Here is a 57,671-nt window from a genome sequence, read left to right as displayed (position 1 = left end):
GTTTTTAGCATGGCATACAAGGATGGTGTGACTCCTTCGGCGGCTTCTTTGTTAGGGATATGCATTGTGAATTTATACAGAGAGCCTTCAACTTCCTTTACTATGATGTTTTTTGTGAAATCACTTTGACTTGAATGAAGGAAGAATACGGATTCGCGGAAGTATTCATCCCAGATTTCTTGCCCTTTCATTTCGACCACTTGTCCCATGTGTTGAAGCTCTTCCTCAGCATTTTTGCGAACAAAATCTAAATCGGCATCGTTCCCGATCGCTTCAATTCGTACAAAAAACTCAGGGTCATGTGTGAAGAAAAGAACATCTCGATTTGGTTCCTCAGCTTCTAATTGAAAATCAGGTAAGGTATATAAATAGTAGCCCATGCTGCCAAAGGCTAAGGTTCCTGTACGAGTTTCTTCCATTCCTTCCACCATCAAATTGATTTCTATTGTTTGTGGAAGATCTGCCCCGATTTGCTCATCTGGAGCTTCCTGCTCACCTTCCTCCTGTTCAGTTCCTGGATCAGGAGTTTGGTCCTCAGTCGGATTTTCTTCTGGGGTTGGTTCAGCAGGGGTACAGGCGATCATACTCAAAACTAGCAGGATCATGAATAGTAATGTGGTTAATTTTTTGTGTAAGCTCAATTGTTCCACCTCCATAGTGATTAGACGGTGTCAATGTGGAAGATGTTGCAGGGTGCTTCATTTAACTCATTTTTTCTGCCATCTTCTTAAAGCGAATCTCATCTTCAATTAACCCACAGTTGGCACATTGAACCTTGGTTTTGGGACCGTTATAGGGAAGATGATAAGGTTCGAGACGCTCTAAGACATTCATTTGTCCCGTCTGATTATCTATTTTTACTGGGGTTGCAATTTGCTCAATAAGGTTAAATCTACTTCTTGCTTCACATGAAGGACAACAATACGTTAGAATCATGGTAAGGACCTCCTTATTTTTATCAATCTATGATAACCATTATTCCATGTATGATGGTTAAATATACCAAGTGGATGCCAAGTAAATGCGAAGCAAGTACCAAACAAAGAAAAGGAGTAGAGCATGATTTATATAGGACTTACTGGTTGGGGAGATCATGATGACCTCTATCAGTTTGGTGTCAGTTCAAGAGATAAGCTGAGTGTCTACAGCAGTCATTTTCCTATAGTAGAGGTAGACTCCTCTTTTTATGCTATTCAACCAGCGACTAATTATAGGAAATGGGTTTTTGAAACACCTGATTCGTTCTTTTTTATCGTGAAAGCTTATCAAGGGATGACAGGGCATACTCGAGGAGAGAGTCCCTTTTCAAGCGCAAAAGAAATGTTTGAGCAATTTATAGTTTCTGTTCAACCGTTGGTGGAGAGCGGAAAGCTTAAGATGATTCTCTTTCAGTATCCTCCGTGGTTTGATTGTACGAAGAAAAATGTAGACGTACTAAGGTATACAAAAGAAAAAATGGGCGCTCTACCATGTGCCTTAGAATTCCGACACCAGAGTTGGTTTACGCCCCAGATGAGAGATAAAACGATTCAATTTATGGAGAGTGAAGGATGGATTCATTCCATTTGTGATGAACCACAAGCGGGAGAAGGATCGATTCCTACCGTTTTACAGGTGACAGATCAACACTCCACATTAGTAAGATTTCATGGACGAAATATTCATGGATGGCGTAACCAAGGTCAATCAAACTGGAGAGAGGTACGCTATCTCTACCGGTATAATGAACAAGAGCTATTGGAATGGAGAGAACAGTTGCTTATGCTAGAGAAGCAATGTGAGAATATTTTTGTTCTGTTCAATAATAACTCAGGTGGTGACGCCGCCATGAATGCCAAGCAAATGATGAAGCTGTTGGAGCTTGAATATGTCGGGCTACATCCTAGACAATTGGGGTTCTTTGACTGATTGATTTACCTTTATTATCCTGTAAACTTATCTGCAACAGAGCTTGCTCCAAAGGAATAAGGCTTTATTTTTGCCGTGTAACCAATGGCAGTGACCCATCCCACAACTTCCTGAATAAGCTGCCTCGTTTCTCCTTGTTTCCCAATATCGAGATGGATTTCTAAGGGCCATTCGAGAAGGAGGTGAGAGATACCCGCTTCTTTTAAGGTGTCGACGAGTTCAAGACTTAATTGAGTTTCATTATAAATTCGATGCCGCAAATTGAAGAGGGGTTTTTCTTTCTTTTTGCGGTAAAAAAAGCACGAGCCTTTTCCAATTCTCTGAACAATGAGAGCTGTTACATACATCGTAGATTGTTGTGTTGTCTGTGAATCAGAGCCAATAATAATTTTATATTGAGCATTTGGCTCTTCTGCAATAAAAAACCCTATCTGTTTCATCATTTGACCAAGAGACATATTTCCCCAAGACGGGCTTGTAAAGTACAAGTGAATATCTCCTTTCTATAATAAAATATAGGTTTTCTTATATTTTATTATATCTAGTAACGAATGGTTCAATCTAGGCATAGAATGTTAATTTTATGTTTAGTTGTGTGTATCTAACCTAAATGAGCTTCCTCCTTCTTGGTCTGTGTAACATGAACAAAGGACATATTCTCCCATACTTTGGATCGCCAACGCCAGAGCATGAACAATCCTCTAAACCATTCATCCGCAATAAAGGCGATCCATATTCCTACGAGCCCCAGACCAAAATAGATTCCTAGTACGTAGCTTAAAGTGACACTGATTCCCCACATGGAGAGAATTCCCATATAAACTGGAAAACGCACATCTCCAGCGGCTCGTAATGAACTGATGAGCACCATATTTAAGCATCGCCCAGGCTCAAGAATAATATTTAAGAGGAGTAGGGTAGTTCCGACAGCAATAATCGTGGCATTCTCAGTAAAAATCCCTAAAAGCTGTTCAGCGAAAATATAGACGATGACCGCAGATGTAATGGATAAATAGATGGATAAGCGTAAGCTTTTAAACCCCATCCTGTAGGCTTCTTCCGTTTCCTTAGCTCCAATTCTCTGCCCGATAAGGATTTGTGTACCTTGCGCGATGGACATGCCAAATAAGATAATGAGCATCGTCACATTTTGAGCATAAATTCGCGTCGTGATATCTTCTGTTCCCATCATGGTGATAAAAAACAAAATACACATTTGGGAGGTATTGTAGGAGAGATGCTCTCCTGCTGAAGGAATTCCTATTTTGAAAATATTAACAATATGTTGTTTTTTTAGTTTTACATAGTGAACGAAAGGAATTTTGAAGTCTAATCTGTAGACCAGAATAATCACAATGGCAATTAACCCAATTAATCTACTTCCGGATGTTGACAAAGCGACACCTTGAACGCCAAGAACAGGAATGCCAAATGGCCCAAAAATAAATAAATAGTTCCCAATTATATTAATGGCATTCATGCCAATTGTGACGTACATGGCATCCTTTGTATAACCGTAACTGCGTAGGATCGCTGAAATGGTCATAATAATGGCTTGAACAAAGGCAATACCACCGACAATTTTGATATACTGAGAAGCTTCATCCAACAATTCAGCTGGAATATTTAATAGGGTTAAGAGCGAAGAACCAAATAAGAGCATAATACCACTGAGGACGATACCAAAAAGTAAATTGATGGTAATGGAAGTAATCGCTACTTCTCTTGCCTCAATTTCTTGTTTAGCTCCAATATGCTGAGCCACTAAAACACTTGTACCAATGGCTACAAAACCCAGCATGACAATTATAATGAATAATATTTGATTCGAAACACCGACGGCAGCAACTGAATGATCCGAGTACTGGCTGAGCATCAGTGTATCGGCATTTCCCATCAGCATATGCAAAAGCATTTCAATAAAAATGGGCCAGGTGACGGAGAATAAAGTTAATTTTTTCAATGTGTTTGTCGTATTCTTTGTCGTATCCATAGATGACCTCACCTCTGTAGAATTAGAGAAAATAATCACTAGTGTACTTCTATTTTGGTAAAATAGAAATAGTCAATTTCGATGAGGTTTGGAGAATCTCGACTTTTTGATTTGGAGGTGATCAGATTGGATTTGTTACGATTTAACACGCCACCCTTTCCGGTATATATCAAGGGTGACGAATGCTGTATGGTCGCAGGGAACAAGCATTTTAAACGCGTTTTTTCCGTTTTTGATATGATTTATGTACGTCAAGGTGAGTTCTATATTACTGAAAATAAGCTCCGATATGCGCTGAAAGAAGGAGAATATATCATTCTTGCACCTGGACTCGAACATTATGGGCATCAGGAGTCTATGGAAAATACCGATTTTACTTGGATTCACTTCGATATCGAAGAAGGAGGCTATGATCTGGTTAAGGATGAGTCGGTTCGCTGGGCTAAGATCTTTTTGCAGGACAGTACATTTACAGAGCCAGCAAGATATCAGTTCCATCTCCCGCGTTATGGCAGAATTCAGCACAAGGAAGTATTTGAAGGGCATTTACAAAAATTAATGCAAATGAACCAAGGACAGGCTCCTGAACAAAAAATGAAGCAGCAAATTGAGTTTCTTGAATTAATTTTGGTGTTGCAGAAGGAAGCGATTATGATTCCTTCATCCGCTGAACAGGTAACAGAGCTTATTCTGGCATACACCCATCAACATTATGCTGAACCGATTAAGATGTCTGATTTAGCACATGCCACGTTGTTTCACCCAGATTATCTAACGAGATGTATGCAGCAGGTGATCGGCATGTCTCCCACTCAATATATTAGCCAATATCGCTTAGCTATGGGGAAGCATTTGCTGACTACTACAAATGAAACGATTCGATCTATAGCTGAGAATGTTGGATTTATAGACTACACTTATTTTTCTAAGCTGTTCAAGAAGACAGAAGGGATGAGCCCTCTAGAATACCGAAGAATTGCCATGAGAAGATAGATGCTTTTTTGTTTTCATCAAATTGAAATCATGCTACACTAATAGAAATTCGGAAAGCGAAAGATCTGCAAACATCACAAAGTAGAATAAAAATAGAGAGATCTAGTTACAGAACTAAGGTAACTTAGTGGGATATGGAGAATTTAGTTGAGAGAAGGAGAAACCTATGCAAGCTCAAGCTACTATTTCAAGCACGCCTGCGGTGCAGCAACAAACCATGTATCGTATTCTTTTTGCCATTAGCTTCGTTCATTTATTGAATGACTCTGTTCAAGCTGTGATTCCAGCGATTTTTCCTATTTTGCAGCAGACAATGAACTTAACCTATTTACAGCTAGGCTTTATTGGCTTTGCACTGAATATGACGGCTTCTGTGATGCAGCCAGTCATTGGAGCCTATACGGATCGTAAGCCTTCGCCGTACCTTTTGCCAATGGGGATGGTGTTTACTTTTTTTGGTATGTTAGGTTTGGCACTGGCGAATCAATTTTACCTTGTTTTTCTTTCTGTATGTTTAGTAGGTCTAGGCTCTGCGGTCTTTCATCCTGAGGGAGCACGTGTGGCTTATATGGCGGCTGGTACTCGAAGAGGGCTGGCTCAATCTATTTTCCAAGTAGGCGGAAATGCGGGTCAATCGCTTGCTCCTATTATGATGATATTAATCTTTGTACCATTAGGGCAGCTAGGAGCCATTTGGTTTACCATCCTAGCTGCTGTTGCTTTTCTTGTTTTACTCTACATCGCTTCTTGGTATACTGCTAAATTGCGTGTGGATCAGCCGAAGAAAAAGCTTCAAAGTGTTAGAGCGATGAGTCCCGCTCGGAAAAAACAGGTTCAAATGGGTATCCTCTTATTGATTTTTCTTGTTTTTGCGAGATCATGGTATCATGCGGGTATTACGAATTTCTATCCCTTTTATCTCATCAATGATTATGGAATTACTATTAATCAGGCTCAGATTTTTATTTTCTTATTCCTTGGGGCTGGGGCAGTAGGGACGTTTTGGGCGGTCCATTAGCCGACCGGTTTGGAAAGCGTAATGTGATTATGTTTTCGATGCTAGGGTCTGCTCCTCTTGCCTTGATCATGCCTCATGTTGATTTGTTTTGGGCGTACCCCATCTTTTTATTAAATGGATTTATTATCTTGTCTAGCTTTTCCGTTACAGTTGTTTATGCACAAGAATTAGTGCCAGGGAAAATCGGAACTGTTTCGGGATTGATTATTGGGTTAGCCTTTGGCTTAGGAGCCATAGGAGCCGTTGTCTTGGGAGGTTGATCGATTGGTTAGGTGTCAAGAATGTCATGATCATGACCGCTTTTCTTCCTGTCTTGGGGATCATTACGGTGTTCATGCCTTCAGATCAGAAGCTTAGGGAGTGGGCAGAGGAATAAGCTCTCTTAGTTCAAAAATTGATAAACCTTTACAATAAGCCATAGGATGAATAGACTCCAAATCAGTATGATCAGTGAGCCAACAATCCAATTCTTTGGCTTATCTTTTTTTAGCAGCTCTTCTACTTTCAATGTACAATCAGAAAGTACATTCTTAGGTATCATCTTCAAGGCAAACATTATTCCAAGCGGTACAATTATTACATCATCCACGTAACCAAGAATCGGTATAAAATCAGGTATTAAGTCAATTGGGCTGAACGCATAGGCTACAATACAAGTTGTAAATAATTTAGCATACCAAGCTACTCTTTCGTCTTTATAGGCAAAGTAAAGAATGAATATTTGCCGTTTTAAATTTTCCGCCCAAACTTTTATTTTCTCCATTTTTTTTCTCCTTGTCATCCGCAAAGATTTTATTTCTATTATAGCAAATTTGTAAAACAATTCAGCTCGACAGCAGAACAAGCAAAGCGATGCTCCGATAACTCAAGCATCGCACTCCTTTGTTGAAGAACAAGTACTAAAAAGCAAATTCATAGCCTATATAGTTAAATACATTTTTCAATCCTATATTTTCTGCAACTGCTATGGACGGCTTGTTCGATTCCATACAATCCCAATAAGGAACAAGATTTTTCTCCAAACAATTCCTTACAAAAGTTTGAGCTATTTTTTGAGCTAATTTTTTTCCTTGATGCCCTTTTAATGTTTCAATATCTATACAGTGTACATTTCCAACGACAAACGCTGAAAAACATATACTTACTATTTCGTCTCTGAAAAGAATACAATAACCAATACCAGCATCAAAGAACCTCTCAGGTGAAGACCAAACCTTTAAAATTTTTGAGTGTAGAAATTCAATGTTTTCAATTGAGTTATCTCTGTTTTCAAAGAGTGTTTCATTAATTTTTACAACCTTATATCCTTCTTCAATAGGAGGTTCATAGTTTCCTCTATCAGCATCTTTTTGTATAGTATAGACCCTCTGGTTCCAACTCCCTAATGTACGGTGTTCAAACACTTTTTTGATAGTTGCATCCCATCTGCTGTGATTACCAATCCCTTCAAACCAAGTTAATCCAACTTTCTTTGCTTCTGGTTGGATTACTTTATCAATAAAATTGTTTAATTCGTGATTGAACCCTTCATTTTTTTCATCTCCAATAAAGAAAAAACCATCATTATTCCCTAACCAAATAAGCCAGTAGTAGGGGAACAAATATCATCTACAAATACACGACCAGGATTTATCCCTTCTATGACTGCTTTTACTTCTACTTGACCTTTTTCATTTAGTAAATCTTTACCCTTATAGAATTCCGAATTCTTCAACTCTGAAATCATACGTACCCTCCTCCTTTACCTTGATTTTACTATATTTATACAATTTTTTAAGCAAACAAGCTCGTTTGTTTAGTAACTTCAACAAAAAGGGATTAGCTATATTTTTGGAGCAGATTTTTAATCACTTGATACGTCAGATTAGGAACCATCTCAAATGAGTATTTGATTTCAGCTCGTTCATACTTTTTATGAGCGTCATGTCCATACGGTCCAATGTTAATCACTGGAACATTTAGCTCTCGTACATCCTGATACTCTACGTAATGCTTTGTCCCCCAGCCAGGGTTGTTCGCTATTACAGCATGAATTCCTTCTTCATCGTCACTGAGAGACACAAAGCTCATGTCAGAAATATAAGGAAAGTAGTTTCGGATAACGATAGGATGTGGATACTCTGGCTGAAGAGCGGCTACCGCTTCATCAAGGGAATCAATCAGCTTTTGCTCCTGTTCCGTTTGACCTACAACTTCGATGCGTGGGGAATAGAGGGAGGAGTAGAAAAGGATCATGGTTGGACGCTTATCTGGCATCCACTGAAAAGCCTCTTCAACTACCCTCGCAGCAAACATTCTAGTATCTAAGCTGGTATCGTTTAGCAGTTCGTTCTTAAAGTGGGTCATATGAACAAGATATTTTTCTCCGTGCTCAGCGATTAGTGATCGTTCCATTTCTTCATAGGTCATCACATTAGGTTTCCAAGGGATCTCCCGATAGGTTTCTCCACTAAGCTGACAGTAGGATTGATATCTGCTCTTATAGGCTTCTAACGCATGGGAAAAAGCAAGCTCTGCTTGATGACTAAGCTTTTCCAATACGTCTTTCGGAGACCATGAATGGATAAAAAAATTATAATAAACATAAGCAGCTAATGCGGTCTGCACCGTATAGGTTGGTTTGAGATCGGTTTGTTTTAGAGCCACAGGGGGAACCGTCGTTTCACCATACGCTTCGTTACATAACTCAGGATTATAGCTAATTTGCTTTGTTAGCTCTGCTGCAAGAAAGTTAGGATCAATCCCTTCAAAGCAGGAACCAACATGGGTTTCAGCACCAGTAATATAGAAGGAAGGTAGAAGCTTGCCTACAGTTCCCTTATAAATATATCGTTTTGGATCGTTCTCTGAGCGAGGGGAAACAAAGTCGGCATTAATGGCTGCAACATAGTCTAGGTGATGTTCTTTTTTCCACTGACGCAAGCCTTTTAATGCCGTTAGGATACCGTGTGAACCATCTTCTTCATCACATTCGGCGATCAGGACGAGATTCCCCTCCAGTTCTTCAGGATGCTCTGAAAAATACTGAATGAGGTACAGGTGACTGGCAAGACCAGCTTTCATATCCAGTACGCCTCGACCAAATAACCAAGCATCGGAGTTCAGGTGCTCTTGGATCAAGGGTGGGGAGGCTTCTTTTTTTAATTCCGTCATTAAAGAATCAGGATGACAGGCAAGTTCCCTTAAGTGGTGAAAATCATCAATTCCTACTGTATCTAGATGACCTAACAAAATCACGGTTTTCTTCGATTGTTTTTTTCTTCCCTTCACTAGGGCTAGGACATTATATCTTTCCTGTTCATCTGCTTCTGTGCGTTGAAGAACTAAATGAGAGGGGTTTTCTTGAAAATAAGACAGGCGAGCTAAAAGCTCTTTTATTTGAAGTGCTATTTTCTTTTCACCTGTGGTATTGACCACACTTAGCGTCTGCACTAATTGTTTGGTTAATTTCATGACTTCTTGATGACAGGTAAGCATAGAAGGAAACCTCCTTGTTTTCAGAAGTATATATCTTTCGTAAACTATTTCGGGATCGAAAATAATTCTGTTTCCATCATAATCCATGCCAGAGGAAAAGAAAAGACAGGAGCACCTGACGACTTTGAAACCTTCCCTTCCTTTTTCCGTAATAAAGGGAGTGAGGTGGACGACATGATGAATGAATTAACAGAACGGTTGAATCAGATCAAGGATAAACAAAGAAAGAAGGAGAAGTGGGAATCCTTGCTTCAGAAGAATCTGTCTTATCTTCATGAGGAAAAGGCTAAAGCGGAGCAATTATTCACCATTTTGAAAAAGGAAGAAAGAGATGTTCAGAAGCTGGAGAACTTCTCATTGACTCATATTTTTTACAGCATTATTGGACGAAAGCAAGAACGTTTAGACGAAGAACAGCAGGAATTGTTGACAGCGAGATTAAAATATGAAGAAGCTTTAGAAACGATTAGGGATATTGAACAGGAACTAAAAGAATACCAAGGTAAACTGCAAGAGCTTGAAAGTATCGATCAAGAATACGCTCAATTTCTAGTGGATAAGGAAAGGCTGATTCATGATCGAAAGTCCCTTTGGAGTAATGAGTTGTATCAATTAGCAGATCAAGAAGTGAACCTTCATGCGGACCTCATTGAGTATAGAGAGGCGATTGAAGCAGGGTGTGAGGCTTTGGATAGCTTGAAAATGGCGATTCAATCCTTAGAAAAAGCTAAGGGCTGGGCGACCTGGGATATGATTGGTGGAGGAGCGATCTCTACCGCCATTAAGCATAGTCATTTGAACGATGCCAAAAAGGAAATACACATAGCGCAAAAGGAATTACGTCATTTTCAGCATGAATTGATGGATATCAAGAAGCACTTTAAGGTGGAGATTGAAATAGGAAATTTTCTAACCTTTGCCGATTTCTTTTTTGATGGCCTCATTGTCGATTGGATGGTGCATGGCAAAATTTCTGATTCTTTGGTTCAAGCCGAGAATACTAGAAAACAAGTAAAAAGCATTGTAACGAAGCTAAAAAGGGCTGAAAAGAAGATGAGAGAACAGCTTGCACAGAATAGTAACCAGAGAATTTTTATTCTAGAAAATAAAGCATAGTCATTTGGAAAAGAAAAGAAGAGGATAAAGGAAGATATCAATTGAGAAGTTATTTTCTTCTCTGCTATAATAGATCAATGGAGGGTTGAACAAATGAAACCATTACCGATTTCAGCTGAAACAGCCAAAATATTATCTGAAAAGCTACAAGTTCCCATTGAACAAATTATGCATATGCCTCAACATATTTTAATGCAGAAAATGATGGAATTATCAAAAGAAGATTCGAAGAAAAATGAGGACTAAGTAAGATTTGAAACTGAAGAAAGACAAAGCGAAGAAGAATAAAACAGCGAAAAACAAAACCTGTCGTTAGCTTCTGCTATGGGCAGGTTTTGTATTGCCGATACATGGAGGAATGAAGTTCAAATGAGTTTACTAACCGTTGAAGATTTAAGTCATAGTTATGGAGATCGAGTCTTATTTAAGAATGTGTCGTTTCGATTATTAGCAGGGGAACACGTTGGATTAGTAGGTGCCAATGGAGTTGGTAAATCTACTCTAATGAATATCCTAACAGGTCAATTATTACGTGAGTCAGGGAAGTTGGAATGGACTCCAAGAGTTCATTATGGTTATCTCGATCAGCATACGAAGCTAACCCCCGGAAAGACGATCAGAGATATTTTAAAAGATGCTTTTCTACCTTTATATGAAGAAGAAAAGAAGATGATGGAAATCACAGAAAAAATGGCAGATGCTTCGCCTGAAGAGCTAGAGGTTTTACTAGAGCAAATGGGGGAAATCCAAGATCGTTTAGATGCAAGTGGATTTTATCTTCTTGAAATTAAAGTAGAGGAAATGGCACGGGGGCTTGGTTTAGATGCGATTGGTTTGGATCGTGACGTAGCGGCGTTAAGCGGAGGGCAAAGAACCAAGGTTTTGTTAGCCAAGCTATTACTGGAGAAACCTACCGTATTACTGCTTGATGAGCCGACCAACTATCTAGATGTAGAGCATATCAGGTGGTTAACAGAATATCTTAAGGAATATCCCTATGCTTTTATCTTGATCTCTCATGACACAGAGTTTATGAATGAAGTGATCAATGTTGTCTACCATCTGGAGTTTAATAAGATGAACCGCTATACGGCTAACTATGAAAGATTTCTGGATATGGCTGAATTAAACAAGCGTCAGCACGTGGATGCCTACGAAAAACAAAAGGAATATATCAAGAAAACAGAGGATTTCATCCAACGTAACAAGGCAAGATATTCCACAACAGGAAGAGCGAAGAGTCGTCAGAAGCAATTGGATCGCTTAGAACGCATCGATCGTCCCGAAACAGCTGTGAAGCCCACCTTTGAATTTAAAGAAGCGAGGGCGAGTGGTAAGTTAGTATTTGAAGGAAAGGATGTTGAGATTGGCTACGATTACGCTCTTTTGCCAAAAATGTCGATGACTATTGAGCGTGGAGAAAAAATAGCCATTGTCGGTTGTAATGGAGTGGGGAAATCGACCCTTCTTAAAACTATTCTAGGAAAAATACCTCCGATTAGTGGAACAGTCTATTTAGGCGATTTTCTCTACCCTGCGTATTTTGAACAAGAGGTTAAGGCTGGCAGCACAACGCCAATTGATGAAATCTGGAATGCGTTTCCTCATTTAAACCAACATGAAGTAAGAGCCGCTCTTGCTAGATGTGGGTTGAAAAATGAACATATTACACGTCCTCTTCACGCCTTGAGCGGAGGTGAACAGGCAAAGGTTCGCTTATGTAAGCTTCTGATGAATGAAAGTAACTGGTTGTTATTTGACGAGCCGACCAACCATTTAGATGTAGCAGCGAAGGATGAATTGAAGAAAGCTCTGAAACAATACAAAGGAACGATCTTACTTGTTTCGCATGAACCGGATTTCTACGAGGATTGGGTAACTAAGGTGTGGAATGTGGAGGAGTGGTCAGAGCAGAAGTAAGAAGGAATAGGAAGTAGTAGGAAGTAATAAGAGATGAGGCAGAAAAAATGAAATGGAATGCTCAACGTTTTTTTACTAGCCCAATAGGGATTATCTTAGCTGCTTCTGGAGCTACCTTTTTATGGGGTAGCTCATTTCCATTTATCAAGCTAAGCTACGAGTCTCTACATATTGCACCAGAAGACATATATCAACAATTTTTATTTGCTGGCTACCGTTTTTTTCTAGCCTCGCTTCTCATCGGTTGTGTGATTCTGCTCTTTAAAAGAACGCAAAGAATGACAAGGTCTGGTTGGAAAACCTTAGGTATGATTGCCTTATTTCAAACCATTTTACAGTATATTTTCTTCTATGTTGGACTTAGTTATAGTACGGGAGTTCAAGGCTCCATTATTGCGGGAACCACTTCTTTTTTTCAGATCCTTCTGGCTCACTTTATGTACAAAAATGATGCGTTATCATTACGCAAAGGGCTGGGGCTGTTGCTTGGTTTTGCCGGCGTCATTCTAGTCACCTCAACAAAGGGCAGTATCGAAATGAATATAGGCATTGGAGAAATTTTGCTTCTGCTAGCCATGTTTGCCGGAGCGCTTGGTAATATATTGGCGAAGAATGGCAGTGCTAAGCTAGATATTCTTTTTCTAACATCCATACAAATGATGATTGGCTCCATCGTCCTTATTCTGATAGGGGCTTCACAGGAAGGGTTATTTCCCCTTGATTTTGACCTGATGTCCTTGCTTATGCTACTCTATCTTGCTTTTGTTTCAGCAATGGGCTTTGTGCTCTGGAATACCGTGATGAAATATAATAAAGTAGGCAGCATCTCCACCTATCTGTTTCTCATTCCGGTATTTGGAGTATTCCTATCTAGTCTTATGCTAAAAGAGGAGCTGCATGGATTGATTCTCCTTTCCCTTGCCTTGGTTGTAAGTGGGATCATTATTGTGAATCGGGAGAAAAAGAAACGTGAAGATCATCATATTCAAAAGGGAATAGTAAAATGAAAGAATGGAATCTTATCGATGTAGTTGAAATAGCCGAATTTCATATGAATGCCAGGTTATTTCTCGTCACCTATCTTTCGGCTGGTCTGAAGGTAAAGGGCTATCTGGCAGTTCCTAAGGGAACAGGTCCGTTTCCTGCCCTAGTCTATTGTCGTGGTGGGATTAGGAACGTAGGGATGACGAGACTCGCTTGGGTTTCGCGTTTTGTGGAGCAGGGATATGTTGTCTTTGCTCCTTTTTATCGTGGGAATCGGGGAGGAGAGGGAAGAGAGGATTTTTGTGGGGAGGATCGCCACGATGTGACCCATGCCATAGATTGGCTTAAACTACATCCGCAAGTAGACCCTAAGCGTCTTCATCTCTTCGGTTTTTCTCGTGGAGCTGTAATGGCCCTTTTTGCTGCTATGGAGTGCAAAGAGGTCGCCTCTGTTGTTGTTTGGGGAGGGGTGTCAGAGATGAGTGTTACCTATGAAGAGAGAATCGATCTGCGCCGTATGTTGAAGCGAATCATTGGTGGAACTCCTGCCAAGTTTCCTGAACGGTATCAATTGAGATCTCCAATCTATTTTCTACATGAGCTAGAATGTCCCGTTCTTATTGTTCACGGTACTTTAGATCAACAGGTTGGATTCATTCATGCTCGTCTGCTAGAAGAAGCCCTGCATGCCCAGAACAAACGCTATACCACTTTCTTTTATGAGGGAGAAGGTCATTTTTTTCATGCTCCTCTATTTAATCAGGCGATAGAGCGTATGTTTCAGTGGCTGAACACATCTATTCAATAGGCAGCTGGCTGGTTACAAAGTTTTGCCTGCCCAATTTCCTATATTTTGTGTCTTTACCTATAGAGCCTACATACTATATGGTGATCATTGCCTAAAGGAGGTTCTAGCGTGTATACCTATCGTAAATCATATGTTCCTTATGTCAGTCCGTTTGATCCATGTCCTCCTATTCGTGTGAAAACGTACGAAACCCCTGTTCAGCTCTATCTAGGATTCCAACCACCCAACCTACCACAATTTTCACCAAAAGAAGCATTGTACAAAGGCACATTATGGCCTGCCTTGTTTGTTCCTTATGAAGGAAAAGATAGGGGAGGGGAGTCAGAAGAATGAAAATGGATCAGGTCCCAGAACATTATTATCAGTGGTTAGAAGAAATCCAAGCCTTCGATTTTGTATTGACCGAATTAAATCTATACTTAGATACGCATCCCACAGATAAGCAAGCACTTGAACAATACAATGTCATTGCCGTGCATCGAAAACAATTGGTTGATCGGTTCGAGAAGGAATTTGGACCGATGAAAAATTTTGGTCAAAGCTGCTCGCGTTTTCCGTTTGAATGGGTAAAAACACCGTGGCCTTGGCAAGTGTAAAAGAGAGATAGAAGGGATTAGAGGAGGTAATCGACTACATGTGGGTGTACGAAAAAAAACTCATGTACCCAGTTAGAGTAAGCAAGTGTGATCCGCAAATGGCAAAATATCTAATGGAGCAATATGGAGGAGCAGATGGTGAGTTAGCTGCTGCGTTGCGTTATTTAAACCAACGGTATACGATCCCGGATAAAGTGGTGGGATTATTAACAGATATAGGGACAGAAGAATTTGCTCATCTAGAAATGATTGCCACAATGGTATACAAACTTACTAAAGACGCCACTCCAGAACAGTTAAAAGCCGCAGGTCTTGGTGATCATTATGTTGAGCATGACCGAGCGCTTATGTATTCCAACGCATCAGGTGTCCCGTGGACAGCAGCTTATATTCAAGCAAAAGGAGATCCAATTGCTGATCTCTATGAAGATATTGCCGCAGAGGAAAAGGCGAGAGCAACGTATCAATGGCTGATTGATATGACGGATGATGTGGATTTAATTGATGGCTTAACCTTTTTACGGGAAAGAGAAGTTGTTCATTCCCAGCGCTTCCGTGAGGCGGTGGAGCTGATTAAAGAAGATCGTGACACGAAGAAAATATTTTAAAAAACAAAAGGCATATACCTCCATGCAGATTACTACATCTGAAAGAGGATATGCCTTTAATACTGAATAAGAACGTATCAATTTTTTGCTCTTTAATACAAGGGTAATACATAGAAAAGAACGGTAATAAAATGTGCCGCACTTCCTGCCAAGACAAAGATATGCCAAATCGCATGATGATACGGGATCTTTTTCCATAAGAAAAAGATCGTTCCGAAGGTGTACAGAAGCCCTCCAATAACTAACCACATCATACCTGCAAAAGCAAGGGATTCATATAAGGGTTTAATAGCAAAGACAATAATCCAACCCATAATAATATAACAAATCGTGGAGAGAACGATAAATCGTTTCACGAAAAAGAATTTGAGAATAATCCCAATTAACGCAAATCCCCAGACAATACCAAAAATTGTCCAACCTAAAGTTCCTCTTAAAGTAACAAGCAGAAAAGGGGTATAGGTTCCTGCAATCAAGAGATAGATAGCTGCGTGATCCATTACCTCAAATGCATTTTTGATTTTAATATTCTGAATCGCATGCATCAAGGTTGAAGAGAAGTAGAGAATGACGAGTGAAGCACCATATATACTAAAGCTGACAATATGCCAGGCATCTCCGTATTTTGCGGCAAATACAATTAGCACCACCAATGCTGCAATACTAAGAAGTGCTCCAATCCCATGAGTGATTGCATTTGCAATTTCTTCGCGTAATGAATATTCCATTAGTTTCCTCCTGCCATTCATAAATTTTTTCATGTTTTTATCTTCTATTATACATGAATTAGTATTAATATATTGTGCTTATTTTAAACAATTGGTGTCAATGTTTCAACTTTTTACAAAAAAATGATTGTTCATTTAGAAAATATTGGTTATACTTAACTCGCGGATGAGATTCGTTAGTCACAGTTAAATGAAGAGAAAATGTCCATTCGTGGGGAGGAAGAGGCATGTTGTTTACTCTTTTAGCAGGTTGTGTTCTCTTATCTGCTGTAGGTTATTTGTCTGTCATCTGGAAAAAACACCGCGGACTAAAGTACCTTTTGAAGCCTCTTACGATGGTTTTTATTATTTTGATCGCCCTTTTTCATGCACAGGATGCCTTTGGCTTATGGATACTGATCGGTCTGCTTTTCTCAGTACTGGGAGATATTTTCTTAATGCTCCCCAAGGATCGATTTATCCAAGGATTGATTTCCTTTTTCTTCGCCCATGTTAGCTATATTCTTGCTTTTCTCACGATGGGAGCCCATCAGGAGCTTTCTCTTCCTAGCACGATTCTCTTGATCGCTCTAGCTATCGGCTTCTTTCTATTGATTGCCTCGGGAGTAAGGAGATCAAGCGGAAGGGTGATGTTAGTCGCTGTCTTCTTCTATATCACTGTGATCACAACCATGACCCTTCTCGGTCTGGCTACCGGAAGCCCTGTACTGATGGCGGCTGTTCTCTTCTTCTATATCTCTGACGCTATTCTGGCATTGAATCGCTTCTTATATAGCTTTGCCTCAAGCGATTATCTTATTATGATAACCTATTATTCCGCTCAATTTTTATTTGCTTATAGCTTGGTTTAGAAACAATAAAGTAGACTTCTATCAGTGAGAGTTTTTACTCCACCTGATGGTAAAAAAGAGAAAAATGAAAAGGAGCTTTTAAAAATGCGTATAACCCTACGAAAATATGTAATGCTGGTACTGTCCATTTTTTGTCTAACGCTACTAACTACCGCGTGTTCCGAAGCCATTGATCCTGTTTTGTTGAAGCAAGAAGTATTTGAAAACATAAATCAACATCCCTTGGAGAGTAAGGATCTAGAGCTTACGCAAGAAACAGTGGATACGTTACTCTTAAAAAATCAGGTTGGAGATATCCAGATTAAGTCGAGCCCCATTGAACAAATCACAGTTCATACAACGATTACCCAACTAGGAAGAGATAATCAAAGGATCGTGGAAGAAATCATTCAGCAAGCAGAAACGTCTATTATCATAAATAAGAATGAGGCTGAGATCGTCACTCATCCTGCTCAACATGAAAATATGGATATATGGAAGTGGGCAAAGCGTGAATATGGAGATGCTAAATTTTCTATTCATTATGAGATTGAGATTCCTCATAGTGTGAAAGGAATAGATATTTCTACTCATGTGGGTGAAATTGAACTAAGCGACTTCAAAGGAGTGTATAACGTCCAGAATAACGTGGGAGCTATTATAGTTGATGGAGCGCATATCATGGGGAAATCAGTTATTCACTCTGATGTAGGGAGTCTTCATCTTAAAATCAATCAAATGGATGAACAAAGCACCCTATCCGCCAAAACAGATGTAGGTGAGATTCAAGCAAACTTTAATGAATCCCTACCGTTAACACTAAACGTTAAAACGGATCTGGGGATCATTAACGGCGCATCGAAGGGGAAGAATGAAATCAATGGAGGGGGACCTGCTGTTACTTTGTCTACCTCAGTTGGTGCTATTACGGTTGAGAAAAGTAAGTGATGGCCTGATAGGCATTATGAATACAGTAAAACGTTATGCAATTCTGTTTACCATCTTCATTATTCTTTATGTTATAGGCTCTAAGTGTTTAGAAATTCTAGAAAGTGTTAAAATTGTTCCATTTGAAGATATTAAAGTAGATTTTAAAGAAAATATTGTTCAGGCAATATTTTCTTTTTTACTCACTTTTTTACCACTGTCAGTTTTATTTGATTTCTTGCCTAGCCAGCGATTGTTTATTATCTTAAAAGTAATTTCATTAAGCTGCTTAGGTCTGTTTATTGGGAGTTATATTTATTTTATCACGTATCCAGAATGGGTTGAAATTAGTGGGGCTGATGTTAGAAAAGAAACTGCCATGATTATATTCGGAATAGTAGGACTTATATATTCCCTTGTTTCTTCTTTCATAATAAAAAAATAAATTCACTTTCCTAAGAGAATGTCTATTAGAAATTTTGAATTGGAGGAAAGAAGGATGGATTGTTATGTTAAGAAATGTTGGCTATACTAGATAGGAAAGCAGATCTGGGCAAATTTGATAGGTAGATAAGGCAGAAAGCAAGAGGATTTTGAAACTGAACTAAGATTGATTTGATACAAAAGCCTATTCTTAATAAGGAATGATCCCATGAATTTTTCAACTATTAATCAATTAAAACAAAAGTTAGATTCAAAGCGTCCTTTGCCCAAAGCAGCCATCAAGAACTTGAGAGAAGTGTTTAATGTGGAATGGACGTATCATAGTAATGCAATTGAAGGAAACACCTTAACCCTCCTCGAAACCAAGGTAGTGCTTGAAGAGGGGTTAACAATAGGTGGAAAAAAACTTCGAGAACATTTTGAAGTCATTAATCACGGTCACGCCATTTCACTTATTGAAGATTTAGTAACAAAAGAAATAGAACTCTCTGAAAAAGTATTGAAGGATGCTCACTATCTTATTTTAAAGAATATTGATGATGAAAATGCTGGTAGATTTCGATCAATTAACGTCGCTATATCGGGTAGTGAACATAAACCACCGCATTTCCTAAAAGTTCAGGAGGAGATTGAACAACTCATTTCATGGTACAAGCAAAGTAAAGAAACCCTGCATCCAGTCGAATTAGCAGCGCTCTTTCATTTTCGCTTCGTCTATATTCATCCATTTACTGATGGAAACGGTAGGACAGCAAGACTTTTAATGAATTTTTTATTAATGAAGGAAGGCTATCCACCAGCTATTTTGAAAGCTCAAGCTGAAAAGAGACTTGCCTATTATCAGGCTTTAGAAAAGGCGAGTGTGGGTGGGAGCACGGATGAATTTATCACTCTTGTTGCGGAAAACGTGGAAGAAAGCTTGAACAGATACCTACAAGCTATCGAATAGAAAGGAGGAACACGAGTGTCCTCCTCCTTACAAAAAGGTTCTATTTATACTCAATCCTTGCTTGAACTTCCTCCCAAGACTTTCCTCCATCCTTAGTATACAATAAACGAGATTTTATATTGTTACCTATAACCAGCCAACCTTCGTTTTCTTTCAGAAAATCTACTTTTTTTATCCAGTAATCCTGAGGGAGTTTTTCACTAATAGAGGATTCTTCTTTCCACTGTGCGTTTTGGTAGGAAAATAATCTATTTTTTAATCCGAACCATACGTGCTGGGCATCTAGTACACTAATGCTTATACCATTCGGTCCAATATCAGTACTTTCAAAATCGATTTTTGGGGAAATACCCCAATTATTATTGCTATTTGTTGTACTATAAATAGCAATAGTTACTTTATCGGCTGATGAAAAGCCCACAATAAAAACCTTATTGTTTTTTTCTAAAAATATGAGAGGACCAACAGAAATTAGATTCTCTCCTTGAATTTCTGGATGGGATGGTAGGTAATATCTCTCCCATGTCGTTCCTCCATTTGTAGAGGCAAATAACCAAGGCTGCACCTCAATTGTTGATACAGGAATCCAGCCTTGTTGAGGGTCTGAGAATATAACGGTTCCTTTTAAACCTTCGTATGGGATGATGTGATTCGAGGACTCTTCAGAAATCAAAGACCAATTCTTTCCCCCATCAATGGTTTTGGCTAACTCGATATGATTCCCTCCCATTCCAATACCACTTACAAAATTTGTGATCCAACCTATATTTTCATCTGTGAAAGTAAGTCCCATCATTTCGCCCTCTTCAGAAACAAATGGATTGGACTCTATCCAGTTTTCTCCACCGTCTTGTGTATATATCAATTGGATTTCACCAAATTTTTTCATTGTTAACCAAGCATGTGTTTCATTTAAGAAAAAATATGGCTGAGTTATTTCTTTTCCGAGAGGAATATTTGGTGTGACTTCTTTCCACGTGAATCCTTGATCTGAAGTTACGAGGATTCCAATTTTATCTTCATCTTTAATCACGGTCATCCAGCCATGCTCATGATCAATCATTTTAAAATCTATGATATGGGGAAGGGGAATATATTCTTCAGTTTTTACAGATAAACCATTTGTTTCATCTTCATCTAATTCATTAGTAGGTATATTTTTTTGAAAATGATGCGCACATCCTATTAGAAACCCCAAAAAGAAAATAAGGATTGCTATAAATAGGAAATTTTTTGCTTTCATATTTTTCTCCTCCCACCTGACCATCTGTGAAAGTCTTCTCTAAAGAAGGACTGAAGACATGGTCATCTTCGAAATGACATCAGTAGATGTTTTTTTAAAACAGTGGTCGATGTATAATAATGTAAACTAACGAAAATGATTATATCAGAAGCTGATAGATTCTATATATAGGGAGTTAGGATGATTTTTACGTAAGTATTTATAGAATGTAATAAGTAAGGAGCGACTTGCCATGATAAAAAAAGGCGTCAAAGAAGTAGGAAGCTTTTTCGGAACCGTGCTATTTATTGTTCTATTCTTGTTTCTATTATTAGGTAGTATTGGGCTAGGTGAAAATAATGCAATCCCTCTATCCTTATTTGAAATCCTCTTTTCTATCATCACGATAGGTATCATATGTACGCTTCATACGATCTATTTTCATCTGTTAGAACAATTAAAAAAATCTTTTTACATCATATTTTGGATAGCCATGAATATACTGTTGATAGGAGCCATTTTATTTGTTCTAATTAGTGGTTTTACGGGTTTCGATTCCATTCTTTTCATTCGACTTTTTGGAATAGGAGCTATCGTTCTTACAACTTTCCAGTGTGTAAGAAGCTTGAGAAAAAACAAATACATTAAAGGAAATGCTTAGTTTTATCCCGTCCTAACCATCAGGTGGAGTAAAAGCTCCATCTGATGAAGATCTACTTTATTGGTGGCTTTTACGAGAAGCACGCTAGAGGTTTGTTTCCATAAAGAATTCATAAATTTTCTAAAAATTTTATTGCAAAGAAGACACGGGTCATAGTATTGTAGAATCATAGCTTGTGATGAAAGCGGTTGCGCTCGAAAAAGAGTGTACGTCTTACTATAAAGGTTCCCTTCCTAGTCATTTTTTAAGATAAAATGCAACCGTTTGCACTTTGTAGGAAGGGGAGATAGCTATATTGTTTGATTCTATCAAAATTGAAAGGGGAAAAGTGTATGCTGAGTAAGAGAAAAAGAAAGGCTGTTTCGTTATGGCTGGTATTCGCCATGTTTTTTTCCATCCTTACTGGATATATACCTGTCATCAATGCGGAAGAAATTGTAAGCGTTAACAATGTCGGTGATGGAAGTGATGAGGGAGAATCGCGTGAACGTTATATTCACTTTGTCTACGATAGACCTGATCAAGCATATGATGGCTGGAACCTATGGGTATGGGGGACAGGTGTACAAGATGATCAAATCGATTTTTTAACGATTGAAGAAGGGCAAGCCATTGCCAAGATTAAAGTAAGTTCACAGGCAGATCGAGTGGGCTTTATTATTCGTCGAGGAAATTGGGAAGAGAAGGATACCGATGCGGATCGCTACATTACCTTGAGTCAATCGGACCTTGTGACGAAGGTAGTTGTAAGAAGTGGTGTTACAGACCTATACACTGTGCCTGATGTGAAAGGTCCAGTTATAGAGGGTGGGAATGCTCATGTTTATTTTCGGGATAAAGATTTATTTTATAGCAATGAAATGGAACGTTTGGAAAAAGTAGAGCTTGGTATCTTGAACGAACGTTTTGAGATGGTTTATGACGAAACAACTGAGCGCTTTGTGTATACGCTTGAAAGCATTCCTCAAGGAAAGCATCCGTATACGTTTTTTGTTACCGTGGACGGGACAGAACAAGAAGTTACTGATCCGTACAATACAGTCAATGGAGAATCGGTTCTTTCGTATATTGTAACCGATATCGAAGTGCGAGGAAGTGTCTATCCAGAAGCAGTAGATTACAACGAAAACGCTGTAGTAAGAATAGAGCTTGAAGCTGCGGAGGATGTAGGGGTTCGTGAACTATTTATTGACTTAACAGCGGTTGGAGGGAAAGATAGAGTTCGAATTGACCCAGAACTGAATGAATTGACGATTGCTATCGATTCTAAAACAACGGCAGGAGAGAAAGTGTTGCCGATTGTTGCCATTGATGAATATGGCATTCACCATGAAGGTGAGGTAACGCTCACGGTCAAAGCAAGAACGTTTACAGGTGAGCCGGCTGATTTTGATTGGAATGAAGCTCTTATTTATTTCTTATTAACAGATCGTTTCTTTGACGGTGATGATTCTAATAATGACCCTTATGAAATTAACTATGATACAACAAAGCCGAATACATATCAGGGTGGGGACTTTAAAGGGATCACGGAAAAACTAGATTATCTAGCTGATCTAGGGATTAATACGATTTGGATAAATCCAATTGTTGAAAATATTAAGTATGATGTGAGATACCAGCATCCAGGAACCCCTTATTATGGCTACCATGGCTACTGGGCTAGTAATTTTGGTGAGCTGAATCCACATTTTGGCACGATGGAGGATTTCCATGAACTGATTGATGAAGCCCATGCACGTGGGATCAAAATCATGGTTGATGTTGTGTTAAACCACACAGGATATGGCTTAAAGGAAGCAGATGCTCCCCTTTACGGACAAATTCCTCATTACCCATCTGACGATGATCGAGCTCGCTTTGCTGGGATGCTTCGCAGTGGTGGGACTGATACGGTTCGTGGTGAATTAGCAGGTTTGCCTGATTTAATTACAGAAGACCCAGCAGTACGGGCACAAATTATCCAATGGCAGGTAGACTGGATTGAGAAATCTCGTACTCAAAATGGAAATACCATTGATTATTTCCGTGTGGATACAGTAAAGCATGTCGAAGATACGACATGGATGGCATTTAAGAATGAACTGACGAAAGTGATGCCTCAATTCAAGATGATTGGTGAATCATGGGGAGCAGGTCCTAATGATGATCATGGATATTTAAATACGGGTATGATGGATTCATTATTAGATTTCGATTTTAAAAACCTGGCTCGAGATTTTGTCAATGGTCAGGTATCACGCGTCCAAAACCAATTAGAAAATCGAAACAAGAAGCTTTCAAATGGCGCTACTTTAGGACAATTTTTAGGAAGTCATGACGAAGATCGCTTCTATCATTTAGTAGATGGTGATCTCGGCAAGCTAAAAGTGGCAGCCGCTCTACAGATCACGGCAAAAGGGCAGCCTGTGATTTACTATGGAGAAGAACTAGGGATACCAGGAAGAGCAGATTACCCTTACTATACGAATCGTCCCAATATGCCGTGGAATCTGCTTGAAGGCAATGAGATGCTCGCTCATTATCAGAAGCTGTTAGCCTTTAGAGCGGAAAACTCTCATATTTTTGCAAGTGGAGAGCGCAAAAAAGTGGCTGGATCAGATCAAGATCAATATCTCGTCTTTTCTAGAAGCGTTGAACATGAATCTGTTTTAGTAGGTTTAAATGTTTCGAGCATGGAAAAAGAAGTGACTCTAGTCTTTACTTCTGCCGATACCGTTGTCACAGATCATTACAGCAATAAAACGTACACCGCGTCAAGTGATGGAAAGGTAACCTTTAAGATACCAGCGATGGAAGATGGAGGAACGGTGTTACTTACAGTAGTAGGTGGAACGTTGCCTGATGTAGGGGAGATTAGGGAAAATACCTTGAGAATTCATTACCAGAGAACAGACCACAGCTATGAACATTTAGGACTATGGCTGTGGGGGGATATCGCTACCCCATCAGAGAATTGGCCATCTGGGGGTACAGCTTTTCAAGCGAGTCAAGTGACAAGCTATGGTGCCTATCTTGATATTGAGTTAAAGCCCAATGCCAAAAACATCGGTTTTCTTGTGTTGAATACAACAACTGGAGATAAGGATGGAGGCGATAAAGCCTAGAGCTTTTTGCTCCAGATATGAAAGAGATTTGGCTAAAACAAGGCTCTGACCACATATTTTTGTATGAGCCTATCGACTTGCCAGAACGAACTGTTCGTATTCATTATGAACGCGCAGATCAACAGTATGAAGGCTGGTCGGCATGGGTCTGGGGAGATGTAGCCAAAGAATCTCAGGAGGTTGGAAGTTGGCCTGATGGAGCTACAGATGCAACAGATATAGGTCGCTATGGTGCCTATTATGATATTGAATTGAAAGAAGGCGCTGAAAGTTTTGGTTTCTTGTTCGTCAACAAGCAAGGGGAGGGGCAAACATCCGATTATACCTTTGATAAAATAAATCAGTTTAATCATCTATTTATTAAGCATGGAGATCCTACGATCTACCCCCATCCTTTTGGCTCAATGCCGCTTTCTTTACATTCAGGGGAATTGCTTTCGGATAAGAAGCTGAGGCTGGTTTTTCAAAAACGGAGGGACTAGACCCTATGGAATTGTTAAATGAACTCACGATTAAAGATAAAGAAGGTAGGGAAATCACTTTAACGAAGAGTACGATTGTGAATGCACAACGAGTCGAGGTTGAGGGTGAATTTAATTTAGAGCACGCTCCGTTTGTGGTAACCTATCAGGATCAGACCATAACGGTAAAAGAAGGCTGGAGATTAATCGATGAAATGTTTGGTTATGATGGGCAGCTTGGAGCAACGTTACACCCTAATGGATCGGCAACCCTAAAAGTATGGTCACCAAAAGCGGATCAAGTTTCGGTCGTCCTCTATGACAAAGCAGATCAGAATGAAAAGGTAGTAGAAATCCCTATGACTCTAGGAGAACGAGGTGTATGGTCCATCACGCTAACAGAGCAAAATACTGGGCTAGAGAATGTCAGAGGGTATTACTATCACTATCGCATTACTCATGGGGATGAATCCAAGCTTGCTTTAGATCCCTATGCCAAATCAATGGCGGCATGGAGCCACACTGCGAATGATCCAGTAGGAAAAGCAGCCTTGGTCGATCCTTCACTGATTGGACCGGAATTAGATTACGCCAAGATCCCAGGATTTAAAAAACGGGAGGATGCCATTATTTACGAGGTTCATGTACGAGATTTCACTTCAGATCCTACTATTGCAAATGAACTGAAGGCACAATTTGGTACGTTCGCCGCCTTTGTCGAGAAGCTTGATTATATTGAAGCGTTAGGTGTAACCCATATTCAGCTCCTACCTGTTATGAGCTATTTCTTCGGAGATGAGCTGAAAAATGATGAAAGAATGCTTGAATACGCGTCAACGCAAACAAACTATAACTGGGGCTATGACCCACAAAGCTACTTCTCTCTATCTGGAATGTATTCAGAAAATCCAAATGATCCTGAACTACGAATCAAGGAATTTAAAAACCTAATCGCTGAGATTCATCGTCGAGATATGGGAGTAATTCTTGATGTGGTTTACAATCACACAGCTAGAGTTCATATCTTCGAAGATTTAGTACCGAACTACTATCATTTTATGAATGCGGATGGAACACCAAGAACGAGCTTTGGTGGTGGACGATTAGGTACGACTCATAAGATGGCAAGAAGGATATTAGTTGACTCCATTCTCTACTGGGTGGATGAATTTAAAGTGGATGGCTTCCGTTTTGATATGATGGGGGATCATGATGCCGAAAGTATTCAAGAAGCCTTCGATAAAGCAAAACAATTGAATCCGAACCTTGTTATGATCGGGGAGGGCTGGAGAACCTTTGTTGGAGATGAGGGAGATCCTATCCAAGCAGCTGATCAGGACTGGATGCAATACACAGAAGCAGTAGGAAGCTTTTCCGATGAATTTAGGAATGAATTGAAATCAGGCTTCGGCAGTGAGGGACAGCTAGATTTATCACAGGTGGAGCTCGAAATATCCAGCAAATTTTGGCAAATATCAAGGCTCAACCGTATAACTTTGTAGCCGATCAACCTGGGGATGTTGTTCCATATATTGAAGCCCATGATAACTTAACCCTATACGATGTTATCGCTCAATCGATCAAGAAGGACCCTGAGTATCCAGAAAACGATTTGGAGATTCACAAGCGAATTCGTCTGGGAAATGCCATGGTGTTAACCGCTCAAGGTACAGCATTTATTCATGCGGGTCAAGAGTTTGGGCGGACGAAGCAATGGAGAGCGGAAGCGACAACGCCTCCCTATAAATCAACGTATATGGTGGATCAGAGTGGAAATCCGTTTGTCTATCCATATTTTATCCATGATTCCTATGACTCCTCGGATATCATTAACCGATTCGACTGGAATAAAGCGACGAATGCGAAATTATATCCTGTGAACAATGTAACAAGAACCTATACACAAGGGCTGATTGCTCTTCGCAAATCTACCGATGCTTTTCGATTAGGTTCAAAGGAATTAGTTGACAAGAATGTGACATTAGTTAACGCACCAGAAGTGAAAGAAAATGATCTGGTGATCGCTTATCGCAATCAAGCTACAAATGGTGATGCTTACTATGTATTTGTCAACGCTGATACCAAGGAACGAACGTTTACTTTAGAAATGGATCTAAGAAAAGGGATCGTTGTCGTTGATCAGGACGAGGCAGGAACGAAAGAGGTATCGAAGCGCTCAGGTTTTACTCTAACAAAAGATAAAATAAGTCTTGATGCGTTAACAACGGTCGTCATTAAAGTGGAGAAGGAAGGACCAAAAGGACCAACAAATCCATCGAATCCACCGTCGCCATCAAGACCAGCTACACCGAGTCCAACTTCACCTGAAGAAAAAATCATAGTGAATCAGCCACAAATCGATAATGGTAAAATAGTCGTGCCTATTGCTCAAGGAACAAAACAAGTCTTATTACCTGCTCAAGCCGCAGCAATCGATGGAAAGAATTCTTTGGAAGTGACAGGGGAAACATTCTCAGCGGAGATTCCTGCAAAACTTCTTAAGGAGCTACAAGATTTAGCTCAAGGAATGACAAATGCCAATATCTCGTTCTCCTTTGAAAGAGTAGAGGAGGAAAGGGTGACCACTATAACGAACCTTGCTTCCCAAAAGGCAAAGGCGAAGATAAAAGCTGTAGGGGATGTGTATGACTTTACTCTTGCCATTGTCGATAACGAAGGAAAAGAAACGAAGTTATCTACATTTACAAGCCCTATTACCATTACATTAGCTGTTGCTGACACAGCTAATAAGAAGTTGATTGGTTTCTATTACATGAAAGAAGATGGAACAATAGAATATGTCGGTGGGAAATATAAAGAAGGGAAGCTGACAGCCCAACTGTCCCATTTTAGCAAATATGCTGTATTAGAATATGATAAAGATTTTCTAGATGTAAAAGAAACGTATTGGGCTCATGATATGATTAAGGAAATGGCGGCAAAGCATATCGTTCAAGGAGTTGATGAGCAACATTTCGCACCGACTCGCTCTGTTACTAGAGCAGAATTTGCTACTTTACTTGTCAGAGCTCTTGGTTTAAAGTCATCACTTGCTGATCTAACATTTACCGATGTGGCTCCAAATACATGGTATGCTGCATCCATCAGGGCGGCATCTGAGGCAGGAATCATCAATGGAAAAAGTGCGACTCGCTTTGCTCCAGATGAAACCATCACACGTGAAGAGATGGTGACAATGATTGTGCGTGCCTATGAATATGTGCAACAGCCAGTGGATGTGGCTGATCAGAAAGCGCCATTTGCTGATTTAGAAAAGGCTAACAAATGGTCTAGGGAACACATTCAAAAAGCACAGCAAATAGGCTTAGTCAATGGTCGTGAAAATCATCTCTTTGTGCCTCAAGGGGTCACCACCAGAGCAGAAAGCGTTCAAGTGCTTGCGAATTTATTGCAGAAGCTAGAGTAGAGGTAATTAAATAGCGATGAAAAAGGAGCCGTAGCATGTAAAGTGCTATAGGCTCCTTTATAAAAAGATCATTAGAAGTCATATCATTTGATATGGCTTATTTCTATGCATTTTAAATTTTTCTGAAACTATAACTAAAAACCTACGTAATAATAGTATGTTGATCCAGTTGTTGGATTATGACTGATCGTAAATCTGCACAAAGGAGAAGGATATGGAACCAATATTAACAATTGATCGTTTAGGGAAGTCCTTTAAAGAGAAGAAGATTATTGAAGACATTAGCTTTAAAGTACATAAGGGTGAAATCATGGCGATTCTTGGACCAAATGGTGCGGGGAAATCGACAACGATTCGGAATATTATGGGGATCATGTATCCAGATGAGGGGATGGTGCAATTCCATAACCATTCGTCAGGAGAAATTCCTCGGCATAAAATTGGTTATCTACCAGAAGAACGTGGACTGTACAAAAATGTAAAGGTGCTTGATCTATTACTCTATTTCGCTGAATTAAAAGACTACCCTTTGAAGAAAGCGAAAGAAAGAGCATTAGCTTATTTAGAGAAATTCGATTTAAAAGGAAAAGAAAAAAGCTCCATTGAAGAACTCTCAAAAGGAATGGGGCAAAAAGTTCAATTTATCGCTTCCGTCATTCATGAGCCGGAGCTGTTGGTCTTAGATGAACCTTTTTCTGGTCTAGACCCCGTTAGTCAGGAGGTTTTCAAAAAAGAGATTATATCTCTGGCAGATAACGGCACAGCCATTCTGCTTTCCTCTCATCAAATGAACATGGTCGAAGAACTGTGTGATCGGTTGTTTATGATCCATCGAGGCAGGAAAGTCATCTATGGGACGATTGATGAAGTGAAGTCACAATATGCTAATTTCAAATGTACTGTGAAAGGAGAAAATAATCCATCCTTGTTACGAACATTACCAGAGGTTCAGCATGTAGAGCAAAACGGAGATGTAACCGTTATTCACTTAACAAAAGACGTCAACATCTCTGCTTGGTTAAAACAATTGCCAGACGAATTAAATATACAAGAGTTATCTATTGACCGAATTTCTCTCCATGAAATTTTTATTGGTATTGCTACAGATACATTTAGAGAGAAGGGAGTGAATCTACATGCGTAATAGTTGGAAGGTTGCCAAGTGGGAAATAAAAAAGAACATGACAAATAAGTCCTTTCTTATATCACTACTCCTAACACCTGCGATTTTTTTGCTCTTTTTCACGATTCCTATGTTTTTTTCCTCGGATGACGAGCTAGAGATCTTAACCGTTATTGTGAATGATGAGCTAGGAATTTGGGAGCACGATGCTCCGATTTCTAATTCACCCGATATGGATGTGGTTATTGACCCTGTCTTTGAAAATAAAGAGAGAATGATTGAGGGGCTCAGTAATGCGGAGAATACTGTATACATATCGTTAACTTCTGACCTGTTCCTTACTGGAGAAATCCCAATCTACCTATCTAATGATTTGGACGAAAGGACTTTATTCCGATTTAGTGGCTTGGAAGCTCCTTTACGGCAGGTTCAGCTTGAAAGCTTCGGATTATCTGGCGAAGAAGCAAGGCTAGCAGCAAGAGGGGTATCTCTTCAGCCAGTACCTGTTGGTGAGCTCGCTTCACCTACCGATGAAGCTTCACAGAGGCTGAAAAAGGGGTATCAGATCCTTTTGAAAGGCTAGTACCTGGAGGATTTGCTGGGCTGATCCTTTTTTCAATTGTCATTACAGGAATGATGATTTTCCAAAGTGCTTCTCAAGAAAAAAAGGAAAAGGTAGCAGAAATGGTACTGTCTTCGATCACGGCAAATGACCTTATGCAAGGGAAAATTATTGGTTATTTTGTACTTGGTATTTTTCAAGTAACCATCTGGCTGGTGATTGCTTTACCAATTATTGAATGGCGAACGGATATTCCTGTTTTCTCTTATTTATTTGTACCAGAATTGTTGCTACTGCTGTTGATAGCCATAGCTGGTTATCTTTTATTTGCTTCCATCTTTGTCAGTATTGGTGCTACAGTGGAAGAGATCAACACCTCAAGTAATTTTCAAGGAATTATTATGATGCTTCCCTTTATCCCTTTTATCCTTTTTGGGCCGATTTTTGCTGATCCAAACGGTTTGATAGCGAAGGTAGGAACCTTTTTCCCGATTACGGCTCCAGGGGTCTTGCTTATTCGTCTATCCATTTTGGAGGAATGGCCTTGGATTGAAATTCTGCTTGCCATTGTGGTACTATTCGTTAGTATTTGGTTATTCATGAAGCTAGCAGGAAAAATATTTAAAACGGGAATATTGCTTTACGGAAAGAATGCGACACCTCAAGAAATTTGGAAGTGGATTAGATATTGATAGAGAGAGGATGATATGAATGTCAATGTATGAATTTGAGGTCATGACCATTGATGGTGAAATAAAAACGTTAGAGGCATATAAAGGGAGTGTACTGCTAATCGTCAATACAGCGACGAAATGTGGCTTTACACCTCAATTGACAGGTCTTCAAAAACTGCATGAAAGCTATCATGACCAAGGCTTTGCTGTATTAGGCTTTCCTTGTGGTCAATTTATGAACCAAGAGCTTGATCATAATGAAGAGATTAAGCAGGTATGCCAACTTAATCATGGGGTTACTTTTCCTCTTTTCTCTAAAATAGAGGTGATTGGTGATCAGGCACATCCTCTATTTGCTTACCTCACCAATGAAGCACGAGGAGTTCTAGGCTCTAAGGCAATTAAATGGAATTTCACTAAATTTCTAGTGAATCGTCAAGGAGAAGTCGTCCAGCGCTTTGCCCCGACTGATAAGCCAGAGGATATTGAAAAAGAAATTAAGAAATTACTTTGAACGAAAATAGTCCTGAACAAAAGCTAAAAAGGTTTGAAATACTGGAGTATCTAATCGATCAGGATGATAGACCAAATAGAAAAAGTAAGGTTCAATGATTCCCGGTAACTCACGACTGAATAAGCGTCCTGTCTGTACTTCACGGTGAACAGCCGTCTTAGCCAGAATGGAGTAGCCTATCGTGCAATCAATGGCTTCCTTGATCGCTTCTGCTGAGCCTAGCTCCATTTTTGACTGCAATGTAATTCCATTATTTATAGCCCAGCGATGGCACATTTTTCTTGTAGTAGAGCTCTCTTGATGTAGAATCAGGGGCTCTTTTTCTATTTCCTCTAACGTGATGTTAGGAAGAGAAGCAAAGCGGTGCTGCGGATGGAAAACAAGAACCAACTCCTCTTGATATAAAGGAATCGAGGTAAAGGTTCTACTATCAATTTCTCTTTCCAAGACCATCCCGATATCGAGGGTATGTTCCTCAATTAATTGTAGAACAACAGGCGCAGTAAGGACTTTAAGGGAGAGCTGAATCGGTGGATAGAGCTCCAGAAATTCTCCAAAAATCCTAGGGAGGAGGTAAGCAGCAGGAACATGGCTGGCTCCGACGGCGAGAGAGCCTCGCTGATTTTCTTTATATTCATTCATGACCCGCAGAGCTTCCTCTCTTATATTTAATAGGTTCTCAGCATAGTGGACCAGTGCTTTTCCCGCTTCTGTTAAGATAAAGTTCTTATGGTAACGCCGAAAAAGAACAACTCCTGTTTCTTCCTCCAGCTTCTTTAGGTGAAACGAAATAGTGGGCTGCTTCATTTTCAAGATCTCCGCTACATCGGTCATTTTTTTGTGCTTCGCTAAGTGGACCAGAATCTCTAATCGGTGGAAGTCCATGTTCATTCGCCTCTTTTCCCTGTTCTTTCTTTCATGTTCTCCATTATAGATAATTTCTATGAAACTATAAATATCTTTCGATTTCTTTTAAAAAAATCTTTACGATTCCTCCATATGTTCTTAATCTTCTTTCACTACTATTAAGGTAACCAAAGAATAAAGGAGGGGGAACGTGGAGCTTATTGTTCAAGAGGTTTCAAAATCCTATCATTCAATGATCGCCTTACACCCAACCAGCTTTCGTGTTGCCAAAGGGGAATTTATTTCTTTGCTTGGTCCATCAGGCTGTGGCAAAACCACTCTTCTCAGAATATTGTCTGGCTTAGAAGAGGCAGAAAGCGGAGAGATACGTCTTGATGAACAGATGATCTTTTCGAAAAGGGCAAACAAGAATGTACCGACAACGGAGAGAGGAATGGGGATGGTGTTTCAAGACTTTGCTCTATGGCCACATATGACTGTTTTTGAGAATGTAGCATTTGGCTTAAGAGCCACTCGAAAAACACAGCATTTGAAGGAAAAGGTAGAGTGGGCATTGCAAAAAGTTCGACTTCAGGGATTGAAAGACAGGTTTCCACACCAGCTTTCAGGCGGTCAGCAGCAACGAGTTTCATTTGCTAGAGCGATTGTCACCGAACCGCGATTGATTCTCTTGGATGAGCCCTTAAGCGCTCTTGATGCCATGCTCAGAGAGGAATTACGCTCAGAGTTAGTCACTCTGGTGAAGGAATTACAGTTCACTGCCTTGTATGTTACTCATGACCAAGGTGAGGCGATGAGCATGTCGGATCGAATTTTTCTAATGAACGAAGGACGGATTCTGCAAGAGGGAAGTCCAGAAGAATTATATAACCAGCCAAATCATCCCTTTGTGGCTCAATTTATTGGCAAAAGCAATTTTATCACACAGACTTCCTTTTTCCGTCCCGAAAAGATATCTTTCCATCAAAAAAGCATAGACGATTATGTTTATCAGGGTGTGATTGAACAAATTCTTTATCAAGGGGATCGTTACGAAGTGTATGTAAGGGTTCAAAACTATCAGTGGACGATGTATTTTGCGGAACGCCCTCAAGTAGGAGAAACCATTTCTTTCTATCTACACCCCCAAGATATCATAGAACTTACCCATCTAAATCGAGAGGATGAAACAAATGAAAAGATTCGTATTGCTTTATAGTATCTTACTACTTCTTATATTTACTTTAGTTGCTTGTAGTGCTGCATCAAATTCGTCAGAAGCTCCAGAACAGCCTGATTCCAAAACAGAGCAAGAAGAAGCTATCGATCAGAAAGAGGAGAAGAAGGAAACAAAAGACCCAGGCAAGCTTCTTGTCTATACTGCTGGACCAAAAGGTATGGCAGAGGAATTACTGCAAGGCTTTATGGATCAAACAGGTATAGAAGCAGAAATGTTTCAGGGAACAACAGGGGCTATCTTAGGAAGGATCGAGGCAGAATCTAGCAATCCTTTAGCCGATGTGGTGATTCTAGCATCTTGGCCAGCAGCCAAAGATTTGAAGAACAAGGACTTATTATTCGCTTATCCAGAAGCAAAGGATGCTGATAAATTACATAAGGGCTGGAATGAAGAAGATTATTTCTTTGGATATAGTGCATCTGCTTTGGGAATTACCTACAATACTCAGCTCGTTCAGAATCCAGGAAAGGACTGGAGTGATTATACACTAGCTGAATGGAAGGATGAAGTGAACATTCCTGATCCTAGTCTTTCTGGTTCTTCTCTTGATTTTGTAGCAGGCTATCTTAGTAACCATCCTGATCAAGGCTGGGAGTTATTTGAGAAGCTAAGAGCCAACAAGGTTCAAGTTGCAGGAGCAAATAAAGAGGCGTTGGACCCTGTCATAATTGGTGCTAAGCGTGCTGTATTGGCAGGAGTTGATTATATGGCGTATAGTGCCAAAGCCAAAGGTGAGCCAATTGATATTCTTTATCCAACAAGTGGTACAGTCGTTAATCCAAGACCAGCCATGATCTTGAAATCAGCTAAGAATCTAGAGAATGCGAAGCTCTTTATTGATTATCTTCTTTCAGATGAAGCGCAAAAAATCATTGCCAATGCTTACTTACTTCCGGGACGTTCCGATATTCCAGCTCACCCAGATCGTGTGGATTATCAAGAGATTCCTCAATTACCAATTGATTGGGATTGGATGAGTCAGCATCAAGAAAAAATAAATGAAAAGTTCCAAGAGCTGATGAGATAACAGAAAATAATTCGGACTATTAGTTAGACAGAATCGCCTAGAGTAGAAAGGAATTTATACTGTGCCAAAACCATCATTTTTTCATAAGTTGAATATTTTCCTAGCGATTTGCCTGTTAAGTCTATTCATTTTAATACCCATGATCATGATTATGCTGAAAAGTTTTATGCCTGTAGGGGAATGGAGCTGGACTGCTCCACTTGAGGTGATCATGGAGAAGAATTTGACCAAGGTATATGGTAATACGCTACTACTTGGATTATTGGTGGTCATAGGAGCTACGCTGTTAGCAGCTCCTATGGCTTTCCTTATGAGCAAAACCACAATGAAGCGTCATTGGTGGCTAGAGCTTATTCTTTTAATTCCCTTTATGACTCCACCTTATATTGGTGCCATGGGTTGGATATTATTTATGCAGCCCAAAGGATTTCGAGATCAATTTTTTCCGTGGCTTACTTTTACTCAGCCCCTCTTTTTCTCTCTTTTTGGGATGGTTATGATCATGAGCTTGCATCTGTTTCCCTTCATTTATTTGATTATGAAAAACACCTTAGAAAGAATAGGGGGCTCATTAGAAGAAGCCGGAGCGATTCATGGTGGGAAAGCTGTTTATCGTATGCGCCGCATCTTACTTCCTTTACTTTTTTCAGGATATACCATGGGGGCACTGCTGATTTTTGTCAAAACCATTTCTGAGTTTGGGACGCCTGCGACACTGGGGAAAAGAATTGGCTTCTATGTTTTAACAACAGAGATTCATCGTTTTACCTCTAGCTGGCCTATTGATTTTGGAAAGGCAGCAGCGCTTTCTTCCATCCTATTAGGAAGTAGTATGCTGATTTGGTATCTACAGCATCTGCTGGCGAATCGTTTTTCTTATAAGACCGTGACGGGGAAGGGGCAGAAGAGTAAAATCTATGAGCTAGGCAAGTATTCCTTCTTAGCATGGTTTTATTGCAGCGGGCTCCTTATTTTAGCCATAGGAATTCCTTATTTTTCAATTATAGGGACCTCTCTCATGAATTTATGGGGTTATGGCTTTCGACTTGATAACCTAACCTTCACTCATTATATTAATCTATTAAGCATAGGTTCAGAGGGCTCCAAGGCATTAGGGACCAGTCTTATTCTTTCTTTTTTGGCAGCGACAGTAGCTGGAGCCATAGGGACTTATCTGGCTCTTATGATCGTCAAGACTGAGGGGTGGACTAAAAAATTTCTAGATGTGAGTAGCTTGCTCTCTAATACCATTCCTTCTATCGTGATCATTGTTGGTCTGATCTTATTCTGGAATGCACCGTGGATGAAATGGAATGTGTATAATACGCATCTCATGCTCGTCCTAGCCTATATCGTTTTGTTCCTGCCGTATACGGTTCAATATGTGCGAGCTAGTCTGGAGCAGATTGGCCCTTCCTTGTTTGAGGCGGCAAAAGTATCTGGCTCAGGAGCTTGGTTTACCTTCTTTAAAATCACTCTCCCATTAATCAAACCAGGGATCATTTCCGGATGGATGATGACATTTACCATATCAATCCGTGAGCTAGTAGGTTCTATCATGCTTCGTCCACCGGGGGTCGAAACCACGGCTACCTTTATTTTTGGTCAATTTGAACAGGGGAATGCTTCTCTTGGGATGGCGATGGCAGTCTGTTCAGTGGGAATAACCACTTTTATTCTATTATATCTTCACTGGGTGCAAAGGAGGCATGATCCTACATGGAAAAAATAACATTACAAGTACTTGGAGGCGTAGGTCAATATGGACGTGCTTGCTTCTACTTAACAAATGGTCGAAGTAGGGTTTTACTTGATTGCGGCATGTTAAAGGAAAAAAACAAAGCAAAGCATGAGGCTTTTCCACGCTTGACTAGGGAGCTTGCTAGATCAATCGATTTCGTTCTGCTAACCCATTCTCACGAGGATCATTGCGGGGGACTTTCTTATCTATTCGATCTTGGATTTGAAGGTTTGATCTATTCAACAGAGGCTTGTCGAGATCAAGTAGTACACCTTGGAACGGATCAAGCAGATCAATATTCTAGATGGTTTGATCACTGGCGGCTCTTAGAACAGCTACCTGAAGCGTATAATGGCTGGTACGTGTTAAATGAGGAAGTCCACATACAGTGGGGCAGGACGGGACATCTCCTAGGTTCCGTTTGGTATGGGATCGAAATGGATCAGAAGCGATTTTTTTATTCGGGGGATTACACAGCGGAATCCCTTCTTTTAGAGAGAGAGCTTCCTTCATTTACAGACATTGATTTTGCTGTGATTGATGGAGCGTATGGGCATGAGATTTGTACACAAGAAAAAGCGTTGCATTACATAGCTGAAACAGTGCAACATAGTCTGAAGAAAAACACTTCTCTCCTATTTCCCGTTCCTTCATTTGGAAGAGGACAGGATTTGCTTACGTTTCTTGTTCAGAAAAATAAGCTTTGGAAGGTCCCAATCGTCGTTGAGGAGAACATCTATCAAGGGTTAAAAAACTATGTATGCTATAAAGAGGAACTCAAATCTGGAGCAAGTACACGTATTGCGGAGGTTCTCCTGCATCCGTATCTTTCTGTGATAAAAACAGAGGAGGAGAGAAGGAAACATCTTCAGGATCCTGAGGGAAAAATTATTCTTACTCATGATGGAATGCTCGAATCCTCTCTTTCCTTTTATTATCTTAAGGAGTTGAAGCACCGTAACCACCTGATCATTCTTACGGGACATCAAGCAGAAGGGACGATGGGCTATGAGCTCCTTCAAGGGCGCTATCTAAGAGAGCATAAGCACGCCTTTATTCGCTATAAGGTTCATCAAGATCTACAAGATGTGGTGAGTATGCTCGATTTCTTGAAGCCAAAACAATTTATTCTCTTTCATTCAGGAAAAGAAACTTTAGAGCAGAGCTACAATTGGTTAGAAGAAAAGGGAGTGCAGATCAACCCCTCACTACATTGTGTAGGAAATGAAATAGTTGTATAAAAAATAGTTGTATAAATAGGTAAAAGGCTGCTCAAATGAACAGCCTTTTTGTATGTGTTACTTCTGCTTGTGCTCCATTAATATCTGTCTAAAATCATTTGTGTTTTTAGTACATCTTGAGGGAGTAGCCATCCCTTGGTATCTAAGAGTTGAATCAGATTGGCACGTTTTTCTGAAGCTGTAGTGAAATCCTCAGTTTTGAAAGAGGCTTCAACGAGATACTCCGTGCCAGTGCCAGCTTCATTTCGGACATGCCAAATTTCAATCGCTAGCTCCTCGCCTTCAAACTCGCCTGTATAACGTTGAAAATAGACAGGACCATATATCTTTGAAGCATTGATTTGGGAGGTTCCCCAACCGTTAGAAATCCAGTTCCTAAATTCATCCCGGGCAAAATCATGGGCAACTGTTTTTGAATCTGCTAGATTGGGTAATTGCAGACCACTATAATTAGATAGTTTTACTTTTTCTTGAACTTGAAAGCTTAATGTTTGGTTTGTGTAACCCCAATCAACCTCTGCCTCAAAAATTGAATTTGCATCAAAGCCATCATTGAATGCCGTTTGCAGAGCAGCTTGCACATTTCCATTGATAATGGGATATCTTTTTTTATATTGAATGCGATGCTGTCCTTGGTCCTCTTGCTTTCTCAAACGAATGCTCCAGCCCTCGTTTTTTAAAGCTTGTTGAGGAGTGTCAAGGAATTGTGCGTTATATTGCTTGGCTGATGATCCAGTACTAAATTCATCTCTCATTTGTTTTGCTAGATTTTGCTTATTAGTTAATACTACATTAGGGTCTAGAAATACCTTAACTTCATATGCTGATATACTCGGCACGGAATAGTTTGCTTCTGTCACATTTTGACTGGTGAATACGATTGAACTAAGCAAGACAAGACACAATAGAAAAAGTAAAGATTTCTTCCCAATTTTCATTTTACTACCTCCATTTTTTTAATTGTAAGCCTTTCACCTTAATCGTACACGGGAACCTTTAATTCTATATGGATGTTCCATGTGCATATTGTAAAAAAATGTGCAAGAAAATCTAGGTTCATATAGATAGAATCTATACTGAAAGGGGCAAATTAAGAAAATGTTGCGTCATTTTGCTTGATTTTAAGAGGGAGTTCAAATTCGATCGTGGCACCTCCCATTTGATTGTTGTAAGCCCTAATGATGCCTCCGTGTTTTTCAATGATCATTTTAGAAAGATAGAGCCCAAGCCCCGAGCTGTTTTTGAAGAGGGTGCTATCGTTCCCTTTATAATTTTTAGCAAAGATATGTTGAATCTCATCATGCTGAAAGCCCCTGCCATCATCTTCAATGATAAATCTCAATTTCTCCTCTTGATCTACCACGTGAAGCAGAATCTTCCCTTTATGCTCAATATGTTTTAAAGAGTTTGAAACGATATTCTCTATAACCTCTTGAATACGACTTGAATCAAAATAGATCTCCTTGTTTTCATCTATTGAGCAGAGGATAGAAAAAGCGGTGTTTTTCTCATGACAGAGAGGCAGCACATTGTCTTTGATCGTACAAATAAACTTTTGGAGAGGTATTTTCTCGATTTGTAATTGAAAGTTAGGGCGTTCTAAGTCCCAGATTTCATTCAATTGGTTGATCATGTGCCGCATTCGTTCGGCATTATTCTGTAGTACTTGAATGGAAGCTTGCTTCTCTTCTTCGGAAAGCTGTACAGAGGGCATGGAAAGGAGCTCTAAATGACCATGAATAATGGTAATGGGAGTCTTAATATTGTGAGTAAGAGAAAGAATCATCTCTTTTCTTTGTTCTTCCATGATCCATTGTTTTTTCAGTGAACCTTTCAGTGCTTTTCTCATCTTTTCGAAGGAATTCATCACTTCTCCCCATTCGTTCTCATACGTACTTTGCAGGGGGAAATCCAATTGTCCTTGCCGAATGTGCTCGGTCATGTTGATTAACTCTTGCAATGGATGATTCATACTTCTAGAAAACAACAAAGAAAAAGTGAAAATGACCAGCAGAGGGCAGAGTATAAGGACTGGGATAACAATGAAAAAATTAAAAAATAACTCGAAATTCGTTTTTCCTATCAACCAATGAATAATGAAAGATTCAGCGATTCTATTACTAGGATATTTGATCACAAGTCCCGCTTTCAGCTTTCCTTCCTCTTGTATAGGAGAATAAAGGATTCCATAATATTTTTTCTTTTCTGTGTCATATTCTTTGGTCGAGTAGGGGGACTCTCTGAGGTGCTGCTTTTCTGTAGTGATCCAAAATTCATATTCTGGACTGGGGAGCTTATTTTTCATTTCTATTTGAAATTCTTCAGTAAACATTTTTTCTGTGTGATTAAGAGCGTAGGTTTCAAAGGCATAGGCCTGTTTTTTATGATCGAAGGTGAACAACAGAATGGAAAGTACAATGAGCGATAAAAAAAGGGCGACTCCTAAACTGATGACAAAAAAGAGGAGGAATTGTGTTTTGATTTTGAAATTCTTTTGTATATATGTTAACCTCCATTTATAGCCTAACCCCATACTGTTTTAATATAGCTGTGATTGACAGAAGGAGAAGAGAGCTTGGCACGTATCCTTCTGATATGCTCTGTGACCGTATTGACATCACTTTCACTCATATAGCCCCATATTTTTTCAAAGATCTGTTCTTTGGAAAATACTTGTTTGCGGTGTGTGCACAGTAGCTCGATAATTTGAAATTCCTTCTTCGTACATTCGATTTCATTTCCATCCTTTATTACTTTCTTCGCTAAAAGGTCAATCACAAGGTTTCCAAAGATCATTTTTTTATGCTCTTCTTCCGCTAGCCCTTTGGGTGTTTTTCGCAAATGGACCTTGATTCTAAGGATCAGCTCTTTCAAGGAAAAAGGCTTGACAATATAGTCGTCTCCTCCTAATAAGAATCCTTTTACTTTCTCGTCTTCCAGCCCCCTAGCTGTTAAAAAAATAATAGGACATAGCACACTTTGCCGAATCTGTTGACATATATCAAACCCAGTGAGATCTGGAAGCTGAACATCTAATATAATGACGGACCATCCGTCTTTAGCCTTTACTAACGCTTCCTTGCCACTTAGAACAAATTCAACCTCAAAGCCCTCTGCCTCAAGAGCTGGTTTGACGAATGAAATAATGTCTATATGATCATCTACGATAAGAACTTTTCCTTTCATGCTATCACCTTCATTTTTGTTTAACTGGACTATAACCATTACTACTATATCAACAATCGAATCTATTTTCATCCATTAAATATAATTTATTGAAAATTATTCAAAGTTGATAAAAAGTTGATAAATGCATGTTTTCATAAGAGATGAAAGAAAACCTCTTAAATAAATGATTTCTTGAAAGGGATGAAAAAATGGAAAAGATGATTGTGGAGAATGTAAGTAAGTCTATAAATAGAAGGAAGATTATCGATAAAGTAAGCTTTCAAGTAGTAGAAGGAGATATATGTGGGTTTATAGGGCCAAATGGTGCAGGTAAAACGACCATGATGAAGATGCTAACAGGTCTTATTCAACCTGATGAAGGAAAAATTCTAATCAACCAAACGAATGTTTCACGGAATCGAGAAATGGCTCTAAAAGAGGTAGGAGCTATGATTGAAACACCCGTTTTTTTTGAGCATATGTCAGGAAGAAAAAATTTACAAAATCTTGCTAGGTTAAATATAGGGATGAGCAGAAAGAAACAACTGAAGAAGGTGGAGGAAGTGTTAGAGATTGTCGGTTTAACGAATAGGGGAAACGATAAAGTGAAGACGTACTCTCTAGGGATGAAGCAAAGGCTAGGGATTGCCCAGGCTTTACTTAATAATCCATCTATTCTCATTTTAGACGAACCAACCAATGGTTTGGATCCTCTTGGTATGAAAGAGTTTCGTGAATTGATCCGAACCTTAAAAGAAGAGTTCAACATTACGTTCTTTATTTCTAGTCATTTGCTTGATGAGTTACAAAAGATATGTGATAAGTATATTTTTATCAAAGAGGGTAGTATTAAGTGGGCCGGTGACCATCATACGTTTACTGAAGCACTGGATAAAGGGAAGGATTTAGAAGACCTGTTTGTTGAATTGATGGCTTAAATGTAATGAATAAAGGATGGAGGAAAAAATAAAATGTTCAACTCCTTGTTTATGTATGAATTTGAAAAGTTTTGGTCAAAAAAATTAAATATAGTTTGCTTTCTAGCCATTCCATTAATTATTTTTCTGTCCCTTACCTTTTCTATGAAAACCAATGAAACAGCTTATGAAACAGAGGTGAACTATACTACAAGTTTAAATTTCCATATCTTAAGTTTACAAGAAATGCTTCTTACAGCCTTCAATGCCATTGTGATCATCCTAGCTATCGTAGGGGTACATAACGAGTATAGAAAAGGAAATTTAAGAATGGCATTTACAAGAGGCATCTCTATAAAGAAATTGTATCTTGCAAAATCTCTCGTTTTTCTAATCAACCTGTTCTTGCTTATGCTGCTACAGCTGATACTTTCTTTTATGATCGGATACTACACGTTTCCAAGAGTATCTAGCTCACCACTTTTTTTCAAGGAGGGATTTTACGGGATAGATGAAATTACGCTATTTACCTTCAAATATTATTTATTAGCTTATCTTAGCTTACTTACATTTAGCAGTATTGTAGAGTATATCTCCATTAAATGTAAGACGATGACGGGAGTGCTAGGAATCAGTGTCGGGTTCTTTTTTGTGAATGTATTCTATATTGGCTTAAGTAATCCCTTTTTTAAAGGTTACCCAGAGGAACACATCTATAGATTAGTGTATGATTCCCTATCTATTATTTATATACAAGCTAAGGGAGTCGCCTATTTTGCTTCTGGAGAAACAAGTATTTTTCTGTATAGCCTACTTATTATGTTTGTTCTCTTTAAGGGATTATCATTTTCAGCATTTGCGAATCATGATTATTTAGATTAAAGGAGAGTATGAAATGACGAAGCAACTTATCTTTTCTGAGATCGAGAGGACGATTTCTAAAAAAAGCACAAAAGTGTTATTTTTCATATCGTTCTTTTATCCAGTTGTCATCCTTTTATTTTTTTCAGCAGAGATGGGGACAGAGAGTTATACTGTCAACGGGACTGTCATCCCTATTAATAGCCTTAATTATCCAGTAACGCAAATGCTGGAATTAAATGCTCTATTTGTTTTTGTTCTGCTTCCTTTGTTTTTCTCTGAGTCTATAAGCTCTGAGATTCATTCTGGAGCCTATCGAATGCTGTTAATTAGACCGTATAAAAAATGGAAGATGTTGATCAGTAAATGGGTGTCTCTCTCAGTCATCTATGGTTCCATGCTTTTCATCTCGTTTCTGACCAATAGCGTAATCGGTCATTTGTTTATGCCATACGCTAAGGAAACAATGTATTTTAACATTGATGGGAAGCTCAATCTATTTCATTCCGTATTGTATAATCTGAAATTTTATCTTATTTTATTTTGTGTATATCAGGCTATACTTGCATTGATTACATTGATCAGTATCTTGGTTAGAAATCATATCCTTACCTTTATGGGAAGTATAGCCCTTCTGGTTAGTTGCGGTTATTTATTTGAGCCTATTCTTAAAGTATTTGTGTATACTCCTGATATTGCTTTTTTTATTCTAGGAAACCATGGTCATGTTCCTAACGTCTTGTTTTTTATTTTTATCGTCCTATTTCTTTTTTATATTTCAATGCAAATCTATACTAAAAAGATTGGTGAAATCGTCTAATGTGATACTAAGAAAACTAATAAAACATCCCCATCATTTTCCAATGAGCAAATGATGGGGATGAACTTATTCTTATCTAGGGAATTGTCCACTTAACTGCTGTTGTGCTAATTGAACTAAACGCTTAGTAATTTCTCCTCCAACTGAACCATTAGCACGAGAAGTGGTGTCTGGTCCTAATTGTACTCCAAATTCTGAAGCAATTTCATATTTCATTTGATCAATTGCTTGTTGTACACCAGGAACTAATAGTTGATTACTGTTACGTCTGCTATTTGGCATCTGTAAACATCTCCTTTTCAATTTTGCTGGGTATTGAAGGTAAAACTGTATTCTTAATTTCTCTTACTATCGAAATATTATACGTTTCTTTTCAAATATTTTTTAGCATTTTAATAAAAAGGTGTAATAGGGAACGGGAAGATGTGTTTTGCTCAGCTTACATCATCGGCAGAAGGGAGGATCATTGGTCTGAGAAAGGTCTTGAATTCTCTCAGACCTTAGTCTTAAATAGAAGAAAGAGTAATGTTTTAAGAACGGTAGGTGAGTACCTTTTGACAAATGATCAAAGAATCACAGAATTAACGGCTTTGAAGGAGATTGCGGAAACACTGAACAGATCTTATGATATGGACCACATGCTGGATAATGTGCTAAGGAAGCTTCTAGAAGTTACAGGACTAACAACAGCTTGGATTTTTATGGTTGATGAAGAACCAGATTACAGTTGTGTAGCTGATCAAGAGCTTCCTTCAGCATTGAAGTGGAAAGATAAGTACCCTATGAAAAATGGAAGCTGTTGGTGTGTGAATAAGTATTGGAGAAAAGAGCTTCATCACGCTGTCAACATCATAGAATGTAAAAGGATTACGGATGCAATTCAGTATAAATGGGGCGATACCGAAGGAATTCTGCATCATGCCACAGTTCCGCTAAAAGCAGGACAGGAGTTATTTGGTATTTTAAATATTGCTGCCCCTGATAAAGAAGTATTTGACGAAGAAGAGCTAGCATTATTAGAATCGGTTGCATTTCAAATAGGTTCAGCCATAAAACGCTCTAGACTTTATCATTCCTCACAAAAAAGGGCTTTAAACTATGCTAAGCTGGGAGAAGTAAGTCAGCAGATCACTTCAATTTTGAACATGAAAGATATTCCTATTGAAGTCGTCCAACATGTAAGCGATATCTTTTCGTGGCGGGTTGTTGCCTTCTTTATTGTGGAGGACGATCATCTGTCTTTAAGGGCGTTTTGTGCGAATGGATATGTTGAACGTTGTTGTATCGATCTATTGTTTCAGGAAGCAGGCTTTATTGCAGAAACCTACATAACGAAAAAGAAGCAAGTCATCTACAGAAATGATGACACAATTCATTTCGATCTGCTTCCATTACCCGAATTTCAATCGGCTGTTACGGCTCCTATTCAATATAATGATCATACATATGGTGTTTTGCTAGTTAGCTGTGAAAAGAGGAATGCCTTTGACGACAATGATGTCGATGTGATTCAAAGTATCAGCGATGTCATTTCACTCACGATGGAAAATGCTCGATTGTATGAACAAAGAAAAGAGCTGGCTCATTTTGAAGAACGAAATCGTTTGGCTCGTGATCTACATGATTCGGTTTGTCAGATGCTCTTTTCTTTATCCTTAACAGCAAAAGGGGCAGAAATGCTGTTAAAATCGGAAGATCAACAGGTCAATTTAGAACAAGCCTTAGATGAGATCCAAACGCTTTCTCAGGAAGCGTTAAAGGAGATGCGTTCCCTTATCTGGCAATTGCGTCCAACAGGTCTTGAACAAGGACTCATCACAGGGATTTGTCACTATGCTCAACAGTTAGGACTTGAGGTTGAAACCAAGATGAAAGGTGTGGTTGAGCTTCCTCGTCATATTGAAGAAGCCCTTTATCGAATAGGTCAGGAAGCTCTTAATAATATTAGCAAGCATGCTCAAACCCCTAAAGCGAAGGTTATCTTGGAAAAAAACGAAAAAGAAGAAGTGCTTTTTACCGTAATGGATCAGGGACAAGGATTTGATCCTAAGAAAAATAGAAACCAAAGTTTGGGGTTAATAGGGATACGAGAAAGAGTCCAGCGCTTAGAAGGTCAGCTTGCCATCTCAAGCTCCATTGGAGAAGGGACACAGCTCGCTATTAAAATTCCACTTTCTAAGGGAGAGAGGGGATCGAAGAAAATTGAATAAAATAAAATTGTTATTAGTGGATGATCACGCGGTTGTGATCAAAGGTCTTAGTTTTTTCTTGAAAACGATTGAGGATTTTGTCATTGTTGGTGAAGCTGGGAATGGGGAGGAGGCGCTAGAGAAAACGGAAGCACTTCGACCTGATGTGGTCTTAATGGATCTTGTCATGCCCATTATGGATGGTGTAACAGCAACCGAGAAACTAAAGGAACGCTATCCTGACCTGAAAATTTTAGTGCTCACCAGTATGACAGATCGTGATCATATCCTACCTGCTTTACGTGCAGGTGCTTCAGGATATATGTTAAAAGACATGCAACCAGAACAACTTGTTGAAGCGATTCGAGGTGCTTACAGTGGTAATATTCAGCTCCATCCAGATATCAGTGCTCATTTGATGTCCCATTTTCTATCCTCGGCATCAGAGGATCAACCGAAGGAAACGTTTCATTCACTCATCAATGAGTTAACGGTACGAGAAAAAGAAGTATTACAGCTGATTGCTCAAGGGATGAGTAACAAAGAAATTGCTTCCACTCTCTTTATTGCTGAAAAAACCGTCAAGACACATGTGAGCAGCATTTTAAGTAAGCTTGATTTGGCGGATCGCACTCAAGCAGCTCTTTTTGCCGTTAAGAATAAAATGGTCTAAGACTTTAGTCTTAGGAAGTCCATCCAATAGATGGACTTTTTTAGTAGATGAAATTAAGTCTTTTTTCCGAGGATTGCCAGTTGTGTCTATAGTAGAATGGATGTATCACAAGATCAATGGCATGTATGCTCCATTGATTTAAATTGACGAGGAGGAAAAAAAGTGAAAATTATTGGTGTGAATGGGAGTCTTTCTGCAAATTCAAAAACGTTCAAAGGAATTAAGGCTATATTGGATACAGCTCAGAAGCAAGGAGCGGAAGTACAGATGTATGACTTAAGAGAGAAGCCGCTTCCGATGTACTCTCCAGACGATTCTTATGAATTAACTGATCAAAACGTGAGGGAGTTTCGCCAGCTGCTTTTAGAAGCGGATGGGATCGTTTTAGGAAGTCCGGAATATCACGGTAGCATGAGTGGAGTCTTCAAAAACGCGATGGACTGGGTAAGTTCTGAACAGTTTATAGATAAACCTGTAGCACTTGTATCGGCTGCTGGAGGACCAACATCAATGACAACCCTAACCTCTATGCAAGTGATGATCCGAAACCTATATGGATGGGTCGTTCCTACTCTTGGGTCGATTCCAGGGCAGACTCAGTTTGACAAAGATGGATCATTTGTCGAGGAAGGCATGAGAAAAAGGTTTAACCTGATGGGAGAAGAGCTTGTTAACATGGCGGAGTTACTGAAGGGCAAACGAGCTGTAAAAAAAGGATAAGGAAAAAACAGTGGAGAAGCAAGTAAGCCAGGCATTCTAGGAGAAGGAGTTGATTTGAATATGATCAAAAGTATTTATGAAACTCATTTACATGTATCGAATCTAAGGGATGCGATTTCTTTTTACCAAAAGCTAAAGCTTCAATTAGCCTATGTCTTAGAAGAGAGAAAAGTGGCTTTTTTCTATGTTGGTGAAAATCGACAAATGCTCGGACTGTGGGAAGTAGAACAAGGAAAAGAAGTGAAGAAAAATCATTTTGCTTTCGGAGTAGCTAGGGAGGATATCACGGGAGCAATAGATTGGTTACGTCAATTGGGAATCGAACCTCAAAAGAGCTTCGGAAAAGAACCGCTTGAACCCATCGTACATACCTGGATGCCTGCCGCTAGCGTATACTTTCAGGACCTGATGGGAATACCTTAGAAGTAATTGCTCTTTTGGAGGGCGAACCTCAATTGAATAACCCAGATCCAACCCCTTACTTAAGTGAATGGCTAGAAAAAAGATCCGCATCCGATGTCTAAGACATTGGATGCGGATCTTTTTTTACTGCAACATTATTAGGTTTTGATTCGTTTGATAGTATAGAAGAAACTTAATAGAGTAAGAATAAAAGAAATAGGAGTGTGTAATAATGAGAAGACGTTTGATGTATCTACTATCTATATCGTTGCTTGTTTTTACCCTTGTTGGTTGTGGAAGCTTGAAAACAGAAGTGCCGGAAGAAACGCCTACGACTGGAAACGTATCAGACATTGAAAATGAAGCTGTTCAAGTGAAACCTATTGTTCAGTTAAATCAAGAAGGTGATCATTTAAAATTTCATATTTCTCTTGTTAATCAAGGAAAGGAAGATGTTGAATTAACTTTTCCATCGGGTCAAAGATTTGAAATTTTTGTGAACGACAGCAATGGCAGGGAAGTATATCGTTACTCCATCAACCGATCATTTATACAAGTAATTGAAGAGGTTATTTTAAAGGCAGGAGAAGAGCTAAGCTGGGAAGAAGAATGGGACTTAACCATGAATGGTGAAGAAGTTGTACCAAGTGGTGAGTATACTGCCACTGTAGAAATTACGGCTCACAGCGATGTTGATATTCCTTTAGCCTCTCAAAAAATTGATCTTGATACAGAGAAAAAATAAAAAATATTGATATGAAAGAGAAAACTTGAGGGAGAACCTTCCTCAAGTTTTTTCATGCGGAATTCTCAGAATAGAAATATAAAGGGGGAGTGTGGTATAGTAAATGAGGGATTGGCTATGATTTTGATCACATGTGAGATTTGGTAAGGTTGAGGTGTGCAGTCATGAGCAAGAAATTAATCATATTTACGATTTTTTCTATTGGACTTATTTTGTTTGGAATTATTATGACCGTTTTTGGGATTATGAATGTTTCTACCTTGTACGTTGAACATGACTTTCCCTCTGCATTCTTAGAACAAGATAGAAACTTAATTGTCTATGTTCCTCCAGGTTACGACTTGGAAATGCATAAGCGTTATCCAGTTCTTTACCTTCTTGATGGTGAACTCTATTTTAAAGAGAATAAAGAGGAAAGCCGTAATGAGTGGAGTATGAAGAAAACACTGGATCGTTTGATTAAAGACGGGGCATTAGACAAAATGATTGTTGTTGGTATCTATTCCACAGAGGATCGAAAGGCAGAATATAGCTCTACAGAATTATTGGCTGAAGAAAGTCGCCTTGAAGCCTTAACTAAGTTCATCGTTGAGGAAGTGAAACCCTTTATTGATCTGAGATACAGAACACTTGCAGGGGTTGGCTCGACAGGAATTGCTGGAGCAGATCTCGGTGGTTTTGCCGCGCTTTATACAGGTTTGAAACATACTGAAACGTTTTCCAAAATCGGTGCCTTATCTCCTGAAAACAGTGAGCTTCTCCAGGAAAATCTGTTATCTGCGGAAAAGGATCAAAAGAAACTGCAAAGAATCTGGATGGATACAGAAGAAGAGCAAATTCTTGATGGACGACTTGAGAACATGTTACTTTATTTATATGGTGAGGAATAAAACACTTACATTTGCTTGAGAAAGGATTTTATGAGATGAATATTGCCTTTTTCTTATTACCTAAGGAAAGTGTCATCTACTTAAGACCTGATTCAACCATCCGTCAGGCTTTAGAGAAGATGGAGTATCACAGATATACAGCGATTCCACTCATTGATGAAAAAGGGAGATATACTGGTACCATAACAGAAGGCGATTTACTTTGGATGCTGAAAAACTCTGCGGAAGTTAGCTTTGAAACCTGTCACAAATACCAGCTTAAAAACGTCCCTCAAAGGGTCAAAAATAAACCAGTTTCCATTAATGCAGACATGGAGGACCTCATCTCTTTAGCCATTGAACAGAATTTTGTTCCTGTTGTTGACGACAAGCATATTTTTATCGGTATTATTCGACGTAGAGAAATTATTGAGTATTGTTATAAACAATATCTAAATAGGCAGAATGGATAATGTACCGATTCTAAGAAGGGGAGGGTATGGATGTCCACTGGTTTCGGTTTGTTTATCGTTTTTTGGAGCATCATTTTGTTAGGTTTTATGCTTATTGGTGGGTATTTTATGTTTCGTAAGTTCTTAAAATCTATGCCCAAGCAGGATGGAATGTCAGATTTGGATTGGCAGGATCATTATATTGACGAAACAAGATCCATGTGGGATGAGGAAACACTTCGACTATTAGATGAATTGGTTGAACCTGTACCTGAATTATTTCGAGATGTAGCTCGCCGCAGCATTGCTGCTAAAATTGGCAAACTGGCGCTAGATCAGAAGGCGTCGAAGATTTCACAAGATCTTATTATCCGAGGCTATATTATGGCTACTCCAGCCCGAGATCACAAATGGCTAATCGAACATTTAACAAACAAAGGAATTGACTTTTCAGCGTACAATTCCTTGCTCAAAGTTAGCAGCAAATCTTAAATGTTACATGAGCTTGACAAAGTAATGACTATTAATTGAACAAAGGGGAGATTGAAAATGCCTTATGTCGCATTATTACACTCACATGTATCTTCATGGATTATTGGAATTATTTTATTTGTACTAGCACTTGTATTCCTGAAAAGCGGGAAAATGAAGGGGCTTAAAATCACACAAATGATTCTTAGGGTATTCTACATAATTATATTCTTAACTGGTGTAGCTCTATTGCTAGAAATTAACTTTGCTGCATATGCTACAGTCAAGGCACTGCTTGCTTTTGGATTGATTTATGTCATGGAAATGATCCTTGTCCGTGGAAGTAAGGGCACTTTAGATGCAGGGAAAGCAAAAAGCTTCGGAGCGTCATTTTTGGTCCTACTTGTTGCTGTTCTTTATTTAGGGTATGGTAAACCTTTTTAAAAAAAATATTTAAAAATAAAGATAATGTAAGATAATAAGAGAGAACGAATGAATACGAAAGAAAACAGAGTATGATTGACGCTTACACTCTGTTTTTCTCCTGTTAAAATGTGTGTTAAAATTCTGACTGTTAACATGTATGGGTCATAGATTTACATAACAGTCCAGGAGGAGAAGAGTATGCCGTTAGTTTCGATGAAGGAAATGTTGATTAAAGCAAATGAAAATGGGTATGCTGTAGGACAATTTAACTTGAATAACCTTGAATTCACTCAAGCGATTCTTTTAGCTGCACAAGAGGAGAATTCACCTGTTATTTTAGGTGTATCAGAAGGTGCAGCAAGGTACATGGGTGGCTTTAAGCTAATTGTAGACATGGTGAAAGCACTAATGGAAGAATATAAAGTAACAGTTCCAGTAGCGATTCACTTAGACCATGGTTCTAGCTTTGAAACCTGTGTCAGAGCGATTGATGCTGGTTTTACTTCTGTCATGATTGATGGATCACATCATCCATTAGAAGAGAACATTGCTGTAACTAAAAGAGTGGTTGAGGTTGCTCATGCTCTGGGAGTGTCTGTTGAAGCTGAATTAGGTCGTATTGGTGGACAAGAAGAGACTTGATTGTTGATGATGCTGATGCGATGTATGCTGTTCCAGAAGAATGTGATCAATTAGTCCGTGAAACAGGAGTTGACTGCTTTGCTCCAGCCTTAGGTTCTGTTCATGGTCCTTACAAAGGAGAACCAAACCTAGGTTTTGATCGCATGGAAGAAATTCAAAAGTTAACGGGTGTGCCTTTAGTATTACACGGTGGAACTGGTATTCCGACAAAAGATATCCAAAAAGCGATTTCTTTAGGAACTGCTAAGATCAACGTTAATACAGAAAATCAAATTGCTTCTGCCAAAGCCGTTCGTGAAGTTTTAGCAGCGAAGCCTAATGAATATGATCCTCGTAAATATTTAGGTCCAGCTCGTGATGCGATTAAAGAAACGGTAAAAGGAAAAATGAAAGAATTTGGCTCTTCAAACAAAGCATAAGATTTTTATCTCGTAAATTAAATTAAGAAAAAGATACAAATATGACGATATTAAACCTAAACACTAGTTGTTTAGGTTTTGTTTTTGTAAAAAAGAAGGAATTATAGGTTCTTTTGTCGAAATGCAGAAAAGATCATTTTTTATCGAAACAGGAGGAAGGTCCCATTGTCACTAAAAAATAAACTAGCCATCATTTTCTCCTTCGTCGTATCAATTATTCTGATATTTAATAACACATTACATTATTTTTCTACCCGAGACCTACTTCAAAAAGACCAAGTATCACAAATGGAATCCTTGGCGCAGCAAATCAAAATTGCCATTGAGCATTCGCAATATGGGGCTTTATATATGGAGGATATAATAGGCGAGAAGCTTCGATTAGCAGCTATGGTAGCTCAAAAATCTTTAGATCCAGACGTAGAAAATGTGACAAATGAAGAATTAGAAGAGTTAAGTAAAAAAATAGGGATTTCTTATATTACTTTATTTGTACAGGCTGAGGATGATATTGTCGGTTGGAAATCGAATGATCCCAAAGAGATCAATCTTTCAACGAAAGAGTGGACGTATTGGTATGAAGCCTTTCAACAATTATTTGCTCATCATAATGTAGATGACACGATTCCAGAAGGGCAAAAATTACCTAATTACTGGGCAGGACCTATGGCGGTTTCCTCCTCTGACCCTGAACATGTGGATAAGTGGGGGTATTATTATGATGGAACCACAAATTATATAATTAACCCGTATGTCAGAGATAAGCAAGTGATAAATTTTACTCAAGAAATCGGTCCAGAATCCATTGTTAAAAAAACATTGGAAAATAATCAGCATTTATTGGAGATTACAGGGATTAATCCTAATGCCTTTGGTAATCCGCCGATCTATACAGAATTAAATGGAAATAAATACATTGATTTATTTAATCAAGAGATTCAATTTGGTACTTATGATTATCAGGATCAAAACGATTTATTGAGCGTAAGAAAAGCGTTCTCTTCGAACCAGACTGTAAGCTATGCGACAACCATAAATGACACTGATGTATTAAAGAGCTTTATCCCTGTTGAGGCGAAGCATCCATATGTGATCTCTTTAGTTATTGACTATGGGATCATTCAAGATGTTTTAAATAAGCAATTATTTCACAATATAACCAACTCTATTATTGTTCTTATTATTGTTTTCTTTGGTAGTTATTTTCTAGCTGGCTATATTGTTAGACCGCTCAATCATATTTTTAACAGAGTGGGGGAAATTGCCAAAGGAAACTATGATGCTCAGTTAACGATTGATCGAAATGATGAACTTGGAAAGCTTTCGGAGCAGGTTAATATGATGTCACGTAATCTAAAAAATTATAAAAAAACGGAAGAAATGCTTTTGCGTTCTGAAAAACTTTCTTTGGCGGGTCAACTGGCTGCGGGGGTAGCGCATGAAATCAGAAATCCATTAACGTCAATTCAAGGGTTTGTTCAGCTCCTACAAGAGAAAGATTATGAGCATAAGGATTATTTGCAAATCATCGATTCTGAATTAAAGAGAATTGAGCTCATTGTTAGTGAGTTTCTTGTTCTGGCTAAGCCCCAAGTATGTAGATTCAAAAAAGTAAATGTTTGTGATATTATAATAGATGTCACCAGACTTTTGGAAACACATGCCAACATGTCTCGAATACAAATACTGACTCATTTTGAAAAGGATGAAGTGGTAGTTGAATGTGACGAGAATCAATTAAAGCAATTATTTATTAATGTAACGAAAAATGCAATTGAAGCGATGCCTCATGGTGGTGAAATTAACATATATATATCAAAACAGCAAGACAATCACATTCTTCTTCGATTTGTTGATCAAGGCTGTGGCATTCCAAAAGAAAGTATATCTAGACTTGGTGAACCGTTCTATACCACAAAAGAAGATGGTACAGGTCTGGGATTAATGATCTGCCATAAAATCGTAGAAAATCATCATGGGCATATCTCTGTATCTAGTATAGAGGGAGAAGGGACCATGATTGATATACATTTGCCTAAAACACAAGTGGCGAAGGACCATGAGTAATCTCTTTAAAAAGGAAAGGAATGTAAGCCTTTGAAAGACTCTAGGATCAGCAAGTTAGCAGAAACTCTTTTACAGCATTCGTTAAGGCTTAAAGCGGGTGAGAGAGTATTAATAAGAGGACATCAAGCAGCCAAGCCATTACTACTTGAATTAATCGAGCAAGCCTATGCATTAGGCGCGTATCCTTATGTAGAACTACTAGACCAAGATGTGAGTAGACAACTATCACTTGGATATTCCAAAGAGCAGCTTCAGACAATGGTAGATTGGGAGATGAAAAAATACCAAGATATTGATGCAGTCATTATTGCGATTGCTGAAGATAATGATGCCGAAATGTCTGATGTCCCTACAGATAAATTTCAGCTTAGAGGCGAATGATGCGTCCTGTGAGTGATTTTTATGTGAATAACAGGCGTTGGGTATTATTAAATTACCCTACACCAGCGCTAGCACAGAAAGCTAAAATGAGTACAGCGAAATTTACAGATTTTCTATTCCAAGTATGTTCTGTTGATTACGACAAGATGGCATCTGCCCAAAAGCATCTAAAGGATTTGATGGAAAAAACAGATCAAGTTCAACTAAAAGGTCCTGGTACTGATTTAACCTTTTCAATTAAAGGAATCCCTGCCATTCCATGTGCTGGAGAGGCAAATGTCCCTGATGGAGAAGTGTTTACTGCCCCTATTCGAAACAGTGTGAACGGACGTATTACCTTCAATACTCCATGCCCATATAGAGGGTTTACTTTTCATAATGTATCCCTTGTTTTTGAAGAAGGAAAAATCATCGAAGCTACAGCAGATCAAACAGAAAAGCTTAATGATATTCTGAATACCGATGAGGGTGCGCGATATATAGGGGAATTTGCCATTGGTATGAATCCCTATATTCAACATCCGATGGGAGATATTTTATTCGATGAAAAAATCGATGGAAGCCTGCACTTTACTCCTGGACAAGCCTACGAAGAAGCAGATAATGGAAACCGTTCTTCAATCCACTGGGATATGGTACTTATCCAACGACCAGAATACGGCGGAGGAGAAATTTATTTTGATGGAGTCTTATTCGAAAAGAAGGTCGATTTGTCTTACCTGAATTGGAAGAGTTAAATCCAGAGAATTTAAAATAAAGTAGACTACTAGTTAGATGGAGTTTTTACTCCACTGACGATTAGAACGAGATCAATGGAATAGAATAGAACTGGAATCTAAAAGAGTGTACCGTTCGGTACGCTCTTTTGTACATAAAAAATAAACTATTTCTTAAATTTTTAATGTAGTGGTATTTTACATATACAATAAACAACATGAGGGGGAAGACAACAATGGACAGAGCAAATATTCTACTAGTAGAAGATGACAAAGAAATTGCTCGGATTGTTCGGGATTACTTGGTGCACCAAGGATACGGAGTTACATGGGCTTCAACCGGACAAGAGGGATGGGAGGATTTCCAAAAGTGTTGCTTTGATCTCGCTTTAGTTGATCTAATGCTTCCAGAAATGGATGGGTTGACTCTCTGTAAAAACATTCGATTATCTAGTGAAGTTCCTATTCTGATGATTAGTGCTAGACAAGAGGATGAGTATATTGTCAAAGGACTAAATATCGGAGCAGATGATTACATTACGAAACCTTTTAGTCTGACAGAGCTGGCGGCGCGTATTTCCTCTCATCTGCGGCGTTATCACTGGCACAGTGCACAGCATCAGGTGACTCAGCAGCTTCGTTTTTCTTCAGGCTTGATTATTGATGTAGAAAAAAAGGCAGTTTACCTAGATGAAGAAGAGATCATCCTTACATCAAAAGAATTTTCTTTGTTGATTTTATTAGCTCGCCATCCAGAAAGAGCTTTTACCAAGCAGGAGTTGTATGAACATGTATGGCAACAGACGGATACGGAGGGAAATAACACGATCCAGGTTCACATCAAGAGCTTGCGCACGAAGCTGAAAGAAAATATGCGAAATCCTAAATATATCAAAACCCTCTGGGGAACAGGGTATCGTTTTGTTGGGGAGCCTTTGTCATGAAAATACGTTCATGGTTACTCCTTTCTTATCTTCTCGTCATGCTTCTACCTATTGTTTTTGCCTATGGTTTGTATATCTTACTCAGTCAGTATAATCAAAAGCAAGCATTAGTTGAATACTTGCATATTCAGAAACAGATCGAAAAGGTCGAGCAAGTTGTGAAGGAACCTGAATTATACCTGATCCAATCCCAACGAATTTACGAGGATAAAATAATTCCATATCTCCCCTCTGGAGCTAAGGTAGTGATTTACGATCAAGGTGGAATTGTTTTGTTTGTTGGTGGTGATGAGAAGGACCATACTCCCATATTAACTAGAGTGAACACACGTCAATTGTATGAAAACCTCTTTCAGCTTCAGGTGCAGCATAGGAATTATATTTTGAAAAAACCAACATTAGATCATGGTAGCTTGATTGGTTTTTATGAAATTACGGTTCCTAGAGAGGAGTGGGTTGACGGAGTAAATCAACGAACCAAATGGATGTTGTATGGTTTTATTCCTTTTTTTATCCTGCTCTATGGAGGCGTCTGGTGGATGCTAGAGCGTAAATTAAATCGCCCCTTAGCTGCCTTAATGAACCGTATGACTGCTTTTGCTAGAAATGAAGAAGGCAAACCTATAGATCATCGAGGTGATGATGAAATAGGACAATTGATTTCACATTTTCAGCAGATGGAGCAAGAGGTAAGCGAAGCGCAGAAAAGGCTACAATCTGAACAGCAGACAAAAGAATTAATGATTGCTTCTTTGGGGCATGATTTGAAAACTCCTTTAACCTCTATACGAGCATTTACAGAGAGCTTGCATTTGAATTATCAAATAACGGAGCATCAAAAGCAGGAATATGTATCGATCATTCTTGAAAAAACAGATTATATGAAAAAAATGGTAGACGATTTAACTACCTATACTCTCTTGCAATCTGCGGATTATCAGATTGAATTAGTGAATGTAGAGGGTGAAGAGTTTTTTGACATGCTGTTATCTGGATATGAAGAATGGCTGGATACGCGTCAGGTTTGTTTAGTGAAGCAGGTTGCTGTACAAGGAAACTACAACATGAATGAAACACAGATGATTCGTGTCCTAGATAACCTTATGAGCAATGCGATTCGTTATACTCCAGCAGGAAAAAGAATTTGGTTGGCAGCATTATCTAAAGGAGAAATGCTACCAGATTGGATTTTCTCTACGTTTCATAGAGAGATAAGCTCATGGTTAGAGAGTCATACTCTGCTCATAGTACAGAATGAGGGGCTAGGAATGACGAAAGAAGATCAAGGAAGGTGTTTCAGCCTTTTTTCCAGTCTGAACCTTCTAGAACTCCTGAACAGCGTAAAAGCTCAGGTCTGGGACTGAGTATCGCTAAAATGATTATGGAGAAGCATCAGGGTGATATCTGCTTGTTTTCTGACGATAACTACGGTACTGTTGTGGTTTGTGCCTTTCCAGTAAATAAAGATGAAAAAGAAAGAATAGAGTGATAGAGCTGAGTGCTGTTAAAGTTGAAGAATAAAGGAGAGATTTACATGTTCGATTATGTTAAAAAAGGATTGATTGGGATGGCTACTGTTTGTGCTTTAGCCGCTTGTTCACTAGGGGGTGCACAGTTTAGCCCTGAGGAAATAGTGACACAAGCTGTAAATGAGAGTAAACATTTCTCGGCTTATTACAGTGAGGCACAAATGAAGATGAACCTGGAAGAGATACAACAAGAGATGACAATCAGAGAGTGGAGAGATGAAAAGGCATCTAAAATACGTGTCGAAGTAGAATCTGCCAATGGAGAAAAATCGGTTACAGTAAATGATGGTGAAAAAATTCTATCTTACACGGTTGGAGAAGATTACGCCTATGAATTAGGGTTAGGGGACATGGAGCTCCCTTCCTATCGTGATCAAGTATTAAAAAGCTTATCGATGCTTCAGGAAAGAAGCGATATAGAAATTGTGGGGGAAGATACTCTGCTAGGGCAAGATGTTTACCATATTAAAGCAACTCCCAAACAAGAAGGTGGCTTGTTTGGAGTTGAGGAGTACTGGATTGATCAGAAAAATTGGTTTGTTTTAAAATGGAAGAATGAGCTTTATGATGGGTCTAAATCAGAGTTTACTGTTCTTAACATTGATTTTGAACCACAGTTGGATGAAAATATTTTCACATTAGATTTTGGTGATAAAGAGATCGAAATTAGAAATATAGAGGAGATGAACCCTGCACAAGAGGTTAGTTTAGAAGAGGCAGTGGAATTGATGGGAGAGAAATTTTTAACTCTTGAAGATGAGGTATATTCTTTAAAAAATATTGAATTTGTTGGAGTAGATTCTCTTTCTCATCAAGAAGTGATCTTAAGCTACCATAAAGAAGAACTCCCTCAATTTAGCCTAAGTATTTTTAAACCGGTTGATGATATTCAAGGTACCGCGCTATTTGGTGGCGAAGAAACCATTAATGTACGAGGTACAGAAGGAATGTATATAAAAAATGACTATCTCACCATGCTTACATGGGATGAAGCGAGCTGGCGCTACTCTATTATGGTGGAAAACCCTAGCATAACCTTAGAAGAACTCAAAGCATTGGTAGAGAAAATGGAAATGCTGCAATAGAACTTGGATATAAAAAAGACCTAGCGGATT

The 57,671-nt window shown here is 38.9% G+C and carries 58 protein-coding genes and 4 pseudogenes (1 of these 62 running past the window's edge); 48 read left to right on the top strand and 14 right to left on the bottom strand.

Annotated features, from left to right (window positions below):
* Nucleotides 1–641: the 5' portion of a DUF8580 domain-containing lipoprotein gene (locus tag JCM10596_RS08355; RefSeq protein ID WP_025026729.1), read on the bottom strand. It extends 22 nt beyond the left edge of the window; the window shows 641 of its 663 coding nt (coding positions 1–641); its start codon is at nt 639–641; the stop codon falls past the left edge of the window.
* Nucleotides 642–702: 61 nt separating this feature from the next.
* On the bottom strand, nt 703–936 hold the full coding sequence (locus JCM10596_RS08350) for a hypothetical protein (protein ID WP_025026728.1): 234 nt from the start codon (nt 934–936) through the stop codon (nt 703–705).
* Nucleotides 937–1,059: 123 nt separating this feature from the next.
* On the opposite strand from JCM10596_RS08350, the gene JCM10596_RS08345 reads away from it, so the two are divergent.
* The gene (locus JCM10596_RS08345; RefSeq protein ID WP_025026727.1) at nt 1,060–1,908 is read left to right on the top strand and encodes a DUF72 domain-containing protein; all 849 of its coding nucleotides are present in this window, start codon (nt 1,060–1,062) and stop codon (nt 1,906–1,908) included.
* Nucleotides 1,909–1,922: 14 nt separating this feature from the next.
* Here JCM10596_RS08345 and JCM10596_RS08340 read toward each other — a convergent pair whose 3' ends face one another.
* Both JCM10596_RS08340 and JCM10596_RS08335 read right to left on the bottom strand, forming a co-directional pair.
* Nucleotides 1,923–2,396 carry a ribonuclease H-like YkuK family protein gene (locus tag JCM10596_RS08340; RefSeq protein WP_025026726.1) on the bottom strand — a complete coding sequence of 158 codons (474 nt, stop codon included), beginning with the start codon at nt 2,394–2,396 and terminating at the stop codon, nt 1,923–1,925.
* Between the two features lie 113 nt (nt 2,397–2,509).
* Nucleotides 2,510–3,901, bottom strand: a complete 1,392-nt coding sequence (locus tag JCM10596_RS08335) for an MATE family efflux transporter (RefSeq protein ID WP_025026725.1) — start codon at nt 3,899–3,901, stop codon at nt 2,510–2,512.
* Nucleotides 3,902–4,027: 126 nt separating this feature from the next.
* Here JCM10596_RS08335 and JCM10596_RS08330 point away from each other — a divergent pair, with 126 nt between their 5' ends.
* The 3 genes from JCM10596_RS08330 to JCM10596_RS31650 all read left to right on the top strand — a co-directional run bounded on the left by JCM10596_RS08330 (nt 4,028) and on the right by JCM10596_RS31650 (nt 6,172).
* A complete protein-coding gene (locus JCM10596_RS08330; protein ID WP_025026724.1) occupies nt 4,028–4,894 on the top strand; it encodes a helix-turn-helix transcriptional regulator in 867 nt (288 codons plus the stop codon).
* A gap of 166 nt (nt 4,895–5,060) precedes the next feature.
* On the top strand, nt 5,061–5,912 hold the full coding sequence (locus JCM10596_RS24590) for an MFS transporter (protein WP_439644818.1): 852 nt from the start codon (nt 5,061–5,063) through the stop codon (nt 5,910–5,912).
* The gene (locus tag JCM10596_RS31650; RefSeq protein ID WP_439644816.1) at nt 5,897–6,172 is read left to right on the top strand and encodes an MFS transporter; all 276 of its coding nucleotides are present in this window, start codon (nt 5,897–5,899) and stop codon (nt 6,170–6,172) included. Before JCM10596_RS24590 ends, JCM10596_RS31650 begins: the two co-directional genes overlap by 16 nt.
* A gap of 122 nt (nt 6,173–6,294) precedes the next feature.
* On the opposite strand, the gene JCM10596_RS08320 is transcribed toward JCM10596_RS31650, so the two are convergent.
* The 3 genes and pseudogenes from JCM10596_RS08320 to JCM10596_RS08310 all read right to left on the bottom strand — a co-directional run bounded on the left by JCM10596_RS08320 (nt 6,295) and on the right by JCM10596_RS08310 (nt 9,389).
* Nucleotides 6,295–6,675: a YkvA family protein gene (locus tag JCM10596_RS08320; RefSeq protein ID WP_025026723.1), complete on the bottom strand. Its 381-nt coding sequence runs from the start codon at nt 6,673–6,675 to the stop codon at nt 6,295–6,297.
* Nucleotides 6,676–6,811: 136 nt separating this feature from the next.
* Nucleotides 6,812–7,638: pseudogene (locus tag JCM10596_RS24585) on the bottom strand (GNAT family N-acetyltransferase).
* A gap of 92 nt (nt 7,639–7,730) precedes the next feature.
* Nucleotides 7,731–9,389, bottom strand: coding sequence for a M20/M25/M40 family metallo-hydrolase (locus JCM10596_RS08310; protein WP_025026722.1), 1,659 nt, complete (start codon nt 9,387–9,389; stop codon nt 7,731–7,733).
* Between the two features lie 177 nt (nt 9,390–9,566).
* Between JCM10596_RS08310 and JCM10596_RS08305 the strand changes: the two genes are divergently transcribed.
* The 8 genes from JCM10596_RS08305 (at nt 9,567) to JCM10596_RS08270 (ending at nt 15,421) form a co-directional block, all read left to right on the top strand.
* On the top strand, nt 9,567–10,505 hold the full coding sequence (locus JCM10596_RS08305) for a hypothetical protein (RefSeq protein ID WP_148302541.1): 939 nt from the start codon (nt 9,567–9,569) through the stop codon (nt 10,503–10,505).
* Nucleotides 10,506–10,598: 93 nt separating this feature from the next.
* The gene (locus JCM10596_RS28655; protein ID WP_081791962.1) at nt 10,599–10,751 is read left to right on the top strand and encodes a YycC family protein; all 153 of its coding nucleotides are present in this window, start codon (nt 10,599–10,601) and stop codon (nt 10,749–10,751) included.
* A gap of 123 nt (nt 10,752–10,874) precedes the next feature.
* Entirely contained in the window at nt 10,875–12,425 is a 1,551-nt protein-coding gene (locus JCM10596_RS08295; RefSeq protein WP_025026720.1) for an ABC-F family ATP-binding cassette domain-containing protein, read from the top strand.
* A gap of 47 nt (nt 12,426–12,472) precedes the next feature.
* Nucleotides 12,473–13,432 (top strand): DMT family transporter, encoded by a 960-nt coding sequence (locus JCM10596_RS08290; protein WP_025026719.1) that lies wholly within the window; start codon nt 12,473–12,475, stop codon nt 13,430–13,432.
* Nucleotides 13,429–14,217: an alpha/beta hydrolase family protein gene (locus JCM10596_RS08285; protein ID WP_025026718.1), complete on the top strand. Its 789-nt coding sequence runs from the start codon at nt 13,429–13,431 to the stop codon at nt 14,215–14,217. The genes JCM10596_RS08290 and JCM10596_RS08285 overlap by 4 nt, the downstream gene beginning before the upstream one ends.
* 108 nt (nt 14,218–14,325) lie before the next feature.
* Nucleotides 14,326–14,550, top strand: a complete 225-nt coding sequence (locus JCM10596_RS08280) for a spore coat associated protein CotJA (protein WP_025026717.1) — start codon at nt 14,326–14,328, stop codon at nt 14,548–14,550.
* A gap of 2 nt (nt 14,551–14,552) precedes the next feature.
* Nucleotides 14,553–14,813, top strand: coding sequence for a spore coat protein CotJB (locus JCM10596_RS08275; RefSeq protein ID WP_025026716.1), 261 nt, complete (start codon nt 14,553–14,555; stop codon nt 14,811–14,813).
* A gap of 38 nt (nt 14,814–14,851) precedes the next feature.
* The gene (locus JCM10596_RS08270; RefSeq protein WP_025026715.1) at nt 14,852–15,421 is read left to right on the top strand and encodes a manganese catalase family protein; all 570 of its coding nucleotides are present in this window, start codon (nt 14,852–14,854) and stop codon (nt 15,419–15,421) included.
* Between the two features lie 92 nt (nt 15,422–15,513).
* Here the strand turns inward: JCM10596_RS08270 and trhA are convergent, their stop codons facing one another.
* Entirely contained in the window at nt 15,514–16,149 is a 636-nt protein-coding gene (gene trhA / locus JCM10596_RS08265) for a PAQR family membrane homeostasis protein TrhA (protein WP_025026714.1), read from the bottom strand.
* Nucleotides 16,150–16,376: 227 nt separating this feature from the next.
* Here trhA and JCM10596_RS08260 point away from each other — a divergent pair, with 227 nt between their 5' ends.
* The 4 genes from JCM10596_RS08260 to JCM10596_RS08245 all read left to right on the top strand — a co-directional run bounded on the left by JCM10596_RS08260 (nt 16,377) and on the right by JCM10596_RS08245 (nt 19,299).
* Nucleotides 16,377–17,000 (top strand): lysoplasmalogenase, encoded by a 624-nt coding sequence (locus JCM10596_RS08260; protein ID WP_025026713.1) that lies wholly within the window; start codon nt 16,377–16,379, stop codon nt 16,998–17,000.
* A gap of 84 nt (nt 17,001–17,084) precedes the next feature.
* A complete protein-coding gene (locus JCM10596_RS08255; protein ID WP_148302540.1) occupies nt 17,085–17,927 on the top strand; it encodes a DUF4097 family beta strand repeat-containing protein in 843 nt (280 codons plus the stop codon).
* Nucleotides 17,911–18,351 (top strand): hypothetical protein, encoded by a 441-nt coding sequence (locus JCM10596_RS08250; protein ID WP_025026711.1) that lies wholly within the window; start codon nt 17,911–17,913, stop codon nt 18,349–18,351. The genes JCM10596_RS08255 and JCM10596_RS08250 overlap by 17 nt, the downstream gene beginning before the upstream one ends.
* 207 nt (nt 18,352–18,558) lie before the next feature.
* The gene (locus JCM10596_RS08245) at nt 18,559–19,299 is read left to right on the top strand and encodes a Fic family protein (protein WP_025026710.1); all 741 of its coding nucleotides are present in this window, start codon (nt 18,559–18,561) and stop codon (nt 19,297–19,299) included.
* Nucleotides 19,300–19,339: 40 nt separating this feature from the next.
* Here JCM10596_RS08245 and JCM10596_RS08240 read toward each other — a convergent pair whose 3' ends face one another.
* Nucleotides 19,340–20,542, bottom strand: a complete 1,203-nt coding sequence (locus JCM10596_RS08240; protein WP_025026709.1) for a beta propeller repeat protein — start codon at nt 20,540–20,542, stop codon at nt 19,340–19,342.
* Nucleotides 20,543–20,774: 232 nt separating this feature from the next.
* Between JCM10596_RS08240 and JCM10596_RS08235 the strand changes: the two genes are divergently transcribed.
* The 9 genes from JCM10596_RS08235 to JCM10596_RS08210 all read left to right on the top strand — a co-directional run bounded on the left by JCM10596_RS08235 (nt 20,775) and on the right by JCM10596_RS08210 (nt 31,050).
* On the top strand, nt 20,775–21,182 hold the full coding sequence (locus JCM10596_RS08235) for a hypothetical protein (RefSeq protein ID WP_025026708.1): 408 nt from the start codon (nt 20,775–20,777) through the stop codon (nt 21,180–21,182).
* Nucleotides 21,183–21,514: 332 nt separating this feature from the next.
* Entirely contained in the window at nt 21,515–24,289 is a 2,775-nt protein-coding gene (locus tag JCM10596_RS30135; RefSeq protein ID WP_234410449.1) for an alpha-amylase family glycosyl hydrolase, read from the top strand.
* A 77-nt stretch (nt 24,290–24,366) separates the two neighbouring features.
* Entirely contained in the window at nt 24,367–24,771 is a 405-nt protein-coding gene (locus tag JCM10596_RS30130; RefSeq protein ID WP_234410448.1) for a pullulanase-associated domain-containing protein, read from the top strand.
* Nucleotides 24,772–24,776: 5 nt separating this feature from the next.
* Entirely contained in the window at nt 24,777–26,252 is a 1,476-nt protein-coding gene (locus tag JCM10596_RS30125) for an alpha-amylase family glycosyl hydrolase (protein ID WP_234410447.1), read from the top strand.
* Nucleotides 26,216–28,177 (top strand): S-layer homology domain-containing protein, encoded by a 1,962-nt coding sequence (locus JCM10596_RS30120; protein WP_234410446.1) that lies wholly within the window; start codon nt 26,216–26,218, stop codon nt 28,175–28,177. The genes JCM10596_RS30125 and JCM10596_RS30120 overlap by 37 nt, the downstream gene beginning before the upstream one ends.
* A gap of 214 nt (nt 28,178–28,391) precedes the next feature.
* Nucleotides 28,392–29,321: an ABC transporter ATP-binding protein gene (locus JCM10596_RS08220; RefSeq protein WP_025026707.1), complete on the top strand. Its 930-nt coding sequence runs from the start codon at nt 28,392–28,394 to the stop codon at nt 29,319–29,321.
* A complete protein-coding gene (locus JCM10596_RS30115) occupies nt 29,314–29,883 on the top strand; it encodes an ABC transporter permease family protein (protein ID WP_234410445.1) in 570 nt (189 codons plus the stop codon). The genes JCM10596_RS08220 and JCM10596_RS30115 overlap by 8 nt, the downstream gene beginning before the upstream one ends.
* Before the next feature lie 50 nt (nt 29,884–29,933).
* Nucleotides 29,934–30,554 (top strand): ABC transporter permease, encoded by a 621-nt coding sequence (locus JCM10596_RS30110; RefSeq protein WP_234410444.1) that lies wholly within the window; start codon nt 29,934–29,936, stop codon nt 30,552–30,554.
* Nucleotides 30,555–30,573: 19 nt separating this feature from the next.
* A complete protein-coding gene (locus tag JCM10596_RS08210; protein ID WP_025026706.1) occupies nt 30,574–31,050 on the top strand; it encodes a glutathione peroxidase in 477 nt (158 codons plus the stop codon).
* On the opposite strand, the gene JCM10596_RS08205 is transcribed toward JCM10596_RS08210, so the two are convergent.
* Nucleotides 31,042–31,935 carry a LysR substrate-binding domain-containing protein gene (locus JCM10596_RS08205; protein WP_025026705.1) on the bottom strand — a complete coding sequence of 298 codons (894 nt, stop codon included), beginning with the start codon at nt 31,933–31,935 and terminating at the stop codon, nt 31,042–31,044. The two genes, JCM10596_RS08210 and JCM10596_RS08205, sit on opposite strands and share 9 nt — an antisense overlap.
* Before the next feature lie 172 nt (nt 31,936–32,107).
* Between JCM10596_RS08205 and JCM10596_RS08200 the strand changes: the two genes are divergently transcribed.
* The 4 genes from JCM10596_RS08200 to JCM10596_RS08185 all read left to right on the top strand — a co-directional run bounded on the left by JCM10596_RS08200 (nt 32,108) and on the right by JCM10596_RS08185 (nt 37,145).
* Nucleotides 32,108–33,115 (top strand): ABC transporter ATP-binding protein, encoded by a 1,008-nt coding sequence (locus JCM10596_RS08200; RefSeq protein ID WP_025026704.1) that lies wholly within the window; start codon nt 32,108–32,110, stop codon nt 33,113–33,115.
* Nucleotides 33,090–34,163, top strand: coding sequence for an ABC transporter substrate-binding protein (locus JCM10596_RS08195; RefSeq protein WP_025026703.1), 1,074 nt, complete (start codon nt 33,090–33,092; stop codon nt 34,161–34,163). The genes JCM10596_RS08200 and JCM10596_RS08195 overlap by 26 nt, the downstream gene beginning before the upstream one ends.
* A gap of 139 nt (nt 34,164–34,302) precedes the next feature.
* Nucleotides 34,303–35,895 (top strand): ABC transporter permease, encoded by a 1,593-nt coding sequence (locus JCM10596_RS08190; protein ID WP_081791968.1) that lies wholly within the window; start codon nt 34,303–34,305, stop codon nt 35,893–35,895.
* Nucleotides 35,883–37,145, top strand: coding sequence for an MBL fold metallo-hydrolase (locus JCM10596_RS08185; protein WP_025026701.1), 1,263 nt, complete (start codon nt 35,883–35,885; stop codon nt 37,143–37,145). The genes JCM10596_RS08190 and JCM10596_RS08185 overlap by 13 nt, the downstream gene beginning before the upstream one ends.
* A gap of 77 nt (nt 37,146–37,222) precedes the next feature.
* Here the strand turns inward: JCM10596_RS08185 and JCM10596_RS08180 are convergent, their stop codons facing one another.
* From JCM10596_RS08180 to JCM10596_RS24555, 3 genes are all read right to left on the bottom strand, one after another.
* Nucleotides 37,223–38,083, bottom strand: a complete 861-nt coding sequence (locus JCM10596_RS08180; RefSeq protein WP_025026700.1) for a hypothetical protein — start codon at nt 38,081–38,083, stop codon at nt 37,223–37,225.
* A 152-nt stretch (nt 38,084–38,235) separates the two neighbouring features.
* On the bottom strand, nt 38,236–39,450 hold the full coding sequence (locus JCM10596_RS30105) for a HAMP domain-containing sensor histidine kinase (protein ID WP_234410443.1): 1,215 nt from the start codon (nt 39,448–39,450) through the stop codon (nt 38,236–38,238).
* A 218-nt stretch (nt 39,451–39,668) separates the two neighbouring features.
* Nucleotides 39,669–40,331 carry a response regulator transcription factor gene (locus JCM10596_RS24555; RefSeq protein ID WP_234410442.1) on the bottom strand — a complete coding sequence of 221 codons (663 nt, stop codon included), beginning with the start codon at nt 40,329–40,331 and terminating at the stop codon, nt 39,669–39,671.
* A gap of 191 nt (nt 40,332–40,522) precedes the next feature.
* Between JCM10596_RS24555 and JCM10596_RS08165 the strand changes: the two genes are divergently transcribed.
* Genes JCM10596_RS08165 through JCM10596_RS08155 form a run of 3 tightly spaced genes read left to right on the top strand, consistent with a single transcriptional unit; the run spans nt 40,523 to nt 42,911 of the window.
* Nucleotides 40,523–41,251 (top strand): ABC transporter ATP-binding protein, encoded by a 729-nt coding sequence (locus tag JCM10596_RS08165; RefSeq protein WP_025026699.1) that lies wholly within the window; start codon nt 40,523–40,525, stop codon nt 41,249–41,251.
* A 33-nt stretch (nt 41,252–41,284) separates the two neighbouring features.
* Entirely contained in the window at nt 41,285–42,112 is an 828-nt protein-coding gene (locus tag JCM10596_RS08160) for a DUF2705 family protein (RefSeq protein WP_025026698.1), read from the top strand.
* A gap of 13 nt (nt 42,113–42,125) precedes the next feature.
* On the top strand, nt 42,126–42,911 hold the full coding sequence (locus JCM10596_RS08155) for a DUF2705 family protein (RefSeq protein ID WP_025026697.1): 786 nt from the start codon (nt 42,126–42,128) through the stop codon (nt 42,909–42,911).
* Nucleotides 42,912–42,983: 72 nt separating this feature from the next.
* On the opposite strand, the gene JCM10596_RS08150 is transcribed toward JCM10596_RS08155, so the two are convergent.
* Nucleotides 42,984–43,193 carry an alpha/beta-type small acid-soluble spore protein gene (locus JCM10596_RS08150; RefSeq protein ID WP_025026696.1) on the bottom strand — a complete coding sequence of 70 codons (210 nt, stop codon included), beginning with the start codon at nt 43,191–43,193 and terminating at the stop codon, nt 42,984–42,986.
* A 272-nt stretch (nt 43,194–43,465) separates the two neighbouring features.
* Here JCM10596_RS08150 and JCM10596_RS08145 point away from each other — a divergent pair, with 272 nt between their 5' ends.
* The 16 genes and pseudogenes from JCM10596_RS08145 (at nt 43,466) to JCM10596_RS08075 (ending at nt 57,641) form a co-directional block, all read left to right on the top strand.
* Nucleotides 43,466–45,121 (top strand): GAF domain-containing sensor histidine kinase, encoded by a 1,656-nt coding sequence (locus JCM10596_RS08145; RefSeq protein WP_034680936.1) that lies wholly within the window; start codon nt 43,466–43,468, stop codon nt 45,119–45,121.
* The gene (locus JCM10596_RS08140; RefSeq protein WP_025026694.1) at nt 45,114–45,773 is read left to right on the top strand and encodes a response regulator; all 660 of its coding nucleotides are present in this window, start codon (nt 45,114–45,116) and stop codon (nt 45,771–45,773) included. The genes JCM10596_RS08145 and JCM10596_RS08140 overlap by 8 nt, the downstream gene beginning before the upstream one ends.
* A gap of 162 nt (nt 45,774–45,935) precedes the next feature.
* Nucleotides 45,936–46,493: an NADPH-dependent FMN reductase gene (locus JCM10596_RS08135; protein ID WP_025026693.1), complete on the top strand. Its 558-nt coding sequence runs from the start codon at nt 45,936–45,938 to the stop codon at nt 46,491–46,493.
* A gap of 60 nt (nt 46,494–46,553) precedes the next feature.
* Nucleotides 46,554–47,017 (top strand): annotated as a pseudogene (locus JCM10596_RS24550) (VOC family protein).
* A gap of 110 nt (nt 47,018–47,127) precedes the next feature.
* On the top strand, nt 47,128–47,640 hold the full coding sequence (locus JCM10596_RS27645) for a BsuPI-related putative proteinase inhibitor (protein WP_025026692.1): 513 nt from the start codon (nt 47,128–47,130) through the stop codon (nt 47,638–47,640).
* A 164-nt stretch (nt 47,641–47,804) separates the two neighbouring features.
* Nucleotides 47,805–48,530 (top strand): alpha/beta hydrolase, encoded by a 726-nt coding sequence (locus JCM10596_RS08120; protein WP_025026691.1) that lies wholly within the window; start codon nt 47,805–47,807, stop codon nt 48,528–48,530.
* Between the two features lie 35 nt (nt 48,531–48,565).
* Entirely contained in the window at nt 48,566–48,982 is a 417-nt protein-coding gene (locus JCM10596_RS08115; protein WP_025026690.1) for a CBS domain-containing protein, read from the top strand.
* Nucleotides 48,983–49,012: 30 nt separating this feature from the next.
* The gene (locus JCM10596_RS08110) at nt 49,013–49,453 is read left to right on the top strand and encodes a DUF2621 family protein (RefSeq protein ID WP_025026689.1); all 441 of its coding nucleotides are present in this window, start codon (nt 49,013–49,015) and stop codon (nt 49,451–49,453) included.
* Nucleotides 49,454–49,510: 57 nt separating this feature from the next.
* The gene (locus JCM10596_RS08105) at nt 49,511–49,876 is read left to right on the top strand and encodes a DUF1516 family protein (RefSeq protein ID WP_025026688.1); all 366 of its coding nucleotides are present in this window, start codon (nt 49,511–49,513) and stop codon (nt 49,874–49,876) included.
* A gap of 180 nt (nt 49,877–50,056) precedes the next feature.
* Nucleotides 50,057–50,919: pseudogene (locus JCM10596_RS24540) on the top strand (class II fructose-bisphosphate aldolase).
* 165 nt (nt 50,920–51,084) lie between these two features.
* The gene (locus tag JCM10596_RS27640; RefSeq protein ID WP_025026687.1) at nt 51,085–52,986 is read left to right on the top strand and encodes a sensor histidine kinase; all 1,902 of its coding nucleotides are present in this window, start codon (nt 51,085–51,087) and stop codon (nt 52,984–52,986) included.
* 30 nt (nt 52,987–53,016) lie between these two features.
* Nucleotides 53,017–54,124: pseudogene (locus tag JCM10596_RS24530) on the top strand (aminopeptidase).
* Between the two features lie 195 nt (nt 54,125–54,319).
* Nucleotides 54,320–55,027: a response regulator transcription factor gene (locus JCM10596_RS08085; protein ID WP_025026686.1), complete on the top strand. Its 708-nt coding sequence runs from the start codon at nt 54,320–54,322 to the stop codon at nt 55,025–55,027.
* Entirely contained in the window at nt 55,024–56,391 is a 1,368-nt protein-coding gene (locus JCM10596_RS24525; RefSeq protein ID WP_051541236.1) for a HAMP domain-containing sensor histidine kinase, read from the top strand. The genes JCM10596_RS08085 and JCM10596_RS24525 overlap by 4 nt, the downstream gene beginning before the upstream one ends.
* Complete coding sequence (locus JCM10596_RS31260; RefSeq protein ID WP_081791959.1) at nt 56,319–56,516, top strand: ATP-binding protein; 198 nt, start codon at nt 56,319–56,321, stop codon at nt 56,514–56,516. The genes JCM10596_RS24525 and JCM10596_RS31260 overlap by 73 nt, the downstream gene beginning before the upstream one ends.
* 45 nt (nt 56,517–56,561) lie before the next feature.
* Nucleotides 56,562–57,641 (top strand): LolA family protein, encoded by a 1,080-nt coding sequence (locus tag JCM10596_RS08075; RefSeq protein WP_025026685.1) that lies wholly within the window; start codon nt 56,562–56,564, stop codon nt 57,639–57,641.
* The last annotated feature ends 30 nt before the right edge of the window (nt 57,642–57,671 follow it).

The sequence above is a fragment of the Caldalkalibacillus mannanilyticus JCM 10596 genome (assembly GCF_000615945.1).
Classification (GTDB): Bacteria; Bacillota; Bacilli; order Caldalkalibacillales; family JCM-10596; genus Bacillus_AT; species Bacillus_AT mannanilyticus.
The sequence above is the reverse complement of the archived record's forward strand: the minus strand, read 5'-3'. Positions and strand labels throughout refer to the sequence as shown.

Coding starts and splice junctions, on each gene's coding strand:
- JCM10596_RS30125 (WP_234410447.1), top strand. CDS start 24,777: ATGGAATTGTTAAATGAACTCACGATTAAAGATAAAGAAGGTAGGGAA.
- JCM10596_RS08105 (WP_025026688.1), top strand. CDS start 49,511: ATGCCTTATGTCGCATTATTACACTCACATGTATCTTCATGGATTATT.
- JCM10596_RS28655 (WP_081791962.1), top strand. CDS start 10,599: ATGAAACCATTACCGATTTCAGCTGAAACAGCCAAAATATTATCTGAA.
- JCM10596_RS08260 (WP_025026713.1), top strand. CDS start 16,377: ATGTTGTTTACTCTTTTAGCAGGTTGTGTTCTCTTATCTGCTGTAGGT.
- JCM10596_RS08305 (WP_148302541.1), top strand. CDS start 9,567: ATGAATGAATTAACAGAACGGTTGAATCAGATCAAGGATAAACAAAGA.
- JCM10596_RS24525 (WP_051541236.1), top strand. CDS start 55,024: ATGAAAATACGTTCATGGTTACTCCTTTCTTATCTTCTCGTCATGCTT.
- JCM10596_RS08240 (WP_025026709.1), bottom strand. CDS start 20,542: ATGAAAGCAAAAAATTTCCTATTTATAGCAATCCTTATTTTCTTTTTG.
- JCM10596_RS08350 (WP_025026728.1), bottom strand. CDS start 936: ATGATTCTAACGTATTGTTGTCCTTCATGTGAAGCAAGAAGTAGATTT.
- JCM10596_RS30135 (WP_234410449.1), top strand. CDS start 21,515: ATGCTGAGTAAGAGAAAAAGAAAGGCTGTTTCGTTATGGCTGGTATTC.
- JCM10596_RS30105 (WP_234410443.1), bottom strand. CDS start 39,450: ATGAAAAATAAGCTCCCCAGTCCAGAATATGAATTTTGGATCACTACA.
- JCM10596_RS08075 (WP_025026685.1), top strand. CDS start 56,562: ATGTTCGATTATGTTAAAAAAGGATTGATTGGGATGGCTACTGTTTGT.
- JCM10596_RS08110 (WP_025026689.1), top strand. CDS start 49,013: ATGTCCACTGGTTTCGGTTTGTTTATCGTTTTTTGGAGCATCATTTTG.
- JCM10596_RS08335 (WP_025026725.1), bottom strand. CDS start 3,901: ATGGATACGACAAAGAATACGACAAACACATTGAAAAAATTAACTTTA.
- JCM10596_RS08345 (WP_025026727.1), top strand. CDS start 1,060: ATGATTTATATAGGACTTACTGGTTGGGGAGATCATGATGACCTCTAT.
- JCM10596_RS08115 (WP_025026690.1), top strand. CDS start 48,566: ATGAATATTGCCTTTTTCTTATTACCTAAGGAAAGTGTCATCTACTTA.
- JCM10596_RS08320 (WP_025026723.1), bottom strand. CDS start 6,675: ATGGAGAAAATAAAAGTTTGGGCGGAAAATTTAAAACGGCAAATATTC.
- JCM10596_RS08285 (WP_025026718.1), top strand. CDS start 13,429: ATGAAAGAATGGAATCTTATCGATGTAGTTGAAATAGCCGAATTTCAT.
- JCM10596_RS08185 (WP_025026701.1), top strand. CDS start 35,883: ATGGAAAAAATAACATTACAAGTACTTGGAGGCGTAGGTCAATATGGA.
- JCM10596_RS08255 (WP_148302540.1), top strand. CDS start 17,085: ATGCGTATAACCCTACGAAAATATGTAATGCTGGTACTGTCCATTTTT.
- JCM10596_RS30110 (WP_234410444.1), top strand. CDS start 29,934: ATGATGATTTTCCAAAGTGCTTCTCAAGAAAAAAAGGAAAAGGTAGCA.
- JCM10596_RS08220 (WP_025026707.1), top strand. CDS start 28,392: ATGGAACCAATATTAACAATTGATCGTTTAGGGAAGTCCTTTAAAGAG.
- JCM10596_RS08295 (WP_025026720.1), top strand. CDS start 10,875: ATGAGTTTACTAACCGTTGAAGATTTAAGTCATAGTTATGGAGATCGA.
- JCM10596_RS08155 (WP_025026697.1), top strand. CDS start 42,126: ATGACGAAGCAACTTATCTTTTCTGAGATCGAGAGGACGATTTCTAAA.
- JCM10596_RS08165 (WP_025026699.1), top strand. CDS start 40,523: ATGGAAAAGATGATTGTGGAGAATGTAAGTAAGTCTATAAATAGAAGG.
- trhA (WP_025026714.1), bottom strand. CDS start 16,149: ATGGAATATTCATTACGCGAAGAAATTGCAAATGCAATCACTCATGGG.
- JCM10596_RS08290 (WP_025026719.1), top strand. CDS start 12,473: ATGAAATGGAATGCTCAACGTTTTTTTACTAGCCCAATAGGGATTATC.
- JCM10596_RS08150 (WP_025026696.1), bottom strand. CDS start 43,193: ATGCCAAATAGCAGACGTAACAGTAATCAACTATTAGTTCCTGGTGTA.
- JCM10596_RS08270 (WP_025026715.1), top strand. CDS start 14,852: ATGTGGGTGTACGAAAAAAAACTCATGTACCCAGTTAGAGTAAGCAAG.
- JCM10596_RS08235 (WP_025026708.1), top strand. CDS start 20,775: ATGATAAAAAAAGGCGTCAAAGAAGTAGGAAGCTTTTTCGGAACCGTG.
- JCM10596_RS08160 (WP_025026698.1), top strand. CDS start 41,285: ATGTTCAACTCCTTGTTTATGTATGAATTTGAAAAGTTTTGGTCAAAA.
- JCM10596_RS24555 (WP_234410442.1), bottom strand. CDS start 40,331: ATGAAAGGAAAAGTTCTTATCGTAGATGATCATATAGACATTATTTCA.
- JCM10596_RS08180 (WP_025026700.1), bottom strand. CDS start 38,083: ATGAAAATTGGGAAGAAATCTTTACTTTTTCTATTGTGTCTTGTCTTG.
- JCM10596_RS08085 (WP_025026686.1), top strand. CDS start 54,320: ATGGACAGAGCAAATATTCTACTAGTAGAAGATGACAAAGAAATTGCT.
- JCM10596_RS08210 (WP_025026706.1), top strand. CDS start 30,574: ATGTCAATGTATGAATTTGAGGTCATGACCATTGATGGTGAAATAAAA.
- JCM10596_RS30115 (WP_234410445.1), top strand. CDS start 29,314: ATGCGTAATAGTTGGAAGGTTGCCAAGTGGGAAATAAAAAAGAACATG.
- JCM10596_RS08190 (WP_081791968.1), top strand. CDS start 34,303: ATGATCATGATTATGCTGAAAAGTTTTATGCCTGTAGGGGAATGGAGC.
- JCM10596_RS08195 (WP_025026703.1), top strand. CDS start 33,090: ATGAAAAGATTCGTATTGCTTTATAGTATCTTACTACTTCTTATATTT.
- JCM10596_RS27645 (WP_025026692.1), top strand. CDS start 47,128: ATGAGAAGACGTTTGATGTATCTACTATCTATATCGTTGCTTGTTTTT.
- JCM10596_RS08275 (WP_025026716.1), top strand. CDS start 14,553: ATGGATCAGGTCCCAGAACATTATTATCAGTGGTTAGAAGAAATCCAA.
- JCM10596_RS08310 (WP_025026722.1), bottom strand. CDS start 9,389: ATGCTTACCTGTCATCAAGAAGTCATGAAATTAACCAAACAATTAGTG.
- JCM10596_RS08205 (WP_025026705.1), bottom strand. CDS start 31,935: ATGGACTTCCACCGATTAGAGATTCTGGTCCACTTAGCGAAGCACAAA.
- JCM10596_RS08120 (WP_025026691.1), top strand. CDS start 47,805: ATGAGCAAGAAATTAATCATATTTACGATTTTTTCTATTGGACTTATT.
- JCM10596_RS24590 (WP_439644818.1), top strand. CDS start 5,061: ATGCAAGCTCAAGCTACTATTTCAAGCACGCCTGCGGTGCAGCAACAA.
- JCM10596_RS08245 (WP_025026710.1), top strand. CDS start 18,559: ATGAATTTTTCAACTATTAATCAATTAAAACAAAAGTTAGATTCAAAG.